This window comes from Mucilaginibacter sp. P5_A4 (genome assembly GCF_056400605.1).
Genome location: NZ_JBFUKX010000055.1, coordinates 1 through 45,093, shown reverse-complemented (window position 1 = coordinate 45,093; position 45,093 = coordinate 1). Strand labels below are relative to the sequence as shown.

The 45,093-nt window shown below is 42.7% G+C and carries 30 protein-coding genes and 3 pseudogenes; 8 read left to right on the top strand and 25 right to left on the bottom strand.

Going from position 1 to position 45,093, the window contains the following annotated elements; all coding sequences use genetic code 11:
* The 7 genes and pseudogenes from AC1DQW_RS23985 to proB all read right to left on the bottom strand — a co-directional run.
* Positions 1-199 (bottom strand): annotated as a pseudogene (locus tag AC1DQW_RS23985) (hypothetical protein); the annotation flags it as partial.
* Between the two features lie 192 nt (positions 200-391).
* On the bottom strand, positions 392-5,986 hold the full coding sequence (locus AC1DQW_RS23980) for an alpha-2-macroglobulin family protein (RefSeq protein WP_477456362.1): 5,595 nt from the start codon (positions 5,984-5,986) through the stop codon (positions 392-394).
* Positions 5,987-6,152: 166 nt separating this feature from the next.
* Complete coding sequence (locus AC1DQW_RS23975; RefSeq protein ID WP_477417694.1) at positions 6,153-6,557, bottom strand: hypothetical protein; 405 nt, start codon at positions 6,555-6,557, stop codon at positions 6,153-6,155.
* 110 nt (positions 6,558-6,667) lie between these two features.
* Positions 6,668-9,064, bottom strand: a complete 2,397-nt coding sequence (gene topA / locus AC1DQW_RS23970) for a type I DNA topoisomerase (RefSeq protein ID WP_477456361.1) — start codon at positions 9,062-9,064, stop codon at positions 6,668-6,670.
* A gap of 207 nt (positions 9,065-9,271) precedes the next feature.
* Positions 9,272-10,360 (bottom strand): tRNA 2-thiouridine(34) synthase MnmA, encoded by a 1,089-nt coding sequence (mnmA, locus tag AC1DQW_RS23965; RefSeq protein WP_477456360.1) that lies wholly within the window; start codon positions 10,358-10,360, stop codon positions 9,272-9,274.
* Positions 10,361-11,419: 1,059 nt separating this feature from the next.
* Positions 11,420-12,667, bottom strand: a complete 1,248-nt coding sequence (locus tag AC1DQW_RS23960; RefSeq protein ID WP_477456359.1) for a glutamate-5-semialdehyde dehydrogenase — start codon at positions 12,665-12,667, stop codon at positions 11,420-11,422.
* A 3-nt stretch (positions 12,668-12,670) separates the two neighbouring features.
* On the bottom strand, positions 12,671-13,750 hold the full coding sequence (gene proB / locus AC1DQW_RS23955; RefSeq protein WP_477456358.1) for a glutamate 5-kinase: 1,080 nt from the start codon (positions 13,748-13,750) through the stop codon (positions 12,671-12,673).
* A gap of 339 nt (positions 13,751-14,089) precedes the next feature.
* Between proB and AC1DQW_RS23950 the strand changes: the two genes are divergently transcribed.
* Positions 14,090-17,032, top strand: a complete 2,943-nt coding sequence (locus AC1DQW_RS23950; RefSeq protein WP_477456357.1) for a TonB-dependent receptor — start codon at positions 14,090-14,092, stop codon at positions 17,030-17,032.
* 306 nt (positions 17,033-17,338) lie between these two features.
* Positions 17,339-17,668 (top strand): YnfA family protein, encoded by a 330-nt coding sequence (locus AC1DQW_RS23945; RefSeq protein ID WP_477456356.1) that lies wholly within the window; start codon positions 17,339-17,341, stop codon positions 17,666-17,668.
* Positions 17,669-17,763: 95 nt separating this feature from the next.
* Here the strand turns inward: AC1DQW_RS23945 and AC1DQW_RS23940 are convergent, their stop codons facing one another.
* Positions 17,764-17,991 (bottom strand): hypothetical protein, encoded by a 228-nt coding sequence (locus AC1DQW_RS23940; protein WP_477417680.1) that lies wholly within the window; start codon positions 17,989-17,991, stop codon positions 17,764-17,766.
* Positions 17,992-18,578: 587 nt separating this feature from the next.
* Between AC1DQW_RS23940 and AC1DQW_RS23935 the strand changes: the two genes are divergently transcribed.
* Positions 18,579-20,237 carry a sulfatase family protein gene (locus tag AC1DQW_RS23935; protein ID WP_477456355.1) on the top strand — a complete coding sequence of 553 codons (1,659 nt, stop codon included), beginning with the start codon at positions 18,579-18,581 and terminating at the stop codon, positions 20,235-20,237.
* A gap of 298 nt (positions 20,238-20,535) precedes the next feature.
* Here the strand turns inward: AC1DQW_RS23935 and AC1DQW_RS23930 are convergent, their stop codons facing one another.
* From AC1DQW_RS23930 to AC1DQW_RS23900, 7 genes are all read right to left on the bottom strand, one after another.
* Positions 20,536-21,246 (bottom strand): phosphoadenylyl-sulfate reductase, encoded by a 711-nt coding sequence (locus AC1DQW_RS23930; protein WP_477456354.1) that lies wholly within the window; start codon positions 21,244-21,246, stop codon positions 20,536-20,538.
* A 1-nt stretch (position 21,247) separates the two neighbouring features.
* A complete protein-coding gene (locus tag AC1DQW_RS23925) occupies positions 21,248-22,756 on the bottom strand; it encodes a TSUP family transporter (protein WP_477456353.1) in 1,509 nt (502 codons plus the stop codon).
* Positions 22,734-23,510: a uroporphyrinogen-III C-methyltransferase gene (cobA, locus tag AC1DQW_RS23920; protein WP_477456352.1), complete on the bottom strand. Its 777-nt coding sequence runs from the start codon at positions 23,508-23,510 to the stop codon at positions 22,734-22,736. The genes AC1DQW_RS23925 and cobA overlap by 23 nt, the downstream gene beginning before the upstream one ends.
* Complete coding sequence (locus AC1DQW_RS23915) at positions 23,510-25,600, bottom strand: nitrite reductase (protein ID WP_477456351.1); 2,091 nt, start codon at positions 25,598-25,600, stop codon at positions 23,510-23,512. The genes cobA and AC1DQW_RS23915 overlap by 1 nt, the downstream gene beginning before the upstream one ends.
* Before the next feature lie 232 nt (positions 25,601-25,832).
* Positions 25,833-26,267: an RrF2 family transcriptional regulator gene (locus tag AC1DQW_RS23910; protein ID WP_477409312.1), complete on the bottom strand. Its 435-nt coding sequence runs from the start codon at positions 26,265-26,267 to the stop codon at positions 25,833-25,835.
* A gap of 251 nt (positions 26,268-26,518) precedes the next feature.
* The gene (locus AC1DQW_RS23905) at positions 26,519-26,797 is read right to left on the bottom strand and encodes an Rdx family protein (protein WP_477456350.1); all 279 of its coding nucleotides are present in this window, start codon (positions 26,795-26,797) and stop codon (positions 26,519-26,521) included.
* Positions 26,798-26,801: 4 nt separating this feature from the next.
* A complete protein-coding gene (locus AC1DQW_RS23900) occupies positions 26,802-27,635 on the bottom strand; it encodes an MOSC domain-containing protein (protein WP_477456349.1) in 834 nt (277 codons plus the stop codon).
* A 285-nt stretch (positions 27,636-27,920) separates the two neighbouring features.
* On the opposite strand from AC1DQW_RS23900, the gene AC1DQW_RS23895 reads away from it, so the two are divergent.
* On the top strand, positions 27,921-29,630 hold the full coding sequence (locus AC1DQW_RS23895; protein WP_477456348.1) for a GMC oxidoreductase: 1,710 nt from the start codon (positions 27,921-27,923) through the stop codon (positions 29,628-29,630).
* An 89-nt stretch (positions 29,631-29,719) separates the two neighbouring features.
* Positions 29,720-30,433 carry a ThuA domain-containing protein gene (locus tag AC1DQW_RS23890; protein ID WP_477456347.1) on the top strand — a complete coding sequence of 238 codons (714 nt, stop codon included), beginning with the start codon at positions 29,720-29,722 and terminating at the stop codon, positions 30,431-30,433.
* Between the two features lie 326 nt (positions 30,434-30,759).
* Here AC1DQW_RS23890 and AC1DQW_RS23885 read toward each other — a convergent pair whose 3' ends face one another.
* The 4 genes from AC1DQW_RS23885 to AC1DQW_RS23870 form a co-directional block, all read right to left on the bottom strand.
* Entirely contained in the window at positions 30,760-32,040 is a 1,281-nt protein-coding gene (locus AC1DQW_RS23885) for a NupC/NupG family nucleoside CNT transporter (protein WP_477407703.1), read from the bottom strand.
* Between the two features lie 173 nt (positions 32,041-32,213).
* The gene (locus tag AC1DQW_RS23880; protein ID WP_477417661.1) at positions 32,214-32,816 is read right to left on the bottom strand and encodes a bifunctional nuclease family protein; all 603 of its coding nucleotides are present in this window, start codon (positions 32,814-32,816) and stop codon (positions 32,214-32,216) included.
* A 25-nt stretch (positions 32,817-32,841) separates the two neighbouring features.
* Complete coding sequence (locus AC1DQW_RS23875) at positions 32,842-33,819, bottom strand: electron transfer flavoprotein subunit alpha/FixB family protein (protein ID WP_477456346.1); 978 nt, start codon at positions 33,817-33,819, stop codon at positions 32,842-32,844.
* 36 nt (positions 33,820-33,855) lie between these two features.
* On the bottom strand, positions 33,856-34,593 hold the full coding sequence (locus AC1DQW_RS23870; protein ID WP_477456345.1) for an electron transfer flavoprotein subunit beta/FixA family protein: 738 nt from the start codon (positions 34,591-34,593) through the stop codon (positions 33,856-33,858).
* A gap of 45 nt (positions 34,594-34,638) precedes the next feature.
* Between AC1DQW_RS23870 and AC1DQW_RS23865 the strand changes: the two genes are divergently transcribed.
* Both AC1DQW_RS23865 and chrA read left to right on the top strand, forming a co-directional pair.
* Positions 34,639-34,980 (top strand): tetratricopeptide repeat protein, encoded by a 342-nt coding sequence (locus AC1DQW_RS23865; RefSeq protein ID WP_477456344.1) that lies wholly within the window; start codon positions 34,639-34,641, stop codon positions 34,978-34,980.
* 144 nt (positions 34,981-35,124) lie between these two features.
* A complete protein-coding gene (gene chrA / locus AC1DQW_RS23860) occupies positions 35,125-36,330 on the top strand; it encodes a chromate efflux transporter (RefSeq protein ID WP_477456343.1) in 1,206 nt (401 codons plus the stop codon).
* An 81-nt stretch (positions 36,331-36,411) separates the two neighbouring features.
* On the opposite strand, the gene dnaB is transcribed toward chrA, so the two are convergent.
* Entirely contained in the window at positions 36,412-37,974 is a 1,563-nt protein-coding gene (gene dnaB, locus AC1DQW_RS23855; RefSeq protein WP_477404164.1) for a replicative DNA helicase, read from the bottom strand.
* Between the two features lie 293 nt (positions 37,975-38,267).
* Between dnaB and rlmB the strand changes: the two genes are divergently transcribed.
* On the top strand, positions 38,268-39,035 hold the full coding sequence (gene rlmB / locus AC1DQW_RS23850; RefSeq protein ID WP_477456342.1) for a 23S rRNA (guanosine(2251)-2'-O)-methyltransferase RlmB: 768 nt from the start codon (positions 38,268-38,270) through the stop codon (positions 39,033-39,035).
* A 67-nt stretch (positions 39,036-39,102) separates the two neighbouring features.
* Here rlmB and AC1DQW_RS23845 read toward each other — a convergent pair.
* From AC1DQW_RS23845 to AC1DQW_RS23825, 5 genes and pseudogenes are all read right to left on the bottom strand, one after another.
* Positions 39,103-39,973: pseudogene (locus AC1DQW_RS23845) on the bottom strand (mannose-1-phosphate guanylyltransferase).
* A gap of 157 nt (positions 39,974-40,130) precedes the next feature.
* Positions 40,131-41,405, bottom strand: coding sequence for a DUF1501 domain-containing protein (locus AC1DQW_RS23840; protein ID WP_477456341.1), 1,275 nt, complete (start codon positions 41,403-41,405; stop codon positions 40,131-40,133).
* A 19-nt stretch (positions 41,406-41,424) separates the two neighbouring features.
* On the bottom strand, positions 41,425-43,326 hold the full coding sequence (locus AC1DQW_RS23835; protein ID WP_477456340.1) for a DUF1800 domain-containing protein: 1,902 nt from the start codon (positions 43,324-43,326) through the stop codon (positions 41,425-41,427).
* 149 nt (positions 43,327-43,475) lie between these two features.
* Complete coding sequence (lhgO, locus tag AC1DQW_RS23830) at positions 43,476-44,693, bottom strand: L-2-hydroxyglutarate oxidase (protein WP_477456339.1); 1,218 nt, start codon at positions 44,691-44,693, stop codon at positions 43,476-43,478.
* Positions 44,694-44,817: 124 nt separating this feature from the next.
* A pseudogene (locus AC1DQW_RS23825) lies at positions 44,818-45,093 on the bottom strand (SDR family NAD-dependent epimerase/dehydratase); the annotation flags it as partial.

Here is a 45,093-nt window from a genome sequence, read left to right as displayed (position 1 = left end):
ACTTTATGTCGTCTGGTAACGCTAACTCTTCCACTACCTCTGCTTTGATTACTGCCGGTTTTTTCTGCTTCTTTTGCTTTGACATCACCATCCGGTGGATCTGAGTGCGGGATATTCCATACTTTGATGCTAAAGTACGATAACTTAAATCGCCTACATTACGGTCTTCAAGAATCAATTTTGCTAATTTCTCATCCATGTTTGTTTACTTAATGTGTAAACCTATTTCAGGACAAGACACTCTTGATGTATTAAAAATTCTAAGTTATTGATTATCAGCAACAAAGGTGTTCCATTTCCTGTTTTTGCTAAATACTTATATTGCTGATTATGAGGCACAAAGGTGTTCCACCCGTTCCATATGTTTCACCCGTTCCGATGGAACACCTGTTTACTTCACCACATCAACCCATTGGCCCTTAATCAAACTATTGATCGAATTGTTATACATCGCCTCGCAATACACCGCCGGTAAATAATACCTGCCCGCATAAGCAGCATTCAGCATTACGTAGTAGGTAACCTCGCGGCCTTCGGATAAGCTAAAATAGGTGTTAACCCTGTCGTCCCTGATATCCCTGTAGTCGGATGGTGATGATTTAAAAGCTTCATCACTGTTCAGCATCCGGCTGTTCAATATCTCCCATCCCGATGGGAAGATCTGGCTCAGAGCCAGGTTATCATATCTGCCGCGCCTGCCGGGGTTTTTAATGTTCACCTGTGCCACAAAGTCGGTTCCCTGTTTCAATGAGGATGGATCTATCGGCTTACCGCCAAGGGTAAAGTAGCCAACCCGCATCTGTAAGACCTGCGGATCGATAAACGTTTTAACGTCGAGGCCAGATGAAGGCTGTCCTTTTTGTATCAGCCTCACATACAGTCTGTTTGTGCCTAAGTTCTTTATTGTTACTTTACCGCCGTTGGTAGCTAAGGCGCTTTGCCAAATGTAGGACGGTGAACTAACATCAGACCTGGCAGCACCCGACTGGAAATTAAAGATCATCTTACCAGGTGATTTGTTCTGCCCGCAATATTGCGCAATAGCTATCAACGAGTAGGCGGTTGTTTGGGTACTATACCAATCATCCTGCGAAAGCCTTGCAGCTACAGTTCTAAGCTGCGTAGCTGCCTTTGCCTGCTGACCAAGCAATGTAAGGGTTTCCAATATCATTGCCTCATCCCGCAGGTCGGAACCATAAGTGCCGTACATGGTATTATAAGGTTTTATGGTAGTTGGTAAACCAGCAATCATCCCTATACCCATCTCAGGCTGGCCGGCCAGTTTATAGGCTGCAGCCAGGCGCCATTTAGCTTCTACACTTAAATATTTAAATTCGCGTAAACGGTTCATCGCCCCTAATTCCGGCGAGCGGGCTAAAGCAAGTAAATACAGGCGGTACGCCTGGTTAAGGTCATTGCCATAAAAACTCCTGCTATCCGGCGCCCAGGCTAAAGCTTTTTGTTTTTGGTATTTTTTCCATTGTGCTATAAATCCTAATGGCATGCTGTAACCTTTAGCCTGCGCAGCCAGCATAAAGTGCCCGGCATAGTTGGTTCCCCATTCATCTGCACTGCCGCCATCCGGCCAGTAGCTTAAGCCGCCGCCGGGTACCTGGAATCCATTGAGCCTGGCAATAGTAGCCTTGATATTCCTTTCTGATTCTGCCTTTTGCCTTGGCGACAGATCAAGCAACTGGCTCAAATACAATTGAGGGAAGGCCGCCGAAGTGGTTTGCTCCACACAACCGTGGGGATAATCTATCAGGTAATCAAGCCGTTTATCCAGGTTTAGCGGTGGGATGGAGGCAACCTCCATGGTGTTTTTATTGGTACCGCTTATACCTATTGCCTGGTAGGCAGTACTCCATGTTTCCCCCGGTTTAAGCTCTTTCTGTAAGATGCGGGTTACCGGCGGATTAGGGTTACGCACATTCAGTTCTACATCATAAGCTGCTGTTTCTGATCCGCTTTTGGCGATGATCTTCACCTTGCCTACACCCACAAAATCCTTTACATCTAAATCAAAAGTTGCCAGCTGATCGCCTGTTTTGGTAAAAGTGAGCGTTTTGGTATTGTTGCCTGCAAGATTGTTGAAAGCATTGCTTTGTACCGATACTGTAACTGTTTTGATATGAGGTTCCATAGCGAAAACAGTAACAGGTAGCTGCACTTTTTCGCCCGGACCCAACACCCGTGGTAAAGTAGCCAGTATCATCAGCGGCTTTTTAACCGCCACAACTTTTTCGGCAACACCATAGCCACCATCGTGCCCAGCCACAACCATTACCTTTACAGAACCTACATATTGCGGTAGTTTAAAGGCCGTGGTTTGCTTTTCGCCTGCACCAAGGTGAAAAGGCCCCATGAATTTCACAACCGGCTTAAATCGGTTTACAGATACATTCTTGTTGGTGCCCAGGTTACCATCGCCACCGATGCTTAATATCCGTTCCAGTCCACCGCCATACGCGCCTATCACATAATCAAACAGATCCCATGTTTTTACGCCAAGCGCCTCACGGGCATAAAAGGTATCATGCGGATCGGGCAGTTTGTAATTGGTAATATCCAGCAGGCCCTCATCAACAATAGCAATGGTATAGGTCATTTCCTTACCCGATGCCTCGGATACCGTTATGGCCGATGGTGTTTCGGGCCTGATCTTATCCGGCATGCTTATCACCGGCTTCAATATCGTTTCGGGGTTGTTTACCGTGAGGGGTATAGCGCCATACATGCGGATGGGCAGGTCGTTTATTGTTTGAGAATGTCTTTGCAGCAGGGTCACATTCACAAAAACGTTCGGCGCCATTTCCGCATCTACGGTAAAACTATATTGGGTTTGCCCTTTTTTAGTATCTATCCAGGTAGTTTTTAAAACTTTGCTGCCATTTTCAAAGCTTATTAAAGCGCGGCCATCAGCAGCTGTAGGGATGGTTAAAGTAGCCTGTTCGCCAACCTTGTATGCAGGTTTATCCGAAGTAAAGGAGAGCATTGCGGCCTCGGTAGGGTTACTTTGCTGCAACCTTTCCGACCAGTTTGGCCAATCAACATAAATGATTTTGCCGGTTGAGTGGCCTGTTTGTTCGTCTTTTACCTTAATGAGATAGCGCCCCCAATCGGCTTTGGGGATGCGCAATGTCCATTTACCACGCCCGTTTGTAAGCTGTATGCTTTGGGTTTTGATGAGCTTGTTGTATTTATCCTGGGTAAAATTGCTCGTCTCATCGCCGGTTTGATCCCACCACCAGCGCCATTGTACTTTGTACAGTTCCAATTCAACAGTACGGGTACCTGTAAAAGCGTTGCCATTTACGTCAACATCGGCAATATCAACCTGGTGATCTTTATCGGTAACCAGCATCCCCGAAAGTTCGCTGCCAGATGGTGTTTTGATACCCACATAGCCGGGGTAAACATTATATGGCATGGTAACCTGCTGTATGCTGAAATTGCCACCCGGTTCAAATACTTTTACCAAAAAGTTGGCCCGCAGCTGCCCCGGCGCCTGTTTCTCTACGTTTACATTAGCATCAACATCGGCATTGCCGTCAGCACTTAGCTTGCCATCAAAAACGGTTTGGGTTTGGGTATTGAAGGCCAGGGTAGGATCATCAAAAACATAATCCTTATAGTTTTTAAAGCTGGTTGTCTGCGGTGTTAAAAATGCATCAACTTTGGCTTTCAGGTTTTGGGCAGCCCCACCAAACAGCCATCGCGCGCTTAGCTTGCCGTTGGCATTGTTGCCCTTGGTGAGTTCATTGGCACCACCAAACGTAAGGCTTAGCTTTAAACGGTTTGGCATAATGGTTTCCACCTTAATCTTCTTCTCAAAAATAGCCCCGCCCACTTTTACCCGGGCTGTCCAGTTCCCGGTAGGCGAAGATGTTTCTGTAGCAGTATGGAAACTATAAAAACCATCCAATGATTTGGTTTGCGTGATACGCCTGTAAAGTTTTCCGTTGGGATCTGTTAGTTCAAACTCAACCGGGTGATCGGCTGGCAAGGTTTTTAGCTTATCTTCCAGTATAAAGGTCATAAATATGCTGTCGCCTGGGCGCCAAACACCACGTTCGCCGTAAAGAAAACCTTTTAATCCGCCTTGAACCTGTTCTCCACTAACGTTAAAGCGCGAGAGGGGCAGCGAGTTTCCATCATCAAGTTTTAAATACCCGCGCTGACGGCCTTTTTTTGCTACCAGCAGGTATGGTTTCCGTTTCAGTTCAAAGTTGGCTAACCCATCAGATCCTGATGTGGTTTTTAAGATCAGCTGCTTTTGATAATCGAGTAATTGCAATTCCACACCATCCATAGGTTTGGCGGTCATGATATCAGTAACCGCTATCAGCATGTTGTTATTGTTACCCCGTTTGGCAATCAGGCCAATGTTTGATGCGATTATATTGCGGGTAGCCCAGCGTGTTTTGGTGTAGTAGGATGGCGTGCAGGCGTTATCCTTATCCTGCCAGCTGTAGCCTTCAGGGTAAAAATTATCATATCTCGACCAAAAATCATCGTCTTCGTCGCTTACCTTGTTGGCATTATTGCTGTATTCTCCCTCACCTTCATACCCCTCGTCGTCGTCTTTTTTTACCGCACCTCCCAAGCTACAGTTGTACAGCGAATAATCCTGCCTGAAGCCTATAACCACCCTGTAAATAGCGCCAGGTTCTGTACGGATCATCTGGTCGAGATCCAACATAAAACGGTTCTTTTTATTCAGGTTTACCCCTTTATCTTTGTCCAGCCGAATGGTTTTTTGTACAATAGGTTTACCAACCTGCCGCAATTCCTGTCCGCCATTAAAATCGTTATTCTGGAAGTATTGGGGTACGTTGCTCTCATATATCTTAATGATGCTTACATCAACCGCTTTTAGATTCACGGCTTCAAAAGGCATCATCAATTTACCCGAATCGGGCAGAATTACGCCTTTGCCCGGGATAGTTACATTTGGCAGACGGTTTTCAAAAAATACATTAGCGGTATAAGTTTTAGTGATCTTTTTGTGAGCGATATTTTCGACCCCTTCATTTACAAACACGCTATAATCGCCCTGTAAGCGTTCAGAAGCGTATACTTTAACCATACTGCCATCAATGGTATAGGCCGCATCGCCTATATTTGCGATTCCAATAAGGCCATTCAATTCCTGGCCAACCATGATAGCATCTGAGAATTGTACCAATACATATTGGTCGTTATCCTGCACTGCACGAATATTCAGCACCTTAAAATCGCCTATCGCGGGTACATCAAAACGCTGATCGCCCTTTTTATCAACATTTAAAACACTGCCATCCCAGTTAATGGTAACAGGCGTAACCGAGCCCGATTGCCGTTTTAGGCCTGTTATTTTAAATGTATGCGTTTTTGTAACAACATTATGACCCCAGGTAATTTTAACCGGCCATGTGTAGTTTACGGTAATGATTTTTTCAATCAATGCGGGATCTTCCGTATCAGAAGTCTGGATATTGCCTTCCAGTTTCATTTCATCAGCAGATGTACTGGTAGCTGTTTGCAGTCCGTTAAATGCCACATTAAAATCGGGCTTAATTACCTGGAAACCAAATTTGAACTTGTTAAAGCCGGAGGGGACATCAATAAGTTTCCCTAATTTAAATTCGGCACTGTAACTTTTATCAGGGTCGAGCTTTTTATCGGGACGAAATTCAATGGTGCGGGCATCAATCCAATATGCTTTACCTTTTATTGACGGTGAAAAATCAAAAAGATCATTATCAACTACTTCGTTTTGCTGATGAGTAACCTGCACCGTACTGGCAAGACGGATCCTTACAGGGCTCTCCTTAGAGATAACCCCGGTTGTATAAGATTCGATGTACTTACCAAAGGCAGGATCGACCACAGTTTTTTTGCGGCCATTTGCAATAAGATAAGCGATGATTAATAGTACTGCAAGCGCAGAACCAATTGTAATTAAGCTTTTACGTTTGCGGAAGCTGGTATATCCGTTATCCATGGAATAGGTTTATTTATTGCATGAATGTATAAAATTTATAACAACAAATAATTATTTGAGAAATATTTAATAGTGAGTGGGGAGTAGTGGATGGTGAGTTGTTTGATTATGTTAAAGAGTTAAAACAATCTTCGTCAAACCAGCTTTCCTAAATGACCAATGGCAACTACAATATCATAACACCGGGTTTATTTAACACCGGGAGTTTGATGAAATTCATTTCTACAATGCTCTCCGGCAGGAAAATGAATTTTTTATCGAAGATGTTTGTGCCTATATAATAACTGAGCCAATACTCATTATTAAGGCCGAAGGTTTGCTCATCAATAGGCTCGATAAGCTTAAAGCCCTTACTGCCCACAACCGGGATCATGTGTCTTAAAGTAGAGGTTTTTACCTGTTCGCCATCCTTTTCACCATAACCTTTTGAGGTAATAAGTACGTTCTCTATAGGCTCATTTTTTAGGTTAATGAGGTATACGTACCAGATTTTACTCTCCACACTTTCGCGCTCCAGAGCTACCGCTATGGCAATATCTTTAACGCTGTTATCGGGGAGGTCTTTTATCATTTTATTTATTTAGTGAGCGGTTGATTGGGTTGATTAGGTGAGTGGTTGGATATTAATACGATACGACTTACTATTACAACTATTCACCTAATCAAGCATTCACCAATAACCTACTTTTTCTTAGTCGGTGCTTTTTTCTTAGCAGGTGCTTTCTTGGCTACCGGTTTTGCAGAAGCAACCGCTTTACCAAAGCGTCCCTTTTTTGCGTCTTTAGGCATGGCATCAGCTAAGGCCTTGCATTCTTCATAAGTTAGGGTAAGGGGATCCTTATCCTTCGGGATCTTAACGTTTAGCTTGCCAAATTCTATGTAAGGGCCCCAACGGCCATTCAATACTTTTACTTCCGGATCCTCATCAAACGCTTTGATCAGCTTTTCGGCATCTTTTTTACGTTTTGCTTCAATCAGCTCAATAGCTTGTTCTTCGGTAACATCCAGCGGATCAATATCCTTTGGTAAAGAAACAAACGCGCTGTTGTGGCTGATGTACGGCCCAAAACGGCCAATAGCAACTTTCATTACCTTGCCTTCATATTCACCAACAACTTTAGGCAGTTTAAATAACTCCAAAGCTTCTTCAAGGCTGATGGTTTCTATACTTTGGCCGGTTCTTAAGCTGGCATAAAGTGGTTTTTCTTCTTTATTCTCGTCAGTAGCATTTTCGCCAACCTGTACAAAGGGACCGTAACGGCCAATACGTACCGACATTTTTTTGCCACTTTCGGGGTGAACACCTAATTCACGCTCGCCGGTGGCTTTATCGGCAGTTTCAATAGTGCTTTGAACACCTTTATGAAAAGGATCATAAAATTTGCGGATCATATCTGTCCACTCTTTTAAACCCTGGGCAATCTCATCAAATTGCTTTTCAACACTGGCGGTAAAATTAAAGTCGACTATCTCTTTAAAATATTGTACCAGGAAATCATTTACTACAGCGCCAATATCGGTAGGAAACAACTTGCCGCGCTCGGCACCGGTATTTTCCGATTTTTGTTCTTTCGTTATTTGATCAGCTTTTAAGGTAAGTACCCTGAAGTTGCGTAATTTACCTTCACGCTCTTCCTTAACCACATAACCACGGTTTTGTATGGTTGAAATAGTAGGGGCGTAGGTAGACGGGCGGCCGATACCCAGCTCTTCCAGCTTCTTAACCAGGCTTGCCTCCGTATAACGTGCAGGCGGGCGCGAGAAACGCTCGGTGGCCGACATTTCCTGTAAAGCTAAACGCTGACCCCTGGTTAAAGGCGGCAGCATGGCATTGTCTCCATCCTGCTGCGGCTCATCCTCATCATCCTGCGATTCGAGGTAAACTTTCAGAAAACCGTCAAACTTCATTACTTCACCATTAGCGGTCAACTCATCTTTACGGGTTGATATACTGATTTYTGCAACAGTCTTTTCAAATTGCGCTTCACTCATTTGCGACGCGATGGCACGTTTCCAGATGAGTTCATACAGGCGTTTTTCATTAGATTCGCCGTTGATTGTATGATTATTAAAATAGGTTGGCCTTATAGCTTCGTGAGCTTCCTGCGCACTTGCGTTCTTGGTTTTATATTTTCTTAGCTGATGGTATTTGTCGCCATAAGCTGATATAATTTCCTGTTGAGCTGCATCTAATGCGGTTTCGGATAAGTTTACCGAGTCTGTACGCATATAGGTAATATAACCGGATTCGTACAGCCTTTGCGCTACCTGCATGGTACGTGCTACTGAGTAGCCGAGCTTCCTGCTGGCTTCCTGCTGCAGTGTTGATGTAGTGAACGGCGCAGCCGGTGAGCGTTTGGCAGGTTTGGTTTCCAGCGAACGCACATCAAAATCAGCCCCTATACAATCCTGTAAAAACTTTTCAGCATCTTCCTGTTTAGTAAAACGTTCGGCAAGCTCGGCTTTAAAGGCTTCTTTGCCTTTGCCAAACACAGCCACTATTTTAAAAGCCGCCTCTGATGTAAATTTATTTATTTCGCGTTCGCGGTCAACAATAAGTCTTACAGCTACCGATTGCACACGACCGGCAGAAAGCGAGGGCTTCACTTTTTTCCAAAGAACAGGGGAGAGCTCGAAACCCACAAGCCTGTCTAAAACGCGGCGTGCCTGTTGGGCGTTCACCAGGTTGTAGTCAATTTTACGCGGGGTATCAATTGCTTTTAATATTGCAGGTTTGGTGATTTCATGAAAAACAATACGTTTGGTTGATGCATCTTTTAAACCAAGGGTTTCAAATAAGTGCCATGATATAGCTTCTCCTTCGCGGTCCTCATCCGATGCAAGCCAAACCATTTCTGCTTCTTTAGCTAATTTCTTCAACTCGCTTACTACCTGCTTTTTATCTGCAGGCACCTCGTATTTTTGAGCGAAGTTGTTACCTATATCTATCGCATCTTCAGACTTTACCAAATCGCGGATATGCCCGTAGCTCGACTTCACAATGAAGTCTTTACCAAGGTATCCCTCGATGGTTTTGGCTTTCGCCGGAGACTCAACTATCAGTAAATTTTTGGCCATTTAAGCAGTTATTTTTTGCAAATAAAACATAAAGAAAGCGAAACGCCAATTAGTTTTTGCTAAAGATGTTAGAAAGTTGGAATGTTTTAAGGTTGAAATGTTGCTTTGGCGAGCGTAGACTGTAATAAAATCGGAAGGTAAAACACCGGATATTGCAATCGATAACATTGCAAGATTCCAACCTTAAAACATTCAACAAATAACGGATTACATTAAAAAACCGCCACCCAGCAGATCGTTACCTTCATAAAACACAGCCGACTGGCCCGGGGCTATGCCAGAAACATTATGGTGAAAATCAACCTTCATGTGTTCGCCCATTTGCACAATACTGCTTTGCGTACCGGCATCCTTATACCGGATCTTGGTGATCGCTTCAATAGGCTCGGTGATACTGGCGTATTTAACCAGGTTAAGATTTTTTACCCAGGCCTGTTTGCGTTCCAGTTCATCAGCTGTACCTAATACCACAGTATTTGTTTGCGGATCGATACTGGTAACAAACATTGGTTGCCCCAAAGCAATGCCCAAACCCTTGCGCTGACCTATTGTGTAAAAAGGATATCCCTTGTGCTTGCCTACTACAGTGCCATTAGCGAGTACAAAATTGCCACCGGCAACACGTTCCTCCAGGTCTTCTACTTTATGCCTTAGAAACGATCTGTAATCGTTATCTGGTACAAAACAGATCTCGTAGCTTTCGCTTTTACCGGCCAGTTCAATCTGCCCCATATCCATGGCCATCTGCCTGATTTCGGGTTTAGAAAAACTGCCTAAAGGAAATTTAGTACGTGCAAGGTTTTTTTGAGATACTCCCCAAAGCACGTATGATTGATCTTTGTTTTCGTCTTTGCCTTTTGATATTACATAACGGCCGTTATCCTGCAGACGAATGTTTGCATAGTGGCCTGTGGCAATAAACTCACAATCGAGTTTATCGGCACGTTTTAATAAGGCATCCCATTTAATATGTGTATTGCATAATACGCATGGGTTAGGGGTACGGCCTGCAAGATATTCATCAACAAAGTTGTCGATCACAAAATCGCCGAACTCATTGCGAATATCCAGTATGTAATGCGGAAAGCCATAACCTACGGCCAGCGCACGCGCATCATTAATACTATCCAGACTGCAACAACCGGTTTCTTTGGAGCTGCCTCCTGATGATGCATAGTCCCAGGTTTTCATGGTAAGGCCGATCACTTCATAGCCCTGTTCGTGCAGCATCACTGCCGCTACCGAACTATCAACGCCACCGCTCATTGCCACTAAGATCCTGCCATGCTTACTCATAATAGGCGCAAAGATACGATATTGTGATTTATGTTGATAGGGACTTGGGTCAGGATAGGGTAAGATTTACGTTGGGCGTACTTAAGCAAAGGAATTTAGTTAGGTAATGCATCGTTTTGCCATTACCAAATTTGTAAATTATAAAAGGCGCTATTTAATCAATAGTTAATTTAAGCTGTTGATCAGTAGGTTATATAGACTATATGAAGTTTTAATTATGCCTGAATTTAATTTTATGCCATTAAATATTAGTCTTGTTTACTCAGGATAAAATTATAGCCCATTGTACAACGGGCTATAATTTTACATACTGGAAGGGTTAAGATATCTATATCAAATTAGAATCTTTAATACAAACGACTAACTTTTTTTATTAAGCCATTGTTTAATCCGGGAATTGATAAGTATACCTGCCACCATAAAGGCGACTAACAGGTATACGGTCATGATGTGCTGTGGCATTTTTAACTGGTTTATAATTTTAATAAATGTAACGGGGATGCTGCAATAATTCCAAATGATTTGAAAAATATATATCTGACGGATAAGGAAAAAAAGTCAAATCGCAGTGTATCTTTTATAATAAAAGGACTATATTTTCTTATTGCGGAGTTATCAAGTTTTTAGTTAAAAATTGTATTTCAAGTCGATGAATAAAAAAAATGCGTTTAAAAGACTTTTTATTGCTTGAATTTTCTGTTTTAACATAATGTTACAGTAATACTATTTCAATGTTAAAAGATTTTTTTTGCTAATTTTTTAAAGAATAAATGTAGAGTTGACTATTCTAAAACATTTCGTACTGTTTATTAAAATTAACGTAAAAATGATATTGCCTATTGTAACATTCGATTTACAATATAAATTTGCTTTACCCTAATTAATTTAATAAAATGATACGCCAATTAACATTAGAACAGAAGTTGCAAGGAGTAATTTTGATGATCATTTGTTTTGTAGCCATAGCGAACTACTTAATTAAGTAAATCTGCTAAACAAGAAACAATTAAGGTGCTTTTTGGAAAGCACCTTTTTTTATGCAATAAACTCTGGGTTGGGTTATGAATTCCTTATCTGGCCATCGCCTTTAACTATCCATTTGTAGCTAGTAAGCTCATCCAGACCCATGGGGCCGCGGGCATGCAGCTTTTGTGTACTGATGCCTATTTCGGCGCCTAAGCCAAACTGTGCGCCATCCGTAAACGCGGTAGATACGTTGGCATAAACCGCTGCGGCATCAACATCGTTTAAAAAGGTCGCTATGTTCTCAGCATCTTCGGATATAATTGCCTCGCTATGTTTGGAACTATTCACAGCTATGTGTTCTAAAGCTTGCTTAAAACTATCCACCGTTTTAACGGCCATTTTCATCGATAGAAATTCGGTGCCAAAATGTTCCGGCTTTGCTTTATGGAGAAGGTTTGCAGGGTAATCGTTTTTTAAAGCCAGGTAAGCAGGTTCATCGGCAAAAATTTCAACCTGTTTCTCTTTCAGGATATGGGCAAGCTGCGGCAGATCATTTAACCTGTCGGCATGAATTATCAGGCAATCCAGGGCATTGCATACGCTAACCCGGCGTGTTTTAGCATTGGCAATAATCTCGGCGCCCTTAATCATGTCGCCAGTTTGATCGAAATAGGTGTGTACAATACCAGCGCCTGTTTCAATAACAGGTACTTTACTGTTATCTCTCACAAAATCAATCAGCGACTGGCTTCCGCGTGGTATCAGCACATCCACAAAGCCAATAGCGTTTAACAATGCTGCGGTTGCCTCGCGCTCGGCGGGGAGCAGTGTAACTACATTCGGGTCTATATGATGTTTAGCGAGTACTTTATGTATTATGGAAACAATGGCACGGTTTGAATGATCGGCATCGCTGCCGCCCTTTAAAATACTTATGTTGCCTGTTTTAAAGCACAGCGCAAATACATCAAAGGTAACATTTGGCCTTGCCTCATAAATTACGCCAACCACACCCAGCGGCACGCGAACTTTAGTAATGGATAAGCCATTGGGCATATGCGTTTCAGAAAGCTGTTTACCCAAAGGGCTATCGAGGTTGGCTACACTGACCATATCGCCTGCAATAGCTTCAATACGGGCAGCGGTAAGTTTCAATCTGTCGTATTTTGGATCTTCTGGATCCATCAGGTCAAGATCCTTTTGGTTTTCGGCTAATATCGCATCTGTTTGGGCAACAGCCTCTGCAGCTACAGCATTTAAAACCTCGTTTATAAGGGCAGGGGCAAGGGTTGGCTTTCTGCCAGCTATAAGCGCGTTTTGGAAATATTGATTGTAATTCATGTGTTAACCCTGTAAATAAAGATAATCATAATGTACCAAAGGCTTCTGATTTTTTTGGCCAATGCGTTCCCGGGCTTTATCTGAGCCGTATTCGGCAATGCCAAGGCCTATAAGTTTATGGCTTTCATCAACCAGCTTAATGATATCGCCTTTTTTAAAGTCGGTTATTACCTTGGCAACGCCCACGGGTAATAAACTTGTGGCCTTGCTGGATACCAGCGCTGCTTTAGCTCCGGCATTAACCTGAACTGAACCAGTAGCCGATTTTTCTGAATGGGCAATCCATTTCTTTTTACCCGAAGCAGTTTTGTTTGGGATAAAGCGGGTATGGATCACCTTGTTTTCCAATACATCAGTAAGTATATTATTCCTCTTGCCGTTAGCAATGTGCACCGCTATGCCTAATTGAGCTGTTTTTTGCGACATGGTTGATTTGGTGATCATTCCGCCACGACCAAACTGCGATTTACCGGATGAAACAAACTCGGCAAAATCAACCACAGAGCCTGCAACTTCTTCAATCACAGCAGATCCCGGCGCTTTTGGGTCGCCGTTATAAATTCCATCAACATTGGTTAATACAATTAATGCCTGGGCATTCAGCATAGAGGCAATTAAACCGGCCAGTTCATCATTATCGGTAAACATCAGCTCGGTTACCGATACCACATCATTCTCATTAACCACGGGTATTACCTGGTGCTGTAACAACAGGTCGAGGCAGTTTTTCATGTTGAGGTAGTGCATCCTATCTCTGAAATCCTCCTTGGTAACCAATACCTGGGAGCAAAGGATCCCAAAACGCTCAAATAACTGCGAATAGGTATTTATCAATTTTACTTGCCCTATAGAAGCCAGGAGCTGCCTTGCGGCTATGGCATCATACTTTTCGGATATGTTGATCAGGCTTCTGCCAGATGCTACGGCACCCGATGAAACCAGGATCACCTCTTTACCTTGTTTTTTGATCGCAGCTATCTGGCCAACCAGGTGCTCAATGCGCTGCAGGTCGGGAAGGCCGTTTTCCTGGGTAAAAACATTGGAGCCGATTTTAATGATGATGCGCTGGTAATTAAAAGACATTTTGCCGTAGTACAGATTGAACCGCCAATATTACAAAATTGACACGGAACAGGACAGGATTATTTGAAAATATATCCACTAAAATGGTAGATTTAATAGAAGTATATATGCATTTATCCAAAAAAATCGAGAAAAAACAAGAAAAATGTTGACACAAAGCAAATAATTTATATTTTTGTCGACTAATTCCATAGACTATGTATCATATTTACTTAATTAATACCTCTAATCAGTTTAAAATGCAGCTCGTTAATATGTGTTGTTGTTGATAGGCCCCCATGCATCTATCTCCATCAAATTAATTAAACACATACTTAAAAAATTGCGCTAACCCCCTTCATGAAAACTCTTCATAATACGATTAAACTCATAGTACTTTTTCTTGTCCTTGTCCCGGCAATAGGCCATGCACAGCTTAATGGTTCATACATAATAAGCGGCGTTGTAAAAGACGACCATGGCGAACCACTTGTAGGTACAACCGTAAGCATAAAAGGAACCACAAACAAAACCGCGTCTGACAGCACGGGTAAATTTTCTTTAACAACAAGTGCCAAATTACCCTATACTTTAATTTTTACAGCATTAGGTTTTCAGCCGCAGGAGTTCTACGTTAAAAACGCCAACAGCGCTTTAAATATCCAGTTATCAAGTCAATCGTTATTGATTAACGAGGTGGTGGTAACTGCATCCCGTAAAGAAGAAAAGCTGCTTCGCTCTCCTGTAGCTATCGAAAAACTGAGCATCAACGCGCTTAAACAATCTCCCGGCCCAAGCTTTTACGATGCATTGGAGAACGTGAAAGGCGTACAGATGACCACCACCAGCATCACCCTTAAGGTACCTAATACACGTGGTTTTAACAGCCCGAACAACTTTAGGTTTATGCAGCTGGTTGATGGTGTTGATATGCAATCGGCTACCTTGGGTGTACCCCTTGGTAATGCTATTGGCCCAACCGAGCTGGATATTGCCAGTATTGAAATTACCCCAGGCGCGGCAGCGGCCCTTTATGGTACTAACGCGATAAATGGTTTATCCAACTTAATAACCAAAGATCCTTTTAAATACCAGGGACTGAGTTTTTACCACCGCCAGGGATTAAACCATGTAGGTAACGACCGTTTAGGTGCAAGTTCACTTACCGAGGACGCTTTGCGCTATGCCAAAGCCTGGAATGATAAATTTGCCTTTAAACTGAATGTAAGTTACATGCAGGGTACCGACTGGCAATCAGATACACGTAAAGATCAAAACCCTTATAACCTGAAAACGGCAAATCCGGGCTTTCCTGCACTAACCGGCACAAGCAATGCTGCTTATGATGGCTGGAACAAATATGGCGATGATGCCCTTGCCGGAAGTAATACCGTTGTTGTGAAAGGCCTTACCGTTGATGGTAAAACAATGCCAGGCCTTACCGTTGCCCGTACAGGATATAATGAAGTTGACCTGGTAAGTCCTAAGGTAACTAACCTGAAACTTGATGGTACACTATCTTATAAATTAACGCCCAGTACAGTATTGTCTTACACCTACCGCTACGGCAGGTTGGATGGCGTATTTCAGCGCGGTAACAAAATTTCATTGCAGGACGCTACGGTACAAAACCATAAAGTTGAGTTAAAAGGCAAAGAGTTTTTAGTTCGTGCTTATGAGTCGATAGAAAATACCGGCAATTCATTCAACGTAAAGCCTTTGGCCGATAACCTTGATCTGAACCATGCAAGCAATTCGGTATGGGGAACAAGCTTTAAAAATGCGCTTAATTCTTATGGCAGTGCAAACGGAGGTTTAACATCTGCAAACCTGGCTGCTGCCGAGCAATATGCAAGAGCTGCTGCAGACGCGGGAAGGGTAGAGCCTGGTACAAAAGCATTTGATGATTTAAGGAAAACCATTATCGGTATTAATAACTGGGACATCAAATCGAGCCTGATACCTAATGCCCCGGCTACCGGTGGCGCCGCGCTGGTTCAAAAAAGCCATTTATATAACGCTGAAGCCCAATGGGATTTAACAAACAGGGTAAAAGTGGTCGACCTGCTGGTTGGCGGCGATGTGCGTGTATACGCCATAACCCCGGATGGCAATAACTTTGTTGACTTTACCCGTTCGATTGCCGACAGGAACACACCTTTGGCCGATGGTAGTTTTGGCAAAAATGTGATCTACAAAAAATATGGAGCATTTACCCAGGTAACCAAAACTTTTTTCGATGAAAAATTAAAGCTATTCGGCTCAATCAGGTGGGATTACAATCCTTACTTTGATCCTAAGTTCACACCTCGTTTAGCGGCAGTTTATACCGTGAATGAGAATCATAACTTTAGGTTTACCTTCCAGAATGGTTACCGTTTCCCATCATTGTTCGAGGCATTGTCTTATGTAAACAATGGTCGTGTTAAACGTGTGGGCAGCTTACCATTTATAAATGATGGATTAGGTTATTTAGGTAACAGTTATACCCAGTCGTCTGTAGTTGCTTTTAACGCTGCAGTAAATGCTGCCGGTGGTACCGACCAGGTTGCTTTAGCCAACAGGAACCTGTTAAAAGTTGCCGATTTGCCGCCTTCAAGACCAGAGCAGATCACTTCCTATGAAGTAGGTTACAAAGGTATTATATTGAACAATAAAGTATTTATTGATGTGGATGCCTATACCAACCGCTATAATGGATTTTTAGGCCAGGTGCAGGTGTTTGTGCCTAATAGTGCTACAGTTGGCTCAGATGCCGGGGTATTGGCTATGCTTGATGTTAACCGCGACCCAACTACCGGAACTGCCAGCAACGCTGCCAGCCAGGGCCAAAGCAGGTACCGCGTTTATACCAATGCTAAAAATATTTATAATAACTATGGCTCATCGGCCGGTATCAGCTATAACTTCTATAAAAGATATACCGTATCTGGTAACGTAAGCTTCAATAAACTGAAATCGCAATCAAAATCAGATATTTTTGTTACCGGCTTTAATACTCCTGAATGGTCGGGGAACGTATCATTCGGTAACCGCGAAGTTGCCAAAAATGTAGGCTTCAACATTGTTTACAAATGGCAGGAATCATTCCTGTGGGAAAGCCCGCTGGTAACAGGTACAGTACCGGCAATAGGCACATTTGATGCCCAGGTTACTTACCGTGTACCAAAATACTATGCAACCTTTAAGGCAGGCGCAACCGATATATTCAACAAACGCTATTACCAATACGCGGGTGGCCCTACTATAGGCGGCCTGTACTATGTATCTGTTACGTTGGATGGTTTGTTAGCCGGTAAATAAACAACAGCTTTTTAATACGTTTTATATAGTTTTTTTGAAGCGGATGGGGGGAACTCATCCGCTTTTTGCTTGATATAAAAATGAATTATTACAGTCGCAAAATTCATGGAACCAAGCAATGGCTTCTCTTAAAAGTTCAAAAACACGGACGCACCATGATCTGTTGACCAACTTTATAAATACGGAAAGACTTATACTGCGACTTCTTTAATTTCAATATGTTTGTGTCAAGGGATCAGTAGATTCTGATGGACATATCAGGTGCCGGGATCAAAACATTTATACACGACGAAATAAGCTTATAAAATGGCAGCAGTCAAATCAGTTTTACTTTTTATGCTGGCCGGGCTGTTTGAGATCGGCGGCGGCTATTTAGTCTGGCAATGGCTTAAGAACGACAAACCAATTTGGTGGGGTATGGTAGGTGGTATCATATTAGTTTTATATGGCGTTGTGGCAACCTGGCAAACGGCTGATTTTGGGCGTGTATATGCTGCCTATGGCGGCATCTTTATCATTATGGCCTTGATATGGGCCTGGAAAGTAGATAACTTTCAACCAGACAAATGGGATGTAATCGGCGCAGTGGTAGCGGTTATCGGCGCGTGCATCATTATCTATATGCCAAGAAAGTAATATAGTTGACGCCTTTTAGCACAGGTTTTGTGCCGAAGCCTTTGAGCGATAGCTGACCTGTGCTTCACCAAATATTTTGTCATAAAGTCAATGGCTTATTCTTCATTCAGTATATCATTCAATTCTTCTTCTGTAAGCCCTTTTGCAGTCATGTCTTTGCGAAGCTCAGCCAGGAAACGCAGATAGGCCTCTTTATCGTCATCCTGAAATGCTTTGGCCAGGGATACATTAACACTATTGCTGATTGCTTTCTTTTTTTGTTCAGGTGCATTGCGCCACGCTTTTGCCAGCCTGTCATCTACTTCAATTACTATCCGCTCCATATCTGATTATTTTAATGATAACGTTGATTATCAAAAATACGAAATTATTAAAAGGTTTGATTCTAACTTCAATACTTTCTTCCCGGCCTCAATCGCGCATAGTGCCGCTTATTGGGTACCGTCCTGGTAATCGCCAACCACCACATGTGTCCGATACACAGGCCTTTTCGTTAAAGTGTTGGGAAATGACACGATACTGTCAGGACCAAACTTACGAAGTTTTCAAAACTTCGTAAGTTTTTACGCGATTAGACAACAGGTAGGACGGAAACAATTCCCTTGCTCTGTAAAGCGGAAATTAAGACGAATCTACATGACCAATCTGCATGTGTGGAGATTGCTTCGTGCCTCGCAATGACGCGGTTGGAAACTGATTTTGAGGTTAATTTGATCATACTGAATGATTAAAGATATTGTTATTGCTTTTTTGTTTCGTAATTTGGTTGCCCAAAGGCTTATCAGGGTGAGGTGGTTGCGTTTAGCATAAAATTTGATAAAAAGATAAAGGAATCTATATGAAATTTAAAAAAACACCAGTTCGAACTTGTATCGATAAGTTTCTTTTAATAACAGTAACTGCCCTCTGTATGTTAACTGTATTGGCGCAAGCACAGGTTGCGTCAAAGAAAAAGCGTGTGGGCGGGCAGCCCAACATTGTTTTTATTATGAGCGATGACCATTCGTATCAAACCATAAGTGCTTATGGTGGGGCGGTTTCTAAACTTGCACCTACGCCTAATATTGATAAAATTGCGAGCGGGGGCATCATCTACCGTAAGGCATTTGTTGAAAATTCTCTTTGTACGCCAAGCAGGGCATGCCTCATGACCGGTCTTTATAGTCACCAAAATGGCCAGCGCCAGCTTGCCGAGGGAATAGATAGCACAAAGGTATTTTTTAGCGAGTTGTTACAGCATGCGGGTTATCAAACGGCGATTGTCGGAAAATGGCATATGTCGATAGATCCCAAGGGATTTGACTATTACCATATCCTGGATGACCAGGGTAAATACTATAACCCAACGTTTAAAGGGCCCGAAACCGGGAACAAATTTATCCAGGAACAAGGATATGCCACCGATCTGATTACTGAACATGCCCTTGATTTTTTAAAAAAACGTGATAAAAATAAACCTTTTTGCCTATTGGTACACCACAAAGCACCTCACCGCAACTGGATGCCCGATGGGAAATATCTTGATTTGTACAACGATGTAAATTTCCCCGTACCCGAAACATTCTTTGATGATTATAAGTCGAGGTGTGAAGCGGCCAAAACTCAAAAAATGTCAATTAGTAATGATATGGAACTGGTTCAGGATTTGAAGTTAGAAGAGCTGAAAAATGATTTGGTAACTCCTTATGATAAGCTTTCCTATACATTTTTGATGAGCGAGCTTGGTAGGCTAACACCTGAGCAAAGGGCTGTGTGGGATAAGCATTACAAGCTAAGGAACCAGCAATTTATTAATGCGAAGCTGACAGGAAAGGAACTTGCACTTTGGAAGTACCAACAGTTTTTAAAGGATTACCTGCGGTGTATCAAATCGGTAGATGATGGGGTGGGCGAAATTCTGAAATATTTGAAGGATAATGGCCTGGAGGATAATACCATGGTTGTTTATACCTCAGACCAGGGATTTTATATGGGCGAGCATAACTGGTTTGATAAGCGGTTTATGTACGAAGAATCTTTCCGGACACCCTTATTAATAAAGTATCCAAAAGCGATTAAGCCAGGAATTCAAAGCGATGCCCTGGTACAAAACATTGATTATGCACCAACATTTTTGTCGCTTGCAGGACTTAAAAAGCCACAGGAGATGAGCGGAAACTCGCTTGAAGCAACATTTAAGGGGGCCAAACCAAAGGGCTGGCGTAATGATCTGTATTATCATTACTATGATTATCCTGCATTTCATATGGTACGCAAACATGATGGGGTACGTACCGAACGATATAAATTAATTCATTTCTACGGCAAGGGTGGTATGAGGGGAGCAACTACAAGGTACCAGACAACTCCCGGCTTCAGGGAATATAATGTTCTTAAATTAATCAACAATGCGGGCTATGTAACCAACGATGATGATATTGATTGTAACGAACTTTACGATTTAAAGACCGATCCGCAGGAGCTTCATAACCTTTTTGGTAAACCCGGCTATGAAAAACTTACCGACAATCTTCAAAAGCGGCTTGATAGCTACCGAAAAAAATTGAAGGTGCCAACTGATGAATTTTAATACAGTAGCCTCGTTAGTGTAAGTATTGGGAACCTCTTAGCCGTCATTGCGAGGAACGAAGCAATCCCCGATTTACAGAGTAGCTGTGCAAATCCGATCTGTATTTTGGGGATTGCTTCGTCGTACCTCCTTATAATGACGTGTTTGCAAACTGCTGATTATCAGTACTGTTTTTTAATATAATCTATGTCATTGCGAGGTACGAAGCAATCGCATGCTATACAGAGCGGACCTGTACAGCTCGCGATTGCCGCGCTGCGCTCGCAATGACATGGTTGTTTTCTGATAAATCTTGTTATTACTTGGCAGTCACCTCGTGCAATCCGCATTCTTTTTTGGATTGATCTTCCCACCACCAGCGGCCGGCGCGGAAATCTTCGCCTTCGGCTACGGCGCGTGTACAAGGCATGCAGCCAATGCTCGGGAAGCCTTTATCGTGCAGGGAATTGTAAGGAATATTGTATTGTTTGATATAGGCTTTTACATCATCAAGGGTCCAGTGAAAAATAGGGTGGTACTTTGCCAATTGGTTTTGTTCATCCCATTCCACATCGTGCATATCATGCCGGTTAACTGATTGATCGGCACGGATACCGGTGATCCAAAGCTTGTTGCCTTTTAAGGCGCGTTTAAGAGGTTCTATTTTGCGAATGCCGCAGCATTCTTTCCTATTTTCAACCGATTCATAAAAGCTGTTGGGGCCCTTGGCATTTACCATCTGCTCCAGCAGTTCGTGGTTAGGGTAATAGGCATGGATGGGTTGTTTATACCTGTCCATAGTGGCGCTCCAAACCGAATAGGTTTCGCGGAAAAGCCTGCCGGTTTCTAAAGTAAAAACTTTGATGGGGAGCTTATTGGCAAAGATCATGTGACTGATCACCTGGTCTTCCCATCCAAAACTGGTTGAAAAAACTATTTCACCGGGATACAGGTCGGCCAGTTTGGCAAGGGCCTCAACGGGCCCAAGGCCTGTGGTAATATCTGTTAATTGTTCAACTACCTGGTTCATATTATATAACCTTTAAAACAAAGGAAACAATTGATTTAATGCTCACCAATATTACAATGATACCTACTGATACCATGATGGTTTTGGTGGAGATTTTGTTAGAGATTTTTGCCGCTATAGGCGATGCTAAAGCGCTACCCAATATTAAACCGGCTACAGCCTGCCAATGATCGCTGCTTACCATAGCGATGAAGGTGATAGAGCCCATCAAAGCGACGAAAAAGCGCGATAATTTTACAGTACCTAACGAAAATATAGGGCTGCGGCCACCTGCAATAAGGGTAGATAATACGATGGAACCCCAGCCGCCGCCGCCAACAGCATCAATAAAACCGCCGCCTAAACCTAATAACGAAATACGTTTTACCTTATCTGCCGATTTTTTTTGCTTTACCTTAAATGCTTTTGATAATATTACACCGCCCAAAGTCAATGTATATAAGGATACTACGGGCTTGGTATACATACTGTAATGCTCCAGTGACGATAACAGGTAAGCTCCTGTAACAGCACCGATAATCCCTGGTATTACCAGTAATTTAAACAGTTTCCAATTGATATTACCCATGCGGTAATGCATCCAGCCGGCTATACCGCAGCTCAGGATCTCAGACAGGTGAACACCCATACTTGCCGAAGCAGGAGGGATACCCATTGAAAGGGAAAAGGTGGTAGAAGTAACACCATATGACATGCCTATGGCGCCGTCTATCATCGCGAATAAAAAACCCGCCCCTAAAAAATAATAGAACTGCGGGTTAACACCCTCTAAAAATGTTTTAAATGCGGGCTCCCTGAAATACAGCGCAGTTATAACTATAGCTATAGAAAGAATAATGGTTGACCATATCAGCCAGATAAAATTCTTAATCACTATCGACTTAGGCTCAACCAGCACCGATGTTACGCTGTTCAGCTTTTTAACCTTGGCAGCAAAATCTCCGCTGAGGGTTTCCCTTAAAGCACTCATTTGCTGCAGGGTGACATCCAATTCATCGGGCAGGCTTTCATTTAAAACCTCTTTTAAGCGTTTGGCTACCGTTGGCGATTTGCCATTGGTAGATATAGCCAGCTTCAAATCACCTTTTTGTACTATTGATCCTAAATAGAAATCGCAAAGTTCGGGCTTGTCGGCTACATTGATGAGCAGCTTGCGGTCATGTGCAGCCTGGCGAACATAGTTGTTTAGCTCGCTGTCATTAGTAGCTGCAATAACTACTTCGGCGGTATTCAGGTCATCATCAGTAAATGATTTCTGGATAATGTTTAAACCTTCGTTTTCTGCGGCAAGGCTGTGTATCTCTGGCAAAAATGTCTTTGATATTATGGTTACCCTCGCATAATTGCTATTATTTAAAATAGCAGTCAGTTTTTCCAGGCCCACATTACCGCCGCCTACCAATACCGTATGCAGGTTATTCAACTTCAAAAAAACCGGGAACAACTGGTTGCCGCCGATTTCTTCGTGCTCAATTTTTGTTAAACTCTTATCTTTCGGCAACAACGTCATAAACCTCTTTGATCAACTGAAACTTTGGATGCAGCGAAACCACTTCGCCCAAAACTATGATAGCCGGCGAACCGATCTTATGCTCTTTTACTACCTCAACAATACTCTCCACGGTGCCTATGGCAACCTTTTCATCTACCGTTGTACCACTTTGTATAACCGCTACAGGCATCTTGCCCTTACCTTCGCCTTTAAATATTTCGGTAATCGCAGCTAATTTATTAATCCCCATCAATACAACTACGGTAGCCCTGCTACGGGCTGCATCATACACATCGGGTGATATTTCACCGCTTGAAATGGTGCCGGTAACTACCCAGAAACTTTCGCTTAAACCGCGGTGGGTCACCGGGATGTTTTGCAGCTCGGCAACAGCTATCGAACTTGAGATACCAGGGATAACCGATGCCGGAATATTAAACGATGCCGCGAAATCCAGTTCCTCAAATCCGCGGCCGAACACAAACGGATCGCCGCCTTTTAACCTTACCACATGGCCGTAATTGATAGCGTAATCAACCATCAGTTTATTTACAGCCTCCTGGGAGTAGGTATGGTCGCCGGAGCGTTTGCCAACATACACCCTTGTTGCAGTTTCGGGGGCATAGTTAAGTAATTCTTCATTCACCAAAGCATCGTACAAAACAACATCGGCAGTTTTTAATGCTTTAATAGCTTTAACAGTGATCAGGTCGGCATCACCCGGACCTGCACCCACTAAAGTTATTTGCGGTTCTTTTATTTTATCACTCATTATTGTACCAATGCCTCTCTGAAAGCTTTACTTTTTCCTAAAAATTCTGTTGCCTGGGCTAAATATGCAGCGGCAAATTCGGCTGAGGGCTCATTCTGGTTAATCTGCAATACAAGGTCGTTAAACGAACCTTGAAGGTCAAACTCGCCTGTAGCAACGTATTGCGCATCAAATTCCTTAATAATGGTAGCCTGTGTGCTGCCGTTTATAGCTTTGTCAAGCAACAACGCTTTGGCCGAACTGATGAATACATTGTAAGAATGATAAATAGCATCAGACCAGGCGCCTTCTTTGAATGAGCCATTAGCCCAACCCATTTTTTCTTCCGATTCAAACAGCAGGGTAGCAACAAGATCAATCACAACACCGGCGCATTCGCCAACACCAATTGCCGAAACATAAGTTTCCTGGTGGCCCCAATCAATAAATTCATCATCGGTAAGGGTGGTTAAATCGGCAAGAGGCTTTAACATGCGGTAAAAATAATCTTTACCCTGCCTGTCGTAATAGGCGTGGAAAGTTTCACCTTCCGGCGAAAACTCTTTATAATCATTCAACACCATTCTTAAAACATCTGTAGCTCTTTTTGATGGTACTTTGATCACCCTTTCGGCTGCACGGCCAACGCCATCGCCAACAGTACCACCACCCAGCATCACCTGTACCGAAGGTAATACCTTTGTACCGGCTTTAAGCGAGCTGCCATGGAAACCAATATGAGCTAAACCATGCTGGCCGCATGAGTTCATACAACCGCTGATTTTTATTTTGATCTCGCGGTTATAAATAAGGTCTTCGTATTCGTTATAAATCAGGTCTTCCAGTACGCGTGCCATGGTCATGCTGTTGCTGATACCCAGGTTACAGGTATCGGTACCGGGGCAGGTGGTTACATCGGCCACGGTATCAAAGCCAGGTGCGGCAAGTTCAAGTTTAGCCAGGCCTTCATATAATGCAGGCAAAGCATCTTTACGTACAAATTTTAATAATAAGCCCTGGTTTTGCGTAATACGGATCTCGTTGGCCACCAGCGGCTCTAAAACTTTAACCAGTTGGCGGGCAGTTTCAGATGGGATATCACCAACAGGAACTTTAATATATACGCCATAAAAACCTTTTTGCTTTTGTTCAAAAACGTTTGTAGCCAACCATTGCTCATAGCGGAAAGGGTTGCTGATGCTAACTTCCGCATAAGTTGTTTCTGCCGGAAGCTTCGGTAAAGCGATAGTATCACGGTTGATAGGATAGCTTTTTACCTTTATAGCAGTCCTTTCAATTTTAGCAAGGCGTAAAACCTCATCCAAACCTATTTTTTGGATAAGATATTTCATGCGGGCCTTGTTGCGGTTATTGCGTTCACCATAACGGTCAAACACCCGGATGATAGCCTCAATATATGGGATCAACTGATCCTCTGGTAAAAACTCTTCAACTATGCTGGCCAATATAGGCTGTGCGCCTAAACCGCCACCTAACAGGATCTTAAAACCGCGTTCGCCGCTGGCATTTACCTTTGGTATAGCGCCAATATCATGAACATAAGAAAAAGCCGTATCCGCATCGCTTGATGAAAACGAGATCTTAAACTTGCGGCCCATTTCCTGGCATACCGGGTTACGCAAAAAATACTCAAAAGTAGCATGCGCGTAAGGCGAAACATCAAACGGTTCCAGTGGATCGATACCGGCCGTAGGGGAGGCGGTTACGTTCCTTACCGTATTTCCGCAGGCTTCGCGCAGGGTAATATCATCCTGCTCAAGCCTGGCCCAAAGTTCGGGAGTGCGGTCAAGACTTACATAATGAATCTGGATATCCTGGCGGGTGGTAAGGTGCAGGTTGCGGCTTCCGTATTCGTCAGATATATCGGCAATTTTTAGCAGCTGCTTAAACGTAACTTTTCCAAATGGTAATTTAATGCGTACCATTTGCACACCGGGCTGGCGCTGGCCATAAACGCCACGTGCCAAACGGAGGCTCCTGAATTTTTCGTCATGTATCTTACCTTCACGAAAAGCCCTGATCTTTTTTTCCAGGTCAATAATATCCTGTTCAACTATCGGGTTCTCCAGTTCTGTTCTGAAGCTCTGCATATCTTATGTTTTAATCAATTATAAAAAAAGCCCCTTTGGCTTAGGCTAAAGAGGCGTATGTTGGTTAATACTAATTATAGCCGTGCCTTACCGCCGCTTAAACAGCAATACATCCGCATGTAAATAATTGTATTAATAGRATTCATTATGTTTTATTTACCAAATATATACATAGTATAGGGAATTGGTAGAATTTAATTTAAAAAAACTGCTATTTGACAGTTTTATGAGATTATATATTGATGAGTGTTTGCTCGCGCGATATGATATCGGCAATGCTGGTTTCGCTCAGGATCTTCAAAGTAGCGTCCCTTACATCAACAAAAACATCCCTGATACCGCAGGTTGTTTCCTGGTGGCATTCATCGCATTTATGGTAAAAATTTAAGCTGGCGCAAGGCACCATGGCAATAGGGCCATCGGTTATACGCATAATGCTTACCAAAAATATTTCTTTGGGATCGCGGTTAAGGCTGTAGCCGCCGCCTGCACCTTTTTTACTATACAGGAAACCCGCGTTGCGAAGATCGAGCAGTATCTGCTCAAGAAACTTTTTGGGGATACGTTCGGCCTCGGCGATTCTGGAAATTTGCATTGGTGGCTGATCCATGTTTTTGCCCAGGATCACCAATGCTTTAATTGCGTACTTGGTTTTTTTGGAAAGCATTTTCTAAAATAAAACTCACAAAGTTAAACAATATTAAATAAAAATATCCAGTAATACTATAGAGTACAACGATACTATATTATTTACCTTTTTAATGATTTAAAATTAACAATTATTTGAAAACCTATGAAATCGCGGCGCTTTTTCATTGCAAAAACAGGGCATTTTAAGTTTTATTTGCTTCGAATGATAGTAAAATGAATAATTGCAATCAAAAATGATAATCAATTGGAGTTTTTATTGATAAAATGCTATTTTTTATCTGAATGACCAAGGCTTTTTTCGGGATTAACCTTATCTCTTACCAATTGTTTTAATTCTTTTATTTCCGGGAAGCGGCCTTCTCTTTTTCTATCAAATAAAACAAAATCGTCTACCCTGATGGTATACCTGCCGCTTACCTCGCTGGGGTGCAGGGTTACACCATATACATCATCTGTAAACGTGGTAAGCAATTCCTGGGCCATATAAGCGGCCCGCATCATCCAGTTACATTTGGGGCAATATTCAATAGTAATGGTGGGTTTCATTTTATTAATGATTTATTTTCAAAATAAATCGCTCCTCATCGTGCGTACTTAAAACAGCGATAGCATCACCAACTGCTACAGTACCGGCACCCTTATGGATCAGATTTTGCCCGAAAAGTATTTTATTATTCTTAAACCTGTATTTAGCCAACGTTTTTAGTGGCTCTTTGGCTTTTATGCCTGTTTGCTGATCAATGGTGGTCATGATACAGCGGGCACACAATTTGGCGCCATAAAAACTAATGCCGGCAATATCCAGGCGGTTCATCAGGTCTTCTTCAAAAGGCTGCCCGCCGGTGAAAACAATGTTTGGACGAAACCTATTCATAGGCAGCGCATCCTGCAGGCGGGCGTTCAGCTCATTTAACGAAGCCTGGCCTATTAGCAGGAAAGGGTAGGCATCAGCAAAAGAGGTGATGATACCCGGGGGCGCATAGTGTTGGTCAACCTCGCGTTCAGTTTCATCCGGCATAAAAACCAGCCTGCATTTTAAACCCAAAACCCTGGTAAACCATTCATCAAACTCGTCGCCAACATACACCCCTGTACAGGTATCGTCCCAGATCACTACATCGTGTTTGGTTTGCTCCTGGTATCCAAAAGGTATTTTAACAGCACCATTTAAATGGTGACTAACCAATAAACCGTCGTCTTCAATCTGCACCTTTACCAGGGCCATCTGTGCGTGCTCGCGCTGGGTAATAAAGCGGTTTTGTTCGTCAACCAGCATCCAGCGCCTGTCGTACTTAAAACCGCGCGAGGTAACTTCAGCTTTGGTAACAGCTACTCCGCCTAATGATTTAATGGGATATATATACAGTTCGCTTATCTGGAGCATAAAGGTTGATGGTGATGAGGTAAAAATAAGAAAAATTGTGCTGAAAGTATAGCTGCCGGGTAACGGTTTATAGAGGTGCTTTTTTCAATTTTTTCAAATTTAATAATCCTGTAAATCCGGCCCTTTCCTTAAATCGTGTAAAAACATAGTTACACAGAAACCCTCCTTCACAATCGATTGCAGTTTTATTTTCAAATGATTGCTTTAGTTAATTTTAATTGATAATATTGTTTTATCCAATTGAAAAACCATTTCTTAATTTACTCACAACCAATTAGTGAAATTATGCCATTAAACAATGTAAGCGGCAATGCCAAAGCCGGAAATACCTACGATGCTATTGTTATCGGCTCGGGAATCAGCGGTGGCTGGGCGGCTAAGGAATTAACCGGGAGAGGCTTAAAAACCATCATGCTTGAGCGTGGAAGAAAGTTTGAACACATTAAAGATTATAAAAGCGCGGGTAAAGACCCCTGGGACTTTGAACACCGTGGAGCTGTAACACAGGAGCAGCGCAAAGCAAGGCCTGTAATATCACGTAACTGGGGCGCGCAGGAAGCTATTATGGATTATTGGGTAAATGAGCAGGAGGCGCCCTACCACGAAGTTAAACCTTTTAACTGGTGGCGATCATACCAGATGGGTGGTCGGTCTATTTTATGGGGCAGGCAAAGCTACCGCTGGAGTGATTTTGATTTTGAAGCAAACGCTAAAGACGGATGGGCGATTGACTGGCCTATCAGGTACAAGGACCTGGCCCCGTGGTATGATCATGTAGAAAAGTTTGCCGGCATCAGCGGGTCGTTGGAAGGGCTTCCCCAATTACCGGATGGGCATTTCCTGCCACCCATGGACCTGAACTGGGTTGAGAAAGATGTGGCCGAACGGATTAAAAAGAATTATGGTGGTACAAGGCATATGATCATTGGCCGGACAGCAAACCTTACAGCGGCCATACCTGGCCGTACGAAATGCGAATTCAGGAACAGGTGCTGGGAGGGATGCCCGTTTGGTGGATACTTTAGTACGCAATCATCAACCCTGCCTGCAGCTTTGGCAACGGGAAATTTAACCGTAAGGCCTTATTCAATAGTTACAAAAATTATTTATGATAAGGATACCAAAAAAGCAACCGGGGTAGAAGTGCTTGATGCCGAAACCAACCAGACCTATGAGTTTCATGCTAAAATTGTATTTGTAAACGCATCTGCATTAAACAGTGCCTGGGTGCTCATGAACTCGGCTACCGACATCTGGCCTGATGGCTTAGGCAGCAGCAGCGGCGAACTGGGGCATAATATCATGGATCACCATTATAACCTGGGTGCATCCGGCATGGTAGAGGGCTTTGAGGATAAATATTACTACGGTCGCCGCGCCAATGGTATTTATGTGGTACGTTTCGCCAATTTATTTGGCGACAAACGCGATTACCTGCGTGGCTTTGGTTACCAGGGAGCAGCAAGCCGTACCGGGTGGAGCCGTGAAATAGCCGAAATGAATATTGGCGCGCAATATAAGGATGCTATATGCGAACCAGGTGACTGGCAGATAGGCATCGGCGGTTTTGGCGAACTGTTGCCTTATCACGATAACAAGATCACCCTTGATAAAAGCCGCAAAGACAAATGGGGCCTGTCAATTTTATCTATGGATGCCGTGATCAGGGAGAATGAAAAGAAGATGCGTATCGACATTGTTAAAGAGGCCAAAGCGATGCTGGAAAGTGCCGGTGTTAAAAATGTTAAAACGCATGATAGGGGGCATAACGTAGGCGATGGCATCCACGAAATGGGTACCGCCCGTATGGGCCGCGACCCTAAAACCTCGGTACTTAATGAACATAACCAGGTGTGGGATGCCAAAAATGTTTTTGTTACCGATGGTGCAGCCATGACCTCATCGGCATGTCAAAATCCGTCATTAACCTATATGGCATTAACCGCCCGTGCAGCAAATTTTGCTGCCGATGAGCTGAAGAAGGGGAATTTGTAATTTTCAATTTGAAGATTTGAGGATTTGAAAATGAGTATTCGAATTTTCATTTACAAAAAGTCTTGATACTAACTACTTGAAATTTAAACATGAAAAAACTAACTATTATTTGCTTACTAATAGGCACATCCATTATTAATGCAGCAGCCAAAACCAAGGTGTTGGTTTTCTGTAAAACAGCTGGTTTTCACCATAATTCTATTGCGGTAGGTGTGCCTGCAATTATGAAATTAGGGGCGGAGAATGGTTTTGATGTGGATAGCACTACTAACTCCGAAAAATTTACAACTGCCAACCTGAAGCAATACGCGGCTGTAATATTTTTAAGCACCACCGGTGATGTGTTAAATGATACGCAGCAAGCAGCATTTGAACAATACATTAAAGCAGGTGGTGGCTTTGTGGGTGTACATGCCGCTACTGATACAGAATACGATTGGCCATGGTATGGGAAACTGGTGGGCGCATATTTTAAAAGTCACCCCAAGCAGCAAGACGCTGTTCTGCATGTGGTAGACCGTAATTTTATTGCCACCAAACATTTGCCCGCAGACTGGAAACGTTGGGACGAATGGTATAACTACAAATGGATAGGTGATGACCTGCATGTACTGATCAAAATAGATGAAAAAAGTTATACCGGCGGCGAAAACGGCGATAATCACCCCATGAGCTGGTACCATAGTTTTGACGGCGGCAGGGCATTTTATACCGAATTAGGACATACAGATGAATCATATGCCGATCCGTTATACCTGAAACATTTGTTGGGTGGGATTGAGTACGCGATAGGGAAGAAGTAGTTTTCTGAACCGGAATTTAAAAACAGACCGTCATTGCGAGGTACGAAGCAATCCCAAACTATGCAGATCGGTTTGCAAAGCTACTCTGTAAGGCGGGGATTGCTTCGTGTCTTATAATGAAGTGTTTATAAGTCACTGATTATCAGGTCGTTTTTTAATATAATCTATGTCATTGCGAGGCACGAAGCAATCGCATGCTATACAGAGCGGACCTGCACAGTTCGCGATTGCCACGCTGCGCTCGTGACGATTAGGAGGGTTGCGTGTAATAAAGCATGCTGATGATCAAAAATCTATAATGATGCGTGATATGTACTTCAATAAAACTACATTAAAATACCGGCGATTGTGGCCGACAGATAGGAGGCCAGCGTTCCGCAGATTAATGCCTTAACACCCAATTTGGCAAGGTCGGCACGCCTTTCGGGGGCAAGCTCACCAATACCACCAACCTGTATGGCTATGGAACTAAAATTGGCAAATCCGCAAAGTGCAAAACTTGTGATCACCAATGTTTTGGGATCCATAGTCCCCTTCACCTTAACAAGGTCGAGGTAGGCTACAAACTCGTTCAGCACCATTTTGGTGCCCATTAATGAGCCAGCTAACTTTATATCTTTATGAGGTACGCCCATCGCCCATGCAAAAATGGAAAATACAGCGCCTAAGATCTGTTTCAGACTAAGCGTTTTAAGATCGATATTGATAAAATCCAAACCCATATGGAGGTGGGTGGCTAAAAAGAAACCTGTTTTGCCCAACACATAATCCAACAGGCCTATTATAGCTATAAAGCCAATCAGCATCGCTATTACGTTTAAACCGATCTTTAAACCATCACTTGCTCCGTGCGATATAGCGCCAACCAGGTTGGCATCAGTTTTTTTAACTTCGAGAGATACACTTCCTTTGGTCTCGGATACTTCAGTTTCCGGCCATACAATCTTAGAGATCACCAGGGCTCCCGGAGCAGCCATGATACTTGCAGCCAGCAGGTATTCGGCTGGCACGCCCAAAGCTATATAGGTTGCCATTACACCACCCGCTATACAGGCCATACTGCCTGTCATAGATGCCAAAAGCTCAGACATGGTCATGTGCTTCAGATACGGCTTGATCATGATCTGCGCTTCAACCTGCCCAACAAACGCACTTCCTACGTTTGATACTGCCTCGGCGCCACTTACCCCCATTAATTTATAAACTACCCATGCAAAACCTTTTACAATCCGTTGCATAATACCAAGGTGGTACAGTATACTGATTAATACCGCCACAAAAACAATAGTTGGTATCACCCTAAAAAAAAATATAAAGCTATATTGGGCACCTAAAACCCGGGTAAGCTGGGCATCTTTATTTGCAACAATACCAAAAACAAATTCGGCGCCCTGGTCTGAGAATGAGAGGATCTTTTTTACCCCTTCGGCTAAAAATCCAAAACTTTCTTTGCCAATATCTGTTTTTAATATGAAGAGCGCTAAGCAAAGCTGAACAGCTAAGCCCGATAACACCACCCGGTAATTAATGGCCTTGCGGTTGTTTGACATTAAAAAAGCGATCCCGAAGATCAGTGCAATACCTATGAACCCGGTATATCTTTCCATGCAATAGTTATAGTAAATTAATCAGGGCTTAAATTATTAAAAAGATATGAGATTTGAGATATGAGATTTGAGATTCACGCGGGTAGTCTTTCTGGAAAGTTCAAATATCAAAAATGTGAGATTTGAACAAGCATTGCTGTCTCAAATCTCACATCTAATATCTCAAATCTAAATTAAGAGGCCTTACGTTTATTCAGCTCGTCGCGGATTTTGGCTGCTTTCTCGTATGATTCTTCGGCAAGGGCTTCCTGCAGTTTTGTTTTTAGTTCGTCAATGCTTAACGATGCAAAACCGCTGCCTACCGCTGTGCCTACTGATTTTTCTTCCTGGCTTTCATTGATGTTTTCGAGGTAAACAAAGTCGTTGCCCTCAATAACGATACCTGCGGTTGACAGTATAAATTCGTAGGTAAAAATAGGGCAATCAAACCGCACGGCTACCGCTATGGCATCTGATGTGCGGGCATCAATCTCAACCGAGCGTTTACCATCGCTGCAGATCAGCTTTGAATAAAAGATCCCATCCACCAGGTTATAAATAATAATTTCCTGAACCTCTATTTGATAGGCCTGCGCAAAGCTCTTAAAAAGATCATGCGTAAGCGGACGGCTCGGGGTCATTTTTTCTATCTCGATAGCGATAGCCTGTGCCTCAAAACTACCAATAATAATAGGTAACCTGCGTCTGCCGCTTACCTCACCTAAAACTAAAGCATAAGCGCCGGATTGCGTTTGGCTATATGATAGACCTACAATATCCAGCTTAATTTTTTTCATGTTGTTACCCATCGCACCTGTTATTTTATGCTGAAGCCTTATACTCTTTAACTGCCGCTATTAATTGGGGCACTACCTCAAACGCATCACCAACTATGCCATAATCTGCCACTTTAAAAAATGGAGCTTCCGGATCTTTGTTAATAACCACTATAACTTTTGAAGAACTGATGCCTGCCAGGTGCTGAATGGCTCCTGAAATTCCTATCGCAATATACAAATTTGGACTGACAGCTATGCCGGTTTGTCCAACATGTTCACTATGGGGTCTCCAGCCGGCGTCTGATACCGGTTTTGAGCACGCCGTAGCAGCACCCAATAAGCCGGCAAGCTCTTCAATCATACCCCAGTTTTCGGGACCCTTAAGCCCCCGGCCTGCCGAAACAACTATTTCGGCATCTGGTAATAAAACTTTATCTGTTGCGCGAACTATTTCTTTGATCATCGCTTTAAAATCAGATTCTTTTGTTTCAACACTAAAATCCTCTACCTGTGCAGTCCCCCCGGTTTCTACAACTTTATAGGAGTTTGGCACCAAAGCAATAACTTTATTGGCTGATGTTAATTCAACCACAGCAAACGCTTTGCCCGAAAATGCGGTTTTCTTTACAGTAAATTTACCACTATTTTGCTCAGGTAATGCAACAACGCCGTCGGCAACTCCGGCTTCCAGCTTTACGCCCAAACGCGGCGCTAAACCACGGCCAGAGAATGTGTTGGATAACACTACAATATCAGCGCTTTGTTTTTTTGCGGCTTCGGCTATAATTGATGCATAGGCCTGGTTTACAAAATTTTTGAGCTTATCGCCGGTAACATTTAATACTTTTTCGGCACCGTATTTACCTAAAGAAGCCAGTTCACCAGCCGCTACATTGCCAATTGAAATTGCCACAAGACTGGTATTATTCTGATCGGCAATAGCCCGGGCATAGCTTACCGCTTCAAAAGTTGATTTTTTGAACTTTCCGCCGGCATTTTCCGCGTATATTAAAACTGACATATATTATGTGTTTTGTAAAGATCGATTTGAGTTGAATTAAATAACACGTGCTTCGGTATGTAAAAGTTCAACCAGTTTAGCTGTATCACCGGCTGCAACCAGTTTTACCTGCCCACGAGGGGTTGGTGTTTCATAACTGATGATCTCTGAAAATGTTTTTACTTCCACAGGCTCAACAACAGTTAAAGGTTTGGTACGTGCCGACATGATACCGCGCATATTAGGGATCTTAGGTTCAGCAACACCTTCAGCAGCACCGGCAACAAAAGGGTAAGGGATAGTCAGGATCTCTTTACCGCCTTCAATTTCACGCTCAACCGTAGCGCTGCTTTCATCCGCATCCAGTTTTTTGATGATGGATACCGATGGAAGATCAAGCAACTCGCCCAGCATACCTGCTACCTTTGATCCGTTATAGTCTATAGATTCACGGCCAGTCAGGATCAGGTCGAAAGGGTTAGCTTTTACATATTGCCCTATCTGGTAAGCTACATACCATGCATCATGAGGTTTGGCATTTACACGTACCGCATCGGTAGCGCCAATGGCCAAAGCCTTACGGATGGTAGCCTCTGTGCTTACCTCGCCAACATTTATAACAGTTACTGTACCTTTACCGCCATCGGTTAGTTCAATAGCACGTGCAAGTGCTATCTCATCGTAAGGATTTAATATAAATTGAACACCATTTGTATTAAATTGGGTGTTGTTATCAGTAAAAGTTATTTTTGTGGTGGTATCAGGAACATTACTTATACATACCAGGATTTTCATATCAATAGGTTTTGGCAAATTTAAATAAAAAAGATAGAGTTTAAAATGGAGTTGAGCAGATTAGATAAGCTACTTGAATTTATAAAGAATGAACCCAACGACGAGTTTTTAAAATATGCGCTCGCTACAGAATATCTCCGTCTTAATCAGGTAGATAAGGCATTGAGTTACTATGAAGACCTTGTTAACAATCACCCGGATTATGTTGGCACGTATTACCACTTAGGCAAGCTTTACGAGGCGCTCAACCGCAAGGATGATGCCATAACCACCTACGAAAACGGCATGAAAGTAACAAAAGCCAAACGTGACAACCACGCTTTTTCTGAATTACAGGCTGTTTACAGGCAGGCCATGGGGGTTGAAGAGGACGATGATGACTATTGATTTTGTTGCTGTTTGATGGTTCACAGTTCATGGTAACTTCATTTGATTTTGAATTTCAATTATCAAATTAGCAGCGAATATTCTTGCAATGAGCCATGTACTATCAGCCATGAACCCCATACCCAACTATGACCTGATTAACCAATGAGCATAACCAAGCGACACCTGCTTTTTCTCAGAGATGTTTTAATATACACCTTCACTGCTTTTGGCGGGCCGCAAGCCCATATTGCGGTATTACTGCGTGAGTTTGTACATAAGCGGCGTTACATTACCGAAGAAGAGTTGATGGAGCTGAATGCCCTGTCGCAGGTATTGCCCGGCCCATCATCAACACAAACGCTGGTAGGCATAGCCTGGAAAGTAGGAGGGCTGCAGCTGGCCTTAATTACCTTTATGATATGGATACTGCCATCGGCGGCTATTATGGGCATGGCAGCCATTAGTTATATGATGTTTGCCAACCAGGTTAAATTTAATCATGTAATAAGTTATGTACAGCCCATGGCTGTGGGTATTGTTGCTTACGCCACTTATAGTTTTGCCCATAAATTTTTAAAAACAAGGGTAAGCACTATGCTGGCCATAGGATCACTCATCGCTACGCTTATTTTGCAAAACGCCTACGCTTTTCCTTTACTCATCTTGCTGGGAGGGATCATATCATCGGCAATGGAAACCCAGCCCCAGGAAAACGAACTGCGGGTAAAGCTATATTCAAATGTAAACCCCAACAAAGTGGCATACTTTATAGGGATCTTGTTGTTTTTTGCTGCTTTGGGTGCTATAATTAACCAAACATCACCATTTAGTTTACCTATTCGTTTGTTTGAAAATTTTTACCGCAATGGTATACTGATATTTGGTGGCGGGCAGGTAATGGTGCCGCTAATGTATACCGAATTTGTAGAGGTGAAGCATTACCTAAGCAGCTCCGAGTTTCTTTCGGGCTATGCTTTGCAGCAGGCTTTACCCGGTCCAACGTTTTCGTTTACTTCCTTTTTGGGAGGCATCACTTTAGGTAACAAGGGCTATGGTATTGGCGGGCAAATCATAGGCAGTATTGTAGCTGTTATAGGTGTTAATACACCCGGTCTTATCCTTATTTTGTTTATTGTACCATTTTGGGAAGACCTAAAAAAGATAACCCGTATCAAAAACTCTTTAAACGGTATCAACGCCGTAGCAGTAGGTTTTATGGCGACAGCATTAATATTGTTAGTACGCCCGTTTGGCGGTAACTGGGTAGCATATATACTAATGCTTGTTACATTTTTACTGCTTCATTTCACTAAGATAAAAACGCCGCTGATAATTTTGATCGGGGTAGTTTTAGGGTTAGTAATTTGATTTGGGGATTAAATAAGTTACATACATCTGCCCATATCTAATTTGCACATCAAAAAACTCCCCCTTCAGGGGGTTGGGGGGCTAAAATGGAGGTTCATCATCAATATCATCCATTCTTGAAGGACGAATAATAAAGTTGCTTTGTTTTTCAAAATCCTGCGATGGTGCAAGGCCTGAGAAAGCACTACCTGAAGCAGGAGGGAAGCCGTCCATACCTTCTTCAAGGTTTGTAAACTTCACATATTTGCCAACAAATTTTAGTCTTACCGTGCCGGTTTCACCGTTACGGTGTTTGGCTATAATTACCTCGCCTACACCTTGTGTGGGGTTACCGTCTTCGTCTTCAGTTAAGCCATAATATTCCGGGCGGTAAAGGAATAATACCATATCCGCATCCTGCTCAATTGAACCCGACTCACGCAAATCTGATAGCATTGGTCTTTTAGAGTTACCCGGTCTGGTTTCAACCGCACGACTTAACTGCGACAGTGCGATTACCGGTACGTTTAATTCTTTGGCTACAGATTTGAGTGCACGCGATATACTACCAATTTCCTGTTCGCGGTTACCGCCACCTTTACCCTCGCTTTTACCATGCATTAACTGTAAGTAGTCAATGATGATTAGCTGGATATCGTGCTGAGATTTTAAACGGCGGCATTTAGCTCTGAATTCAAATATATTTAAAGCCGGGGTATCGTCGATAATTAAAGTAGCTTGTTCCAAACGGCCAATTTTGGAGTGGATCTGCTGCCATTCCCATTCCTCTAAAGTTCCTTTCCGGATCTTTTCCTGCTCAATTTCGGTTTCGCCGGATATTAAACGGTTAACCAACTGAACCGATGACATCTCGAGCGAGAAAACTACAGTTGGCTTGTCAAAATCGACGGCGGCATTACGGGCGCAACTTAACACAAAAGCCGTTTTACCCATCGCCGGACGTGCAGCGATGATTACCAGGTCGGATTTCTGCCAACCGGAGGTCATGCGGTCAAGATTGGTGAAGCCGGATGCCACACCTGTCAGGCCGTCCTTTTTATCTTTAAGAGCTTCAATGTCTTTTAATGCTTCGTGTACCAGGTCGTCCATTTTACGGGCATCACGGCGCAGGTTATTCTGGGCTATTTCAAAAAGGTTTTTTTCGGCTTTATCCAACAGGTCTAATACGTCGGATGTATCTTCATAAGCGCTTTGGATCACCTCTGTTGAGATCCGGATCAGTTCGCGCTGGATAAATTTTTGGATGATGATACGGGAGTGAAACTCAATATTGGCTGCGGACGCAACACGGCTGGTGAGTTCGGTGATATAATAAGCCCCGCCTATCATCTCCAATTCGCCAAGCTTGCGTAGCTCTGCGGTTACGGTGAGGATATCAACCGGCTGCGATTTTTCAAAAAGCAACTTTATGGCCGAGAATATTTTTTGATGGTTATCACGGTAAAAAACCTCGGGTTTTAAAACATCGATCACAGACGACAGCGCGTCTTTTTCCAGCATCAATGCCCCTAATACCGCCTCCTCAAGATCTGTTGCCTGGGGTGGAAGTTTCCCCAGCCCACTATAAGGAGTTGGGTTAGTTATCCGGCTACGACGTTCGTTGGTGTTGGGCTTGTTATACTGGCTCTCGTTATCAAAACTCATAAGGCAACAAAAATATACAAAAATATTTCAGACCGGAAACTATTCAACTAACATAGTGTATTGAGCTTTTAAACCAATCATTATCAGCTCGATAATTTGAGGTGCGAAATTAACATACAATTGTTAATAAAGTGTTGGTGTACAATAACAACCTTTGGTTATCAGTATGTTAACCCGGTGTTGATAACGTTTTGGCATGTTAACTATTAAAATTGAACCAAAATGCCAATCGAGTTCAATAACTGCTTAATCAATTAATATAGCTACTTTTGCAAAATAATTCAACAGTAAAAATGACATTTAATTCAAGACCTCAGCGCGAAAGTAATCAAATGGTTTTTGGCATCAGAGCCATTATGGAGGCCATTACTTCGGGCAAAGAAATTGAGGCATTATACATTCAGCGTGGTGCCGGCGGTGGTTTATCGCAGGAGTTGAAAACTTTGTTAACCGAATATAACATAACCGCCCAGCAGGTACCGGTTGAAAAGCTTAACCGCTTAACGGCAAAAAATCACCAGGGCGCTGTGGCTTTTATTTCACCTATTATTTATCAAAAAATTGAAAATATTATTCCCGAGGTGTTTGAAAAGGGAGAGGTGCCACTTATTCTTGTTTTAGATTCGATAACCGATGTACGTAACATGGGGGCCATTGCCCGTACAGCAGAGTGTGCCGGTGTGCATGCTATTGTGATACCGGCTAAAGGATCGGCACAAATAAATCCTGATGCTATTAAAACATCAGCAGGGGCATTGTATAAAATCCCTGTTTGCCGCCATGATAATTTTATGCAAACGGTAAGGTTTTTACAGGAATCGGGCCTGCAGCTGGTTTGTTGTACCGAAAAAACCAAAGATGATATTTATGTGCCGGATTATACCGCGCCAACCGCCATTATCATGGGATCGGAAGAGGACGGAATCCGCAACGAGATCATCCGGATCTCAGACCATCTGGCCAAGATCCCCATGTTTGGAGAGATCGAATCGCTTAATGTATCCGTATCTACCGGAGTGATTTTGTATGAGGCGATAAGGCAGAGGGGGGTTAATGGTTGATTAAGTTGATTGGAGGAGTGGTTAAAAAACCGATCAACCATTCACCCAATCAACCACTCACCAACCACTAAATATATTTCGTTCCAAACTTACTCTTCACATCAGCCACTACCTGTTTTACATTCTGCTCCTGGTCGCGGGGGCAAATGAGCAGGGTGTTGTTGGATTCTACTACGATGAAGTCATGCAATCCCTTCAGTATCACCAGCTTTTCGCCAGGTACATTTACCATACAGTTGGATGAGTCATACATGATCACCTTCTCCGACGGGATAACAGCGTTGCCTACATAGTCCTTTTCGGCAAGGTCATAAATGGAAGCCCAGGTGCCCAGGTCGCTCCAGCCAAACTCCGATGGCAGCACATAAACATTATTRGCTTTCTCCATCACCCCATAATCTATCGAGATATTAATGCAATGCTGGTAAGCTTTATGAATRTACGATTTTTCTTTATCCGTATTGTAGTACGGTTTGGCATCTGTAAATATCTCGTGCATCTCGGGCAAATAGGTATCAAACGCTTTTACTATYGCTTTYGCCGACCATACAAAGATGCCCGCATTCCATAAAAAGTCGCCGCTCTGAATGAAGGTTTTGGCTATCTCCAGCGTGGGCTTTTCGGTAAAGGTTTTTACTTTATGAAAATCTTCATTAATGGTATTTTGGGTGTACTGAATATAACCATAACCAGTATCCGGTCTTGACTTCCAGATCCGGAAGCTGGGCTTTTACCAATTTGGCATAACTTTCATTGGTTACTATGTAAATGTTTTCTTTGGGACACACTTTCAGAAAGCGTTCGTAGGTGTTTTGTATTAATGTTTTGCCGGTTCCTAATATATCGATAAACTGTTTGGGATGCGAAGCACGGCTTATCGGCCAAAAACGGCTGCCTATTCCGCCTGCCATGATAATGGCATAGTAATTTTTGTTCATGTGTAATTTTAAGAATTAAGCTGAATATAAAAAAATCAAAAATGCAGTAATGATACATTCCGGACTAAAATACAATAACAATATTAATTAAGATATGTTTTTATTACAGATTTATTAACAATTTCCTTAGTTAGCTCGAAACGCGTAAAATCCATATTTAAATCTTCAATACCCCTATTTGCCCGGCAGCAAAATCCGGGAACAGCACCTTGTCATTATTTATCTTTAAATGCTTGTCGGCTACCTCAATGAATACATTTCTAAAATCCGTTGTAACGGCCAAATCACGGCCGTCTTCCAGGTTGTCAACAGCTAATGGCTGCAAGGTGCCATGCACCTTGCCACCATTAACATTATTGCCTAAAATAAAATTACATGAAGCCCGGCCATGATCTGTACCACCGGTACCGTTTTGGTGAACGGTACGCCCGAACTCAGTCATGGTCATTAGGGTAACTTCATCCTGATAGTTGCTGCCAATATCTGTCCAAAAAGCCATCATACTATTGCTAAGGTCGGTCACGTTACGGGCAAATATACCATTAGCTGTACCCTGGTTAAAGTGAGTATCCCAACCATTCGATTCGGTAAAGGCAATCTCCAAACCTACATTCATTTTTATAAGCTGGGCAATTTGTTTTAATGAACTGCCTAATGCCGAATTTGGATAAACAGCACCATTGGCAGGTGTATAATTTTTAACACCGGCCCTTTGCAGTATTTTTAAAGCATCGAAACTTTCTTTGCCTGTATCTTTCAATAATCCGGGTGTAGCTTGATCATATAGCTCCTCGAAGCTTTTGGCGGCAAGGTTGGCCCCCATAGGGTTACCACGCATTTGCAGGGCAAAATCCTGCAGGTTACTGATGGCCACGGCCGGGTTATCGCCATAAAAGGATCGTGGTATTGCCGATGTTAAGCTCACCGCTGTAAATGGAGTTAAAGCATCGTGTCCTAATAATCCAACCGCCCTGTTAAGCCACCCGCTTGCTGTACCTTTATTAAACGGGGTTCCGCTTTCCATGTAATCCTGGGCATCAAAATGTGATCGGGTGTTATTTGGCGAACCAATGCCATGCACAATACCCAATCTTTTTTCGCGAAACATTGGTTCAAAAGCATTCATGGATGGGTGCAAGCCAAATTTACCATCCAGATCAATCAGCGGATTATCATTGCCATTTTTTGCCGCATCCATAAATAAATTAGGGCGGCCTTCTTTCAGATATTGATCCGTAAACGGGGTAACGGCCATCAGGCCATCCATCGCTCCGCGCTGAAATATGCATACAAGCGTTTTTCCTTTTTTGTATGGCGCTATTATTTTATCCTGCGCGGCAGCTTCGGCAATAAACGCCGGGATGCCGCCCATCAGACCGACACCAAATAGCGTTAGCCCACCCGCTTTTAAAAATCCTCTTCTTGATAACATGATCTTTATTATTATTAGATTAACGCCTTTGATACTCCGGCGAACCTATTATTATCCCTACTACCTGCGCCAGCATTGATTTGGTTTCATCTACCTTCGGCATTACCTGCATGTTTGCCCTGGTATCAGAACCAGCTGAATCGCCCGGCATCAAAATTGCACCCTTTACCGGAGATGAAGCATTATTGCTCGCCTTATCTACCTTTATCATTAACTGAGGATCATTCAGCATGGGAGAAAGCTGTTTTATTGCTTTATCCAGGGGTCTTTCGGGCATAATGATCTTGCTGTAAATAACCAGTGCAGCCTGAGCGCTTTCGGGCTCGTGGTTATTGTTCAGTTTTAGCAGGTCGAGCTTTACCCCGGGTATCCGCCCGGAAGCAAAAGCTAACCCAAAATTCATCCGGTTCAATAAAGCCCCGGTATTAATCCAATATTGTCCCTTGTCCGGGAAGCCCGTTGGGGCCTGGTAATAATATATTTTTTCGCCCATCCTGTTTATCCAGTTATACAACTGATAAGGCTGGGTTACCCGGGCATTCAAGCTTCGAACGGTATTAATAGCCAGCTCAAACGGCGATTTTGTTTTTTCCCGTAAAGCCGACGCCGACCAAAACTCGGGCGCCGCAACCATGGCAATAAGCACCTGTTTAATATCACCGTTGCTATTTAAAAACGTTTTGGCCATCTTATTTATCAGGGCTTGCGGCGGCGTATCACTCACAAATCTAACTGCCAGTTTGCGTGAAATAAACTTTGCTGTTGATTGCTGATGCGCCAGCATATTCAATAATTGTACGCCTTCATCATATCCGCCGTTGGGGCCAAAATGTTTGCCCAGTACTACCTTCTCACTGTTATCGTGTCGATTAAGGTTAAATAAAAAGTCGCCATCATGCACAAATCCGTCGATAGCGGTTTTCTTCTCTATAGCTTTTGACAAGATGTTATTCCCTTTATCATAATTTTCCATAGGATAAACCGACCAGCCTGTAAGAACCTTTGCCGCCTGCGTTACGTCCTGTTGTGTGTATCCTCCGTCAACACCAAGGGTATGCAATTCCATTACCTCGCGGGCATAGTTTTCATTAAGGCCACGTTGCTGCCTTACTTTTTTTAGTTTATTCATCAGCATACCTTGCTTACTACTATCCGGCAGCGCATCGGGCATCATTTGCTGCTTAGGCACAATTGCAAATGAACTGCTAAAATTATCAAGGTAGTACAACATCGCGGGAGACTTTGCAGTAGCCAGCAGGATATCGCCGAATTTGCCTAAAGCATTGGGCCGTATTACATCGCGCTCGTAATCCGGGATAAATCCGGCACATTGGTTTTTGGTGATGGATACATTAAAATGATTAAACCAAAAGCTGGTCATCACCTCCAGAAGCTGGTTATTACTATATGCTGCTCTTAATATTTTTTGATTGATAAACTGACGAAAGAGTTCCTGCTGAGGCTTCATACCATTTTGCTCCATATAATCCTGCAGCATTTTTTTGTATTCCGCTTTATTGCTTTGTATCGAATCTTTATTGATGACTCCGCTTTTTATGGCCTTTTGAGCTGCCTGTCCAGGGCGAGGATATATATTAGCTATTTCCGTATTGCTTAGTTTAAGTGCATCAAAATGGTCTAACTGCTGATTAAGTGAATCGTCGGGCAATTTGGCATCAAGTTGCTCGCCGAACCATTTTTCGAGGCCTGCTTTTGCAACTTGGTCAACTTCACCAGGTGTAGCTCCATAGGTAAAGCGGCTTAATAAGTGTGCGGCAGCTTGCCTTTTAGTAAGACCAGCTTGTTTATAAGGGAATTTGCAGATATCATTAGCATTATACCTGCTATAAAATGAAGAAAAAATAAAAAAACCACCAACCAAAACGAATACCGATAGAAAAGTGCTTTTTACTGGTTTCATACTAAGCTATTAGTGATTGACAATTGTATGACCTAAATACCTGTTTAAGGTTTAGTTCTTATTCATTTTAATTTATAAATGCAAAGTATTAAGAAAATAAAAGACCTGCAAAACAGTTTTACGGGTCTTTTATTAAGTATTGTTTAATATTAATTAAATGCAAATCGTTCTGCGGCCATATCAGCAATGGCGTTGCCTATGGCCAACGACGCCGTTGCTGCCGGCGATGGTGCATTTAAAACATGAAGCATATTATCCTTTGCTTCAATTTTAAAGTCATCGAGCGTTTCGCCATCGGCAGATATGGCCATTGCCCTTACACCTGCCCGGCCAGGTTGCAAATCGTCCATTGTAAGACTTGGGATGAGTTGTTGTAAACCAGTTAAAAAACGTTTTTTTGAAAATGCGCGTCTGTATTCATCCAAACCAAAACGCCAATGTTTTACAAAAAGATTCCATGTTCCTTTAAATTTTAAAGCCTCAATAGTGTCACCTAATGAAAAATCAGTTTTTTCATATCCTTCCCGTTTAAAAACAAAAACCGCATTCGGGCCGCATTCTACTGTACCATCAATCATACGGGTAAAGTGTACGCCCAGGAAAGGGAACTCCGGATTAGGCACCGGGTAAATAAGGTTTTTCACCTTATTTTTCCCTTGTATTGTCAAATCATAATAATCGCCCCTAAAACCAACAATATGAGCTTCGCTGGGTGCACCAGCGCTTGATGCAAGCCTATCGGCCTGCAGGCCGCCTGCAGTAATTAAATACTTTGTATTAAAGCTAACTTTATTGGTAATTACGGTTGTGTAATTTGTATGGTGTTCAAATGCTTTTGCTGCACAATTAGTGAGCACTTTACTTTCTGGAAATTTAGCTTCAAATAGTTCGCGGTATTTACGGGTAACCGCAGCAAAGCTGATAATACCCGTACATGGTACCCAAATGCCCTCAATACCTTCGCAATAAGGTTCTATTTCTTTTATTTTTTTGCTGTCAATCTTTTCGATGCCTTCTACACCATTAGCAAGGCCATTATTAAACACCTTGTTCATGTGTGCCAGCTCGGAATGTTTGGTGGCTACAATGATTTTTCCACAGATATCATGAGGTATCTTATTTTCCTGAGCAAAGGCAACCAGTTCGCGTCGGCCGTCAACACAAAGTTTAGCTTTATAGGAATTCGGTTTGTAATAAATACCCGAGTGAATGACACCTGAGTTGTGTCCTGTTTGATGCGCTGCTACTTCACCTTCTTTTTCAAGGACAAGAATTTTTTTATCGGGGTTGCGTGTATTGATCTTATAGGCAGTAGCCATACCTACAATGCCTCCGCCTACAATAATGAGGTCATATCCGTTTTCCATTTCTTTAAATAAGTAGCCCAAAGCTAAATAAAGGAGAAATATTATAAGGCAAAAATCTATAAAACTCAAAAAGCTCAATTTTATCCCGATGACAAAATTGAGCTTCTTAGTTTAACCGTGGTTACTATTTGTTATAGTATGTAAAATCCTTGTGGTTTATCTCCGTTTCGGGTAACGATTTAAAGTAATCCAAGGTGATCTTTAAGCCCTCGCTTCGCGAAACTTTTGGCTCCCAGCCTAATATTGCCCTGGCCTTGGTAATATCCGGCCGCCGCTGTTTGGGATCATCGGTTGGTAATGGCAGGCTAATCAGTTTCTGATCTGTACCCGTTAGCTTGATGATCTCCTCCCCAAACTGCCGGATGGTTATTTCATCCGGGTTACCTATGTTCATCTCATC

What these genes read in the sequence shown, in the direction of transcription:
- AC1DQW_RS23935 (WP_477456355.1), top strand. Translation starts at nt 18,579, where the DNA reads ATGTTAACTGTATTGGCGCAAGCACAGGTTGCGTCAAAGAAAAAGCGT.
- AC1DQW_RS23980 (WP_477456362.1), bottom strand. Translation starts at nt 5,986, where the DNA reads ATGGATAACGGATATACCAGCTTCCGCAAACGTAAAAGCTTAATTACA.
- mnmA (WP_477456360.1), bottom strand. Translation starts at nt 10,360, where the DNA reads ATGAGTAAGCATGGCAGGATCTTAGTGGCAATGAGCGGTGGCGTTGAT.
- AC1DQW_RS23870 (WP_477456345.1), bottom strand. Translation starts at nt 34,593, where the DNA reads ATGAAAATCCTGGTATGTATAAGTAATGTTCCTGATACCACCACAAAA.
- AC1DQW_RS23930 (WP_477456354.1), bottom strand. Translation starts at nt 21,246, where the DNA reads ATGAACCAGGTAGTTGAACAATTAACAGATATTACCACAGGCCTTGGG.
- AC1DQW_RS23905 (WP_477456350.1), bottom strand. Translation starts at nt 26,797, where the DNA reads ATGAAACCCACCATTACTATTGAATATTGCCCCAAATGTAACTGGATG.
- AC1DQW_RS23835 (WP_477456340.1), bottom strand. Translation starts at nt 43,326, where the DNA reads ATGAAACCAGTAAAAAGCACTTTTCTATCGGTATTCGTTTTGGTTGGT.
- AC1DQW_RS23895 (WP_477456348.1), top strand. Translation starts at nt 27,921, where the DNA reads ATGCCATTAAACAATGTAAGCGGCAATGCCAAAGCCGGAAATACCTAC.
- dnaB (WP_477404164.1), bottom strand. Translation starts at nt 37,974, where the DNA reads ATGAGTTTTGATAACGAGAGCCAGTATAACAAGCCCAACACCAACGAA.
- cobA (WP_477456352.1), bottom strand. Translation starts at nt 23,510, where the DNA reads ATGAGTGATAAAATAAAAGAACCGCAAATAACTTTAGTGGGTGCAGGT.
- AC1DQW_RS23925 (WP_477456353.1), bottom strand. Translation starts at nt 22,756, where the DNA reads ATGACGTTGTTGCCGAAAGATAAGAGTTTAACAAAAATTGAGCACGAA.
- AC1DQW_RS23840 (WP_477456341.1), bottom strand. Translation starts at nt 41,405, where the DNA reads ATGTTATCAAGAAGAGGATTTTTAAAAGCGGGTGGGCTAACGCTATTT.
- AC1DQW_RS23910 (WP_477409312.1), bottom strand. Translation starts at nt 26,267, where the DNA reads ATGCTTTCCAAAAAAACCAAGTACGCAATTAAAGCATTGGTGATCCTG.
- rlmB (WP_477456342.1), top strand. Translation starts at nt 38,268, where the DNA reads ATGACATTTAATTCAAGACCTCAGCGCGAAAGTAATCAAATGGTTTTT.
- AC1DQW_RS23975 (WP_477417694.1), bottom strand. Translation starts at nt 6,557, where the DNA reads ATGATAAAAGACCTCCCCGATAACAGCGTTAAAGATATTGCCATAGCG.
- AC1DQW_RS23885 (WP_477407703.1), bottom strand. Translation starts at nt 32,040, where the DNA reads ATGGAAAGATATACCGGGTTCATAGGTATTGCACTGATCTTCGGGATC.
- AC1DQW_RS23865 (WP_477456344.1), top strand. Translation starts at nt 34,639, where the DNA reads ATGGAGTTGAGCAGATTAGATAAGCTACTTGAATTTATAAAGAATGAA.
- AC1DQW_RS23915 (WP_477456351.1), bottom strand. Translation starts at nt 25,600, where the DNA reads ATGCAGAGCTTCAGAACAGAACTGGAGAACCCGATAGTTGAACAGGAT.
- AC1DQW_RS23890 (WP_477456347.1), top strand. Translation starts at nt 29,720, where the DNA reads ATGAAAAAACTAACTATTATTTGCTTACTAATAGGCACATCCATTATT.
- AC1DQW_RS23940 (WP_477417680.1), bottom strand. Translation starts at nt 17,991, where the DNA reads ATGGAGCGGATAGTAATTGAAGTAGATGACAGGCTGGCAAAAGCGTGG.
- AC1DQW_RS23960 (WP_477456359.1), bottom strand. Translation starts at nt 12,667, where the DNA reads ATGAATTACAATCAATATTTCCAAAACGCGCTTATAGCTGGCAGAAAG.
- AC1DQW_RS23950 (WP_477456357.1), top strand. Translation starts at nt 14,090, where the DNA reads ATGAAAACTCTTCATAATACGATTAAACTCATAGTACTTTTTCTTGTC.
- lhgO (WP_477456339.1), bottom strand. Translation starts at nt 44,693, where the DNA reads ATGGAAAACGGATATGACCTCATTATTGTAGGCGGAGGCATTGTAGGT.
- AC1DQW_RS23875 (WP_477456346.1), bottom strand. Translation starts at nt 33,819, where the DNA reads ATGTCAGTTTTAATATACGCGGAAAATGCCGGCGGAAAGTTCAAAAAA.
- AC1DQW_RS23945 (WP_477456356.1), top strand. Translation starts at nt 17,339, where the DNA reads ATGGCAGCAGTCAAATCAGTTTTACTTTTTATGCTGGCCGGGCTGTTT.
- AC1DQW_RS23880 (WP_477417661.1), bottom strand. Translation starts at nt 32,816, where the DNA reads ATGAAAAAAATTAAGCTGGATATTGTAGGTCTATCATATAGCCAAACG.
- proB (WP_477456358.1), bottom strand. Translation starts at nt 13,750, where the DNA reads ATGTCTTTTAATTACCAGCGCATCATCATTAAAATCGGCTCCAATGTT.
- AC1DQW_RS23900 (WP_477456349.1), bottom strand. Translation starts at nt 27,635, where the DNA reads ATGCTCCAGATAAGCGAACTGTATATATATCCCATTAAATCATTAGGC.
- chrA (WP_477456343.1), top strand. Translation starts at nt 35,125, where the DNA reads ATGAGCATAACCAAGCGACACCTGCTTTTTCTCAGAGATGTTTTAATA.